The organism is Candidatus Dependentiae bacterium (genome assembly GCA_018266175.1).
Lineage (GTDB): Bacteria > Babelota > Babeliae > Babelales > RVW-14 > JAFEAY01.
The window spans coordinates 1-57,671 of the sequence record JAFEAY010000019.1 but is presented as its reverse complement, the minus strand read 5'-3'; the positions used below and the strand labels follow the sequence as shown (position 1 = coordinate 57,671).

Here is a 57,671-nt window from a genome sequence, read left to right as displayed (position 1 = left end):
GTTTAGCCCTGCAAGAAGGCATAGTGTTATAGTTTTAACCCTTGATATATTTTGCTTCATCTTCTTAATCCTTTTTTCCTGAGTATTCGTTTTGAATTTTTATGATTACATGGTGGGGTCAAAGAATCAAGAGATTTGTCCTGGTGTATGCGCGTGTAATTCTATTGTCTTGAAAGATGTTGGCAAACAGCTATTCTGAGTTTGATTGAGTTATAAAATTTAATAAAAAAGGAGTGCTCTATGAAAGCTATACGTATAGTCTATGACTGGATGGGCAGCAAGGTTCAACAACCTTACGCAGAGTGGTGGCTTGTCGCATTCTTTTTTATTGAATCATCGATATTCATTATTCCAGTTGATCCGCTTCTTATTCTTTTTTGTCTTCAGAACAGTAATCGTGGTTTGCACTATGCAGCTATTGCAACATTTGCTTCGGTTGCTGGTGGAGCTTTTGGATATTTGATTGGTGCATGCATGTGGCAGACCATTGGTGCTCAGCTTGTCTATTGGCTGATTTCTGAAAGTACGTTTAATGCGCTTGTTGCAAAATATACGTTGTATGAAACGTGGGCTGTTTTAATTGGTGGTTTTACGCCGGTGCCCTACAAGGCAATAACGATATCTGCAGGTTTTTGTAAGCTTCCGTTTGCCCCCTTTATTATTTTTTCATTGATTGCTCGAGCGGCACGTTTTTTTATGCTTGCAGGAGCAATTTATTATTGGGGACCAATGATTAAGACTTTTATTGATAAATATTTTAATACTTTGGTTGTTGCATTTGCACTGCTTGTGATTGGTAGCTGCTTAGTTGTTTTTTAATTCCCAAAATGCTTGCATTTTTATTTCTTACTTTCTTATAATTCTCTTATCTATTGGGGTTTCATTAGGGGGGACTATGGGATCTTTTCGCTTGAGCGTATTCTTGATTCTGCTTTTAACGGTTTATTCAGATGGTCGAACATATCATGCGGTTTTGGATGGATTATTTAGATATGATTTACATTTTTTTGAAAAGGATGGAACAAAGCAATTTCAAGAAGCGCTTTTAAATTTTGCTCTAAATCCAAACAATTTACGTAAACAATATTTCAAAAATATTTACGACTATCAAGAGCTCGATAAGAACGAAAAAAATATAACACAAAATGAAGAATTATTTGTTGTACGCCTTTTCAAAAGGTTACGTAACTTTTATTTTGAATTCAAAAAAGTAGGTTCAGTCGATACTCTAGGCTGGTGTTCATGTGGACAGGCAAGTGCACAAGATCGAATGCTGCTTCTTCTTTTTATACTTAACGATATGTGTTCAAAAAAATATGATTCATCAAGAAAAATTGTATTCACCTCACTTGCAACTGGAGGTGCTCAATTAGAGTTTTTTATTGTTGTTATGCTTATTGAACTTGGATTTAAACATATTGAAATAAATTTTATAGATTATATCTACAGCGAGAGTGATCAATTAGAACGAAGTAAAAAAAGATTCTTAACGCATTTGGATAAATTTATTCAAGAAAAACAAGCAAGTTTTCACGCTTATTATGCAATAAACTGGTATCATGAAGCGTATGATTATATCAAAGATGTCATGGCCGGTACAAAACAAAAAAGTGATATTTTGATTGGAACGGATTATGGTGATGGAGGTATGCTTACAGCTGAATCTTCTTGTCATAATGGGATTAGATTTCCAGGCGAACAGGGCTATGGGTTTTTCTCTCAAGCAGGTCTTGAAGTTTTTATCAAGGAGCCGGTTAATCATAAGGTAGTTAATTTTTTTATTGATGCTGTGGCAAAGGTAGACAAAGGGTTTGACGTTATTGAATATCAAAAAAAAGTTACCGAGGAACTTAAAAATCCGTTTCCAAATCAAGAATTTTATCAGTGCGGGTTTAAAGTATTTGATGACCTCAAGGCATATGCTACACACAAAGATTCAATTACGTATCAGCTTCATAATATAGATAAAGAGCATAGAGATCCTTCTGATCCAGATCCTTCTATTATTCAAATAACACACGACGGTAATCTTAAAGCTCAAATGACCAAAACCTATCATGTTCAGCCTTACAGTGTCGATTTTCAAGTTGGGTTAGCTAAACTTCGTTATAAGCTTGAAAATCTAAAAAGTAAGCTTAATAACTTAAAAAATAGTCTTGATTTGCTTCGTCAAAAATTAGTTGAAATACGGTAGTTTTATTTTATAGGGGGAATATCTTATGGAATTTTGGCAAAAATATATAGGCGCTGGAGTGTTGATTGCTATTGCCGGCTACTTGATGATTGTTCGAGCTGGTGGTGAAGATTTCATGAAGCAGCTCGGATCGCTTGGAGCTTCTAAGTACATTGAAGCAATGAATACTCAAGATGACATCAAAGAAACTATGGAGAAAAGTTCAGGAACAGCAACAATTTTTGTTCCTAACGATGCGGCAATGAATGCGTGGGGTGATCGCTCTAGTTTTGCAAGTAACAAAAGAAAGATGCGTCGCTTTCTTAAGCATTCAATTGTTCTGGGTGATTTGACGGCTGAACAGTGTGTTCAAAAAGAGCGCCATGTAACCGCAGACGGTACAGAGCTTACCATCAAAAAAGAGGGTAGTGATATTGTTGTGATTGCTGGCAGCGGGAAAGCAAAAGTTATTAAATCAGATGTAAAATTTTCCAATGGCTACATCAACATTATTGACACCGTGTTATTGCCAAAAGATATCTAAAAATAAATAGGTTTATATTCGAATAAAGGCGAGTCTTTTAAGAGCTCGCCTTTTTGCTTTCTTAACGTCTCTTTTCTATACTCATCATATAATTTATGAAAGGGCGTTATGAAAAAAAATGTCAGCACATATTTTCGAATTTTAACTATTTTTTTATGTGCACTGAGTGTAGGCATATTTCACTCTTGTTGTTTAAAAAAATCTGAAACATCATCAACTTCACAAGCTCCTTTACATCGAGCACATTTAATCGTAACAGATGATGGAAAACCAGCGCAACTCACGTATGAATTACTTGCAGCGCTTAATCTTAAGCATGATGGTACGCTGCAAAATATTGTTGAAGTTACACAAAAAAATTTACTCAGACCGGTAGGCAAAGAGCGTTGGCAATCACCAGAAAGTGTTTATCAAGAGAACGCTGATAAAATAATTCCAATACTCAAACAGCTTGGATTATTGCAAGAAGTTCAAGCCGAACAGAAAGACTATCGATACGGAATTTTGCTGGGTGCAACGGTAACCAATGTCCGTAAGCGTCTCGCTTTTTTAATTCAGGAATGGAATAGAGGTGTGCGTGTTGATGAATTAGTTATTCTTGCTGGTCAACGAATACTTGATCCAGACATCGAAAGTGTAGCTGTTTTGTATGATCGAAAAAATGGTATTTTGCCGATCAAGCAATCGTGGCAAGACTCTCAAGAGCATCCAAAAACTGAAACCGAAATGATGCGCATGGTTTTAGAGCAAGCTGAGTTACCAGAAGGTTTAGCAAAAATTCCATGTACATTCATTGATGCTCCCATGCAAAAAACTGCTGATGGACTAATCCGTCGCCCCACAACGGGTGATACGGTTAATGCTTGGTTAGAGAAAAAACCTAATCCAGACAGCTGCTTGGTAGTTTCCTGCCAGCCGTATGTCACCTACCAAGACAGCGTCATGCGTACACTCATGCCGGCATCATTTTCTCTTGAAACAATTGGTGCTCGGGTATCTGAAGGAGAAAACTTAGCGACACTGCTTGATACGGTTGCAAGAATTTTGTACCAAGAATACCAGCTCGTTAAAGTATTGGAGAAAAAGTAATGAAGAAAACTATTTTTTTATTCTGTAGTTTGATGGGCTATGTTCATGCTGGTATTGAATTTAAAGCTGATGAGCGAGTCCGTGCATTGGTTACTCAAGACCAACAAATAACACCAGTGATTAAAGAGCTTTTTTCGTTAACTGAAATCACCTGTGATGGATCTTTGGTTGATGCAAAGCGCGTCGCATTAGAGGTGTTTCGTCGATCAAATGATCCCATAAATAATTTAAGAAAAGAGCCTTGGACAAAGCCAGCAAGCCCGTTTGATGCAAAGTTCGAACAAGCACTCCCACTCTTTGAGCGTATGAATTTTTTTGAAGAGGTGCTTCCTGAAAGCAAAGAATATACCTACGCAATTGTGCTTGGTGGATGTATGCGTTGGATGCGACAACGGTTAGCAAGTTTAGTTAAAGCTTGGAATAGTGGAGTTCGGTTTAGCCAAATAGTTGTGCTGACAGGAGATCGCCCACGTGATGTTGAGTATGAAAATGATTTTGAGCTGAATAATCGAGATAATGGCATTATGCCCATCAAAGCAGGGTGGTGCTTGCCCAATGTTTTGCCTAACAATGAAACAGGGCTTGTGCAATTACTTTTTGATCAAGCCGATTTACCGGTTGAATTTGCGCAGTTGCCGCTGACTATTGTCAACGCACCTAAGCGCTATTTACCTGATGGAAAATTGGTTCGTCCAAATACTCGAACGACCATTGAACATTGGTTAGAGCAAGACCCAAGGCCGATTATTGGTTCTTGTTTGGTTGCATCAAGTCAGCCTTTTGTAACCTACCAGGATGTTGTGATGCGGCGTTTTATGCCTGCTGAATTTTCCATCGAAACTATTGGAAGCGCGATACATCCTGATGATAAAACCATGTCAACATTGACTGATGTTCTTGCGGTTACATTGATGTATCAGCACGCTCGAATGTCTTAACACGGTAGTTTTGAGCATATGATATAGTTTTATTTGAGATTATAGGTGGATAGAATTTATTTTAAGTTCCTGTGCATTCGTTTAAGTGTGCAAAATAAACATAGAGATTGGGACAAATTAATGCACATGTAGGACATTCTAAATTATTCGAAATATCGAGTATGTCATTAATTTCATTGAAATTAAGGGTATTGTCTTCAGGGGTGTTGGTATTGTTTTCTGTTTGAGTCTGCACATGATTTTTTAGATGTGCGGGGTTTATTTTGAGCATGTTATTAGAAGAGGCGTCGGCCATTATTTCTGTAATTCCATAAAGCCACATATTGTGTTCTTCTAAAAAATGAGCATTGATTTTTTCAAAATATTGCTTGCAATAAAAGCAATAATTGGAGTAAGTTTTTGGAAAAACTTTATTAAAAAAAATCTTTAAATCAAAAAAACATTTATCTGTTCCTCGATTGTGAGTAAGTCCCATATGTCTACGTACTTCATAGGGGCGTGTTGTAATAAAAAGACAATTTGGGCAAGAGTAAATTTTTTCATCTGGGTGGTTAGCTTCAATATGTTTGAGAAATTTTGTTTTTTGAGAAAATGGTTGAGCGTTACACCAAGGGCATTGTAAGTGTTTTTTTATGAGATGATCGATATTATTTTTTCGATTGTAGTTAGAAAAGCCCTTTTTGCATAGATCACATTCTGGTTTTTCATAGTTTTTCATTCCAAAGATGGTTGTAGCATGCATCAGCAATACAAATGGTAAGATTAATCGTGAGAAAAAATTTTTTTTCATAAAAATCCTTTGGATACATTTTTTGCTACTTTGATATTTTAGTCCAACGGTTATATGATTTCTCAATAGTGTATCGTTCTTCAAGTTCTTGAAGTTTTGACTCTATTGCTGAGCTTAGATCTATGTTATGCATGTTACAAAATTGAAGTAATCCAAAGGCGATGTCAGCAACTTCGTGTTCTACTTCTTGCCGTTTTTTCTCAAGTTCTTGAGTTGCTTCTTGGCCAGTAACCCACATGAAGTGTTCCATAAGTTCTGCAGCTTCAGCAGCAATGCACATGCTTAGATTTTTCGCTGTATGAAATTGTTCCCAATTACGGTCTTGAGAAAACTTTTTAAACTTATTTTTTAGATCTTGAATAGTCGTTTTTTGATCGCTCATGATTATCCTTATGCAATAAATTGAAATCGGGGAACTTGCTTGCCTTCTATTTCAATGGTCTCTAAAAACATTGCAAGTGGACGAGCCCAGAGTGCATTATTTCCAAATTCTTTGGTGTAATATTTGCAGCGATAGAACACAAGCTCTTCGTTGGTTTCAGTATGATGACCTATGCCGATTACTTCATACAGATCGCCTTTATAATGACGGTATGTTCCCAGAGGGAGAGTAAATGCAATATGCTTTTGAAGGGAAGAAGGTTGAGTTGCTGTTTGATTTAAAGACATACAATCTTTCATCATAAAAAAACAGAGTAATAAGCTGATACAAAAAAAATTATTATGATACATCAAAAATATATCTCTCTTTGAGTTATGAGTTCAAAAAAAAGGGACGCATTGAGCGTCCCAAAACTTTGAGTAAAGCGTTTATTACGCTGCGTCAAAAAGTTCTACTTCGAAAAGCAATGTTGCGTTGCCAGGAATTGCTCCACCAGCGCCATGCTTGCCGTAAGCAAGATGTGGAGGGAGTACAATTTCACGCTTCTCGCCAATCTTCATATCAAGCAAAGCTTGATCCCAGCCCTTGATCACTTGACCAATACCAACGGTGAAGGTGAACTTTTGACCGCGGTCTAAGCTACTGTCAAATTTGTCAGTTTTGTTACCTTTTTCATCAACAAGCCACCCGGTGTAGTGAACGGTTACGCGTTGTCCAGCTTCCGGTTTTTTTGCATCGGTTGTTGCTTCGTTAAGTACGCGATACTGTAAGCCTGATTCGAGTTTGATAAATTCCATAGTGTGATCTTGTCCTGTTACTTGTTGAGCAATACTTTCTACTTCGTTGAGAGCTACTTCATCGTGAGCTTCTTCGATAAGCTCTGTTCCTATTTCGGTTGTAATATCTTTTTGTTCTGTGGCTGCGGTAACGGGTGCAGCTTGTTCGACTTTAGCTTTTTCTGACCCGCATGAGCTTGAGACCAAGCAGACTGATAGTGAAAATGCAAAAGGGAGTACACGACTTTTCATAAACAATCTCCTTAAATGGTTTTATTTTGCTCCACAAAACGTATCACAAAACAGATATGTTGTACACTGCAATGATGTGGAGTCTTGCCCTGAGTTTGGTGGAGGTTGTTTTGCTCAAATAACCTGTAAATAAAGAAAGCCGAAAAAATTATTTTGCTTCTTATTTTTCGATGGCAATACGAGTAATTTGAGGTGATTCTGAGCCGCAAAGAGCTTCATTGCCGTTGAGATAATATCTCAAGCCATTTCTATGAGGGGCTTTTCGTACGTTGTTATTGTTTAATTTTATTTTCTTAAGATCAGCGAGAGTGAAAATAAAATGGGGAAGTTCGGTAAATTTATTATTGGAAAGATCAATTCGTATAAGATGTTTTAAGTGGCAAATACTTGCCAAGAGAAACTCCTCGGTGAGTTCATTATTGCTTATAATAAGATTGGTTATGTGTTGTTGGGTAAAGGCTTCAGCGAGCGCAAAGATCTCATAAAGATGTTGGTTGATTTCTGGGAATTCAGCTTTGAGGTTGCTCAGGTCAAGTGTTATCCCATATTTATGATGATTGGTAAGATTCTGTAAGCGTTGCAGAATTGCTTTCACATTGAGATGGTCCAGTTGTTGTTCAGTCTTGCTTGTATAAATCAAGCGAATGGCCATTTTAAAGGTCCATTCTGGAAGTTGAGTGAAACGTTTTTTATGATTTGGATTGTCAAGAAATCGTTGAGCGTCTTCAAGTATATGAACAGGTCCCTCATCAATATCTAGTTTTTGAGGCATTGGAATCACGATACTGAATGTTTGAGACTCAAGAAAAAACGCAAAGAAAAATAGAAGAAATTTTCTCATCAATGGCCTCTTGGTTAATACATGCAACTGAGTTATGAGAGGCAAAATTACTTGTTGCTCTATGCTTTGTCAATAAGTTTATTAATCAGGCAGAAGCTTGCAAACTTCTGCCTGATAATTCTTAATAATGCTTAAATAAAATCAAGACGTTTTTTAAGACGAACGATCCCTAGCCATGTGCAGAGAACCGTAAAAATCATGATAATTCCAATACAGGCCCAGAATGGAAGATAGCCTTGTTGGCCCAATACTGAGCATCTGGTTGCTTCCATGACGTAGGTCATCGGATTGATGAGTCCAAGGTATGCAAATGCAGGAGATGTTTTATACAAAGTTCCCCATGCATATTGAAATCCACCCAAAAACCATACTGGATATACAAAGCGCATCCAGACGTTGCCCAGGCTGGACATGTTTTTAACATAGCTTGTTACCACAAGGGTAAATGCTCCGTAAAAAATATTCATAGCCACAAAAATGCTCATAAATTGAGCAATATTAAATGCGCTCAGATCAAATTTATTCCAGAGCATGATTTTACATAAAGGTAGTACAATGATGCTCAAAGTGCCTGCGCTGATAGCAAAAAATGCGATCATACGTGTAAGCATCAGCCATGCTGGAATTGGTAGTGTCAGGTAGTAAGAGATAATTTGGTCACCTTCGATATCACTGACCCAATGAATAACTGATGGGTAGATTTCAAAAAAACCTGCAGTTGCGCAAGAGCCTGCAACCATAAATGCTGAAAATTCATCATTAACGCCAAATGCTGCCATAAGGTAGGTATTGACCCATGCTGCAGTAGTCACCCAAATAATGAAGTTGATGATTTTATCGTTGATCAGTTGGCTGAAGATTTTTAAATCGGTCCAGAGTAACTGCTTAAATACATGAATATGAAATGAATTAATCATAAAAGTTTCTTTCGAAAATTATTGTTTCTGAGCATCGTTTTCTTGCATGAGTTGCAAAAAAACATCTTCAAGTCGACTCTTTGCAAAAGTGCTCATTAAATTATCTGGTGTATCGATAAGTTGTACTGACCCTTTATCAAGCACGCATACGCGATCGGATAAAAATTCAGCTTCGTCAATGTAATGCGTTGTCAGTAAAACAGTGATGCCTAAATCTTTCATGCCACGAATTTGTTCCCAAAGTTGGTGTCGAACGTGCGGGTCAAGTGCAACGGTCGGTTCGTCCAAGATAACAAGCTTGGGGTTATGCATGAGGCTGCGTGCAATCATAAAGCGTTGTTTGTAGCCACCAGAAAGAACTGGTGATCGTGCTTTTAAAAATTCGCTGAGCCCAAGTTTTTGGCTTAATTCACTGATGCGTTGCTCAATTGCTTCTTCAGTCATGCGGTAATAACGTCCTGCAAAGCGTAAGTTATCTTCTAAGCTGAGCATTGCGTTGAGATTTGGGCGTTGCGGGCAATATCCCAATGCTTTTCGATAGGTGGTTATGTTATCGCCGTCATAAATCGATTTGCCTTGAAATACAAGATCACCCTCTGTTGGTGGTTTAAGCGTTGCGATAATAGAAGACAGTGTTGTTTTCCCAGCACCATTAACACCGAGCAGGCTGACCACTTCACCTTCATACAGTGTGAGTGAAACACCTTTAAGCGCTTCTTTTTCACCAAAACGTTTTTTGACGTTTTTGATTTCTAGTAAAATGTTGTTCATACAATATCCGTTCTTTGAGTTAAAATTTTAAACGTTTAAGTTTTTAAACGCTTGAGGCGTTGGGTTTTTGTCTATAAATTCTTTGATCTGTATTGCTGCTTGATTGGGGGTTATATCTGTTGTATCGATAAATAGGTCGTACGTGCAGCCGGTATGTACCGTGTCATAAATGCTACGCGCATGTCCTTGTGGCGAGGTTGCCCGATCTTTTTCACGCTGTTCAACCGTATCAAGCGACGCGTTTATTCCAATAAAATAGACACGTATGCCCTTGAGTGCAGTCAGAAGTTCTGGTAACCACGATGGGTCATACAAAATATAGTCGACAATCACGTTGTTGCCTGTTTGTGCATAAGCAGCAATGGTGGCATGCATTCCGGCAATCATCTTGCGGCCATCAGGACCAAAGGTAAGGGTGAAGATTGGCTTGCCGTCGGGTGTGTTTGTCATTGAAGTTGTCCATATGGCTTCTGGGTGAGGCGCCGTTCCGTTTAAGTATTTTTCGGGTAAAACACCAACAAAGAGGTTATCAATACCAACTTTTAGATGTGGTTTTTCAAAAAGATCTTGAAGCTTTTTTTGAATAGTCGACTTTCCAACACCGGATGTCCCGTTCAGGATAATCACCGTTCCTTGAGTCGCAGTTGACTTGGATAAGTGTGAGCAGCCTGCAAACAGGAACAAGAGTATCGGCATAATAAACCGTAGCGTCATGGGGTGCCCTTTCGAATAAATGGCAGTACAATGCTGCAGAAATACGCAAAAAATGTGCGCAAAAAATCTGCAACAAAAAATAATCCTAACAAACGTTAGGAAAAACAACGTTTAAATAATGGGGAAATAGGTTGCCGTTACGATGCGTTAAGCGTCGCTAGGCTATTTTGACAAAGCCTTTGTCGGCCTTAATAGTGATTACCATTGCTTGTATCCTCCTGAGGTCAAGCTAGAGTGCAAAATTCTTACATTCTTCTAATTATTTCATAGTTTAACGATCGAGTCAAACATATTCTTTTTTTGTTGAATTATTTACAATTGTAAATAATTTTAGATATCATGAGGATACGGTGTAAGGTTTTTATATAAAAATTCGTTCAAAAAGGAGAAGCGTTGTGAATAAACGTTATAAAATATTACTAAAAATGGCTTTACTATCTGTTCTTGTGGTGGGTAGTTCATTTTGTTTTTTAAGAGCTATGCAATTCAATCCATTTGCAGCTGTTCAAAAGCAAGTAAAGAATGAAGGACTTTCTGAGCGAGAAAGAATTGAAGAAGACATAAAGATACTTCAAGCACTTGAAAATGATGTTTCAAAGCTCAAAGGGGGCATTGCTAATATATCACAAAAGAGTATGGTGAGCGGTAAAAAGCTTTACACGCTCGATTGGGCAAGTCTTGAGCCGGGTGAAACGGTTGCTGATACTGTGCAGATCATTAAAAATAAAATGGCAGAACTAAAAAATAGGCTTGAAAATTTATCTGTCGAAGAAAAGCCAGCAAGCTCTGCTGCGGTTGCAGATGTAGGCATCTCAAGTCAAGTTAATCAAGAGGTTTTGAGTAAAATTAAACAATCAAACTCTGTTCCAAAAGCAGATGTTGACCCTTCAAAAATAGATTCAAAAATAGATTCAAAAAACGATCGATTAGCTTCCTTAACTAAGGATAGGCCGAGTTTTTCAGGAAGAAGTAAGCCAACTAGAAAACCAAGAAAAAATGCTGCTGGGGAAAAAGTAGTTTTACAAGCAGAAATTGCTTCTGCACCACCTGCAGAGGTAGTTGAGGTAGCTCAGCCAGCGCCGGTTGATGTTGCTGCACCTCAAAATGAGCCACAGCGACGCCCACAAGAAAATCTTGGAGTTAAAAAAATAGCTAGTCCGCTGGATTCAATTCTTGGTGCTATAGAAAAAGGTGTTATGGTTGCGCTGAATGGAGTTCCGCAAAATATTAAAAATTCAGTAAGAGATAAATTTGCTTGGCTTGATAAAAGTGTTAGGGATCTATTTGCAGCTGATAAGAGAAGACCCAAGGGCATTGTTATTGTAAATGATGGATTTGGTCGGCCAATGTTTGAGATAACTAGAGATAAAATTGATCAGTCAATTAGAAAAGTTGTTTTACTTGGAATAATGGAACATTTCGGATACAAGCAGCCTCTAGCTGCTGGCGGATATTTATTTGTAGATCGCCTACAGGAAATTTTGAAAGGAATGCGTTATGCCGCTGATGATGGCGGAACTTTAAAATTAGCATATTGGTTAGATTGTGAAGAGGGTGATCCTAGAGCTGAAGAGATTATGAGCAAACTTATTGCTGATTACAAGATTCACCTTATGCCTGAAGGAATGATGATTTCTGAAGTCATTACACTTTTCACCGCTATTCAAAAAAATGAAAAGCTAAGAAATGCTATTAATGAGGTAAAGTTTGAGGTTACAGATTGCGATGATGAGTCAGTAAAAAATGAACAATATCCATACCCTAAGATGGTTATTTATCCGGCAAGTGGTAAGGACAAAGCTCAATTTGTTCTCAATGAGATTTTTCGCATTTTCGGTCAGCGTAAAGGGTTGGATGTAACTCCTCGATTCAATGCCAAAATAACAAGCTTAATTTATTATGCTCAAGGAAACGGGGATGAGAAAACAGAAGAGAATGAAAATTTCTTTGAATCAGATAAGGTTGTCTACAACGCAACAATAACGGGGAGCAGCGCGGGACCAAGAGGTTACTATTTAGAGAACCCTGCGGCTCGGAGAAGGCCTCCAGTTCAACAAGGAAGTAAGCTTCAAGGTGGTGTGCCTGCAAGTACCGTTGAAGTACCACAAACAATACCAGGAGCTGAGGCTGAACCAGCCAGAAAGCCAAGAATAGGTTTCTCTGAAGTTGGTGAGGATCAAGGTTTAGTAGATCAAAAAAATGCCTCTGTATCTCAAGACAAGCAAAAAATTGATCTGAGTATTGTTGCACTTAAAAATGTTGAAAAATTTGATGCTCGTGAAAATTACTATGACATTCTTGGGGTTGCTCGCAATGCTTCTTCTTCTGATATCGCAAAAGCCTACCGTAAACTTTCATTAACAGCTCATCCAGATAAGGGAGGAGATTCAAGTATATTTAATCGCATCAAGAAAGCGTATGATATTCTTTCAAATGTTGATGAACGTGAGGCATACGATCAATTGTTCGCAGCAACTCCAGCGCAGAGAGAACAGGCGACAAATGCTTTGAATAATCTTATGCAAAATTTGCAGGACGAAAAAAATAAAGATTTAGATGCACAAATTAATGAAGTAAGGCATGTTTTAACTTTGCCTCTTCAAAATGAGTCAAAAAAAGAGCTGCGTGTTCTTCTGAAAGAATTAGAATCTATAAAGCAGCTTCAAGATTTCAATACTGCACTTAATACTACACTTAATACTGCAATTGAAAAACTTGATGTTAACACAATAAAGCAAACAATTAATAGAAACCAAGAGTTTGTTAATACAACAGGATTAACGTTTGGCTACACACCACTCATAGCGATAATTGCTAAAAAAGATCTATCAGAAGGTGATAGAGAGAAGCAGAGAGCAATATTCAAATATTTACTTTCTGTAAGTGGCATTGATGTGCATAAAATGAGTGACGAAAAAGATCCAAAGAATAATCGAAATGCTCTTGACGCAGTATTGCTTAAAGTCAGCACATCTAAAAATAATAAAGTATTGAATGATCACTATAGAAAAATGGCAAAAAACCTGATTGATCTTGGTGTAAAACTTAAAAAATTTGCTACTCAACCTCAAGCTCAAGAAATCCTACAAGAGCTTAGTGCTAGAGAGTCTAACAGAGAAGCTACTCAGAGAATTGAGGCTGCTCAGTTAGCTGAAGAGCAGGAAAAGGCTGCGCAAGAAGAAGCAGCTCGCATTGCTCAGTTGAGAGCTGAAGAAGAAGCTGCTCGATTGGCTCAGTTGAAAGCTGAACAAGAAGTTGCTCAAAAAGCTGAAGCTGCTCGTATAGCTCAATTGATGGCACAAGAAGCTCAGCGATTAGTCGATGAAAAAGCTGCACAAAAAGCTAAAACTGATAAAGATTTTGAGGCAACTTTCCAGGGGAAAGGACTTCATGAAGAAGGTGCGGCTGGCAAAATGGTAGAGCAGTTAAAAGATAAGATGGAAATATTTAAGCAGCAGAAAGAAGCAGATATTTTGGCTAAAAAAGAGCGACAAGCTGAACAGAAAGTGGCTCGCATTGCTCAGTTGAAAGCTGAACAAGAAGTTGCTCAAAGAGCTGAAGCTGCTCGTATTGCTCAGTTGAAAGCTGAAGAAGAAGCTCTTCGATTGGCCGAGGAGGCTCGATTAGCAGAAGAAGCTCGATTAGTTGCAGAAAATAAAAAATCTGAAGCAGCGGCTAAGGTTGAAAGACTTAAGAAAAAGCTCAATCTCTCTGGAACAATATATGAAAAGATGCAAAAACTTGAAGAGACAAATAAGCTTACTCAGGAGAATCAAAGAGCTGAAGCAGCTCGTATAGCTCAATTGAAGGCACAAGAAGAGGCTCAGCGATTAGTTGATGAGAAAGCTGCACGCAAGTCCAAAAAGGCTCAAATTAATAAACAGTTTGCAGCGACTTTTCATGGAAAAGGACTTCATCAAGAAGGTGCTGTTCAAAAAATGATGGGACAATTCAAGGACAAAATGGAAACATTTAGGCAGAGCACTATTAACGATGACCTTGAGCGTTGTGTTGAAAAGATTCAAAAACATCAAGCGAAGCTGGATCAGCTTTATAATCGTAAGAAAGTACTGAAGCAAGAACATAGTCAGACACTTCAGAGCATTGAACAGCTCGAAGCTCGTATTAAGAATTTGCGCAAAAAAATAAAATCAGGCGACGAACAGCTTAGGAAAGCTTCATCGATAGCTGTCGCAGCATAAATTTTAGATGTGGCGGCAATAAAAATAATTTTAATAATCATGAAAAAAATTGATTTTAAAAGGATACATTAATGAATAAAAATTATAAAAAGCTTCTCAAAAAAATATTACTGTGCTCGCTTGCTCTTGCTCAGGCAAGCGTCTATGCAGAACCAAGCCTCAGTGTTAAAGAGCGAATGGCTTTGTTTGAGGAGAAGAAAAGTCAAGCTGAGCAAGAAAAAAGTTCAGTGCCGTTAAGAGGTATGATTAAACCAAACATGTCTGCAGTTTTTAGAGAGAAGCAGGCAATTACTGAGCTTGAAAAAGCATTGCAAGGAATGGACTTTGAAACAATAAAAAAAATTATTAATGCAAATCAAAGCATCGTGAATTCGCAGCAAGCGGAGCCTTTACGAGCAACGGTACTTAAGGTTTGCTATAATCAAAACGACAGAAATAAACAGCTTGAGATATTAGATTATCTTTTGTCGGTTAATGGTATTAATGTCAATCTTCTTTCCAGTAAGCCAGTAGCACAAAATGCGCTTGATGTTGCCGTCAAAAACATTAAAGGGCTTAAAGGTGAGAACTTGAAAGCTCACTATAGAGTTATAGCCCAAAAGCTTATTGCTCAGGGAGCGGTGCTTAGTGAGCTTGCAGGGGTTGATGATGCTCGAGAAATAGTTGCTCAACTGAGTAACGTGAAGCCTGCAGTTGCTGAGGCTCAAGAGCCTGTCGTGAGCTCAGGTGTTATTCCACAAATATCTGTTGGAGCTTCAGATTCAGTTTCAGGTGCTTTACAAGAGCAAATGCCAATACAACAAGCGGGAGTTAGAAGGATCTCTGAAGTTTCTCCAGCTGGTCGTATGATCAGGCCTATTGATGAGTCGAGTGATAGTCTAGGAATGAGATCTCGGGTTGAACAAAATATACCCGGAGCTGCAGGAGTAGATTCAAGAAGTGAGCTCAGTCAGGCACAAGCAGGGGTTGCTGATCGGTATGGTCAGCCAGAAGAGGCAGAGCAAGAATCCTCCGTCTTTTTAGATGATAATCAAGATGAGGATGAAGAAGTTGTTGTGTCTCCAGAAGGCGCATCTGAAATCTCTGAAGGAAGTATAACTTCCGAAGATCGAGAACGTGCAGAATTAAGCAACAAAATAGCAGAATATACCCAAGAGCTTACACAAATTGATGATGAACTCCGTGCATTGCGTAGTAAAAAAAGTGAACAAGAGAATGAGTTAAATAAAATTACTCAAGATGTTGATAAGCAAGAGCGTAAAATAAATGATCTTCATAAGGAGCGACAAGAGTTGACGAATAAGCTTTCATCAAAATAAAAAATAAGATTAAGATTATAGAAGAATGGGCGAGGTTTTATACTTAAAACCTCGCCCATTCTTCTATTTTATATTTAGAACGGAGCACTTTTGATGTGCAAGATAAGCAATAACTATTCTGTGATTATTGGTATCAGCGATGTAAAGCGTATTGTCTACTTGTGCTATTCCATTTGGTTCATTGAGTTGCGTTTGTTCCAAGCTGCCAAGAGCGTCTCCCGCTATTCCGTTACCAATGAGTGTTGAAAGCTCGTGGGTTTCTTGGTTATAAAAACGGATTGCATGATTGTAGGTGTCTGCAATATAAACGCCGTTTTTATCAGCAACAATACCTTGGGGGTGTTGCAGCTGTGCATCGTTTGCTTTTCCACTCGTGAAGCCAAAATTAAAGAGTCCTTTGCCGATCAGTGTTTTTACATCATGTCCTTTAAATATTCGTAAAGCGCTTGATTCAGCATCAACAAAGTAGAGCGTGTCACCGACAGCTGCAAGCCCGCTTGGTTGGGCCAGCGTTGCATACGGATGTTGGCCATCTTTAATACCTTCTCGCCCATTGCCGGTTAGAATACGCAATCTATTTTTACTCAGTTCGTAGAGCCATATTTGATGGGTTCCTGCTTGCGAAATTGCGATGACTGGTGCCGCGGGAAAGAACGCCAAGTCCCAAGGAGATGCAAGTGCTGTATCGCGCGGGACATCTTTGGTGGTGACATGGTGGCTGCCACGTCCACCAGTTCCTGCAAGACGCGTAACGGTTTTCAAATCAAAATCGATTTTTCTGAGCATATGATTTTTGGTATCGGCAACGTACAGAGCGTTGTGTTCTTCGTGCCATAAAAGGCCTTGGGGTGCGTTAAATTCAGCATTTTGAAAATCGCCGTCAGCAAATCCTGGTTTTCCGGAGCCAATAGTTTGAATAATCTGCCCATCCAGGCGTGTGATTACAATGTTGTGATGGCCACTATCAGCGATAAAAAGTGCTGGTTTGCCTTGAAAATTTGGGGCGTAACAGAGTTTCCCGGGAAATAAGAGTACGCTTTTTTCTTCGCTTTCCAATTCACGTTTAATGGAGAGTGGAGTTGTTGTGGGGTCAGGGAATTGTTTGAGGAGCTCTTGAATATCGCGAGCAATCTCGTCTTGGTGTTTTTCGCCCTGATACTCCCTATAAATACGTCCGTTTGGATCAATGACCAACAGCGTTGGCCATGAGTGAACACCAAAGGCTTTCCAGATAACAAAATTTTTATCATTTACTACAGGGTGAGTAATAGTATGTTTTTTGATTGCATCTCTAATGGTTTGCTCAACATGTTCGCTTAAAAATTTACCTGAATGAACACCAATAACCGTTATTTTTTCTTTAAATTGATCTTCAAGCGCTGCAAGTTCAGGCATGACATGCATGCAATTAATGCAGCCTGCGGTCCAGAAGTCGACTACAAGAATGCGATTGTGTAGATCGGTTGGATGAAGTGGGCGAGATACGTTGAACCACTCTTTTTCTTGGGTGAGCCATTCAAGCGTTTTTGGGAGAGGGGCTTTTTTTGGTGAAGGGCTTTGAAAGAAGAAAAATCCAGTAGCAATTATGCCCAAACAGATAATGCCTAAGAATAAAAATTTCATGATACCTGTATCCATACCAAGCTCCTCTTTGCAAGTCAATTTGATGTTAAGCAGAATTTTTTACTCTTTCATTCTTGCTTCAGAGCATAAGCTTGTCAATCCATAGACATGAAAAAAGCCTCTCTTTTTTGAGAGGCTTTTTAAACTTTTTAAAAGCAGATGCTTTTAGATGTTCTCAATACGAACAACCGTAATTGCTTGACGGTGTCCTTTTTTCAAGCGGTATTTTTTACGACGCTTAAATTTGAAAACGATAATTTTTGGTCCGCGCATTTGCTTCACGATATTCGCGGTAACTTTTCCACCTTCGATGAAAGGTTTGCCGAAAGTATAGGCGCCTTCACCGGTCTTTGTGAAAAGTACTTGAGAAAAGGTGACAGCGTCTCCTGCCTCGCCAGCTAATTTTTCAATTGCAATAGTTTTGCCTGGGATAGCTTGGTACTGCTTACCACCAGTTTGAATAATCGCATATTTCTCAAAAACGACTTTTGATGTACGCTCCATAATTATTCGGCCTTTCAGATCCACAAAGTCAGAGGTTATAAAACGAGTCAGGGACTTTTTTAACGATTTCTACATGTTTTTACATACGTAAATTACATAAATGATAGGTTTCATTTTACCAAAACTGCGTTTTATGTCCAGCAAAAACACAGCAAGAATCAAAAACTTTCCCAATCTACCATAAAAAACGGGGCCCTAGCAGGGCCCCCGGCGTGTGCAGTGTGTGTGTATTTATGCTGTAGCAGCTACAAGTGTGCTGACATAAGACTTAGTTTGGTTCCAAAAGCTTGAAGCTACTTCTTGGTATTTTGGCTTAAGGACTTTAATGAGTACCTGCGCCAATTGGTCATAATGAGTAGCTAACTTTTGGTAAGCACCACTTTTTGCAAAGCGGATTACATGATCAATTTCGGCATTTTCAAGGTGTTCAGCCGCAACTTCAAGCGCTGCATTTTTAATATCTTGGAAGAGTTCTTGATATGAACGAGAAGCAGCTTGCTTGGAAAGTGCTTCAGCATAAGCTCCAACCGTCAGAACAACACTCAATATCTTATGAAATTGTCCTTGGTAGTCATTGATGAAATTATTAATTTTTTGCTTTTTTTGCTCAATATCAGGAGTTGATTTTGAGATTTGTTTTATAGCTGACGTATTGCAAAGATCAATCGACTCCAGTTGCTCATCAAGAAGAGATCGTACTGGTGTGAGTGCAGGATCTTGCATTACTTCAATAATGGTTTGCTCATGCTTAGGCAAGATATTTTCAACAAATTTCTTAACTAAAGCATTCATGATGACAGGAGATCTTCCTGCAATTGTTTTGCATCGATCGGCAAATGAGCTCAAGATAATATAATCGGTAATAGAGAACCCAGCTTCTTTTGCAACCTTGATTACTTCACCTTTAACGTTATCAAGTGCTACTTGGTTAATAGGATTTTCATTCTTAATCTGTTTAACAAGCGTATTGATGTTTTCCAGTGTTGCTTGAAAAGATACTTCTTGCTGGCGTGCGTTGACGATGCTGAATACTGTTCCTGCAAGACTTAACGTTAATGTAAGTTTGCGTAATACATTGTAATTCATATGATAAACTCCTACGACCATGATAACCTCCACAGTCAATCATGATTTAGTTATAAATATTCTGTTCCAAACAGAATTGATCTGAATTAAGATCCCACCCCGAAAAATTTGATATGTACTCAGCCTAAAGGATTCTGAATTCTTTGACAAACGCCCCTCGCGGTGTCTATTTGTCAATAATCCATGTATTGATATCGCTGAGCAGATCTTTCATCTGTTCGTTGTCGATGAGTGGTGGTTCGATAATCTTGGGAACGTTGATGAATGCGGAATGATTGAGGAGTTGAGCTAAAATCTCTTTACCTATTTTTCCAGTACCGGGAATTGCATGTCTGTCTTTTTTACTGCCAAGAATTTCTTCGGTATCATTCACATGGAGTAAAAAAATATTTGCCAAGCCAATCGTTTCATCAAGTATCCTGACAAATTTATCAACATTTCCTACATCGTAGCCAAAGGCATGTGCATGTGCAAAGTCGATACAAAAGCCAATTCGTTCAGGAAAAGTAAGATGTTCTTTGAGGAGTACAAAATCGTAAAAATCACTGCCAATAACCTGGTTTCCATGCGCAGTATTTTCAAGCAAGATTTTTACGTTGAGTTCATTTTTAAGTACTGCATTGAGCATTTTTGCAAGCGCAAGAATCCCACGTTTTTTATTGAAAGGATCATGTGGGCTTGCAGGATATCCCTTTGCAGAACCGCAGTGAAGAACGATATAAGAGATATCCAGTTGCCCTGCAATGCGAATTTCTTTACGTAATAATGACCGTGAAATTGAGTAGCTCTCTTTTTTGCCTGTTGAAGCATTAATCCAGTACGAGCTGTGGATATAGATATTATCGAATTGCTTACGCAGTTCTTTAAAGAGCGTTCGATCTTTAAGATTGACCTTGAGGTATTTATCATGTGCTGGCGGGGCAGTAATAAACATTTGAAAGCATGGGAGATTGAGCTGGATAGCTTTTTGGGCTCCATGCACAATTCCCTGCTCATCAAGGCGTAAGTGAGCGCCTATTCTATTAAGGTAATTCAATTTTTTCTTTGAGTGTTTGTTCATCAAAGTATGGTTGTAATGCTTGGTAAAAATCGTACTTCACGCGTGCAAGCCCCTCAGGGGTTGAAGATTCAAAGCGCATAGAGATAGCTGGCTGTGTATTTGAGGACCGAATGAGTCCCCAGCCATAGGCAGCTTGAGCTCGAATGCCATCAATAGTAATTGTCTCCATATCTGTTCGACTTGAAAAAGTTTCTTTAACACTGGCAACAATTTCACGCTTTTCTTCTTCTGTTTTACAGATGAGGCGAATTTCAGGAGAGCTTTCCCGATGTGGAAAAACAGCCAAAAGCTCTTCAAGCGAGCGATCTTGCTGTACCAAAAGTTCAAAGAGCCGCAAACTTGCGTAAATGCCATCATCAAAACCGAAATAGCGGTCTTTAAAAAAGAAGTGGCAGCTCAGTTCGCCGGCAAGCAATGCTTGCTCTGCCTCCATAGCTACTTTGATTAAAGAATGACCTGATGGACATAAAACTGGGCGAGCATGCCATTTATTTAAAAGTTCCATCAAGCTTGAAGAACTTTTAATGTCGCAAATGACCGTTGCACCAGGATTCTTAAGGAGCATTGTTTGTGCAAAGAGTGCAAGCAGCTTATCTCCAGGTACCAGAAAACCTTTTTTCGTCATAGGGCTCATGCGGTCGCAATCGCCATCAAGTCCTATTCCAAAAACTCGGTCGTCATGAGTTGCTAGTTCGCGTGCAACATCTTGCATATTCTCAGGAACTGTTGGATCGGCTTCATGATTTGGAAAATTGCCATCAACTTCAGGAAAAAGAATGGTTACATCTTTCCAGTTCATCATTTCAACTAAGCGAGGATAGATGAGTCCAGCCGGACCGTTGCCACAGTCGATAACAACATTGAGCGAAAGTCCTTGCAGGTGAGCAAATTGATTTTTCAGATATGCCAGATAGTCTGACAAAATATCATATTTTTTTATTGAGCCTCGTTGTTGAGCAAGAGGTAAAAAGTTTTTTGTTCGGAGAATATTTTTAATCGCTTGAATTTTCTCACCCCAAACATACCACATCTTGATGCCATTATATTCTTTGGGGTTGTGTGATGCCGTCACTTCAAGCGCGCAGGGGAGTTTGAGATGATGTACAGCAAAGTAGAGTGCTGGAGTTGGAACAAGCCCAACGTCAATAACATCAAACCCAAGATCAAGTGCCGCATTTTGTATGCACTCGGTAAGCTCGAGGGAATGTGTTCGACCATCACGGCCAATAACAAAGGTCTTTTCCTGTGGGTTTTGCTCAGCAAGATAGGTGACAATTGCTTTGCCTAAATCATATGCTTGATCAAGCATAAGATCTTTTCCGACAACGCCTCTAATGTCGTATTCTCGAAAGATAATGTCATTCATGGTAATCCTTTCTCTCCTTCGATATATCCGTCTTCGCTCAAGCTTCGACGTGATTACTCAGGATGAGCGGGGGGTTTGTGTATCCCGTTCGTGGTCCCTTTGACGCTCAGGGCTTAGGACCAGTGGGTCTTGAACCATATTCTCAGTAAGTGTAATTCAAATAATTTACTTTGTCCCTACTTACTGGACGGTGTTACTGATGCTGGAGTTTTTGGAGTCTCTTTTTTTTCAGTGTCACGAGTCGATTGCCATGCTTTTTTTCCAGCCTGAACAATCTTATTATACGCACTTCCTACAAACTCTATTCCCTGATCAAGAATATTCAAAATTTTTTCAAACCAAGTTCCAGCTGTTTTTTTCCATTCACCTTTGCGAGCTCCATTAAACGTAAGCTTACCTGAAGTTCTTTGTTTGAGTTCAGGATTTTGATCAATACGTTGCGTTAAGCTCTTTGCTTGTTTTTTGATATCTTTCACCATTTGCTTAACCGAAACTCTTTGGTCATCAAGCTTTTTAGTGACTTGGTCAATTGCTGCAATGTTTGCTTTAACCTGATCGACAAATGCTGGGCTACCGATTGGAGCTTGAGGTGTTGGGAATGTTTGTTTGCCCACTATAGCCTGAGTGAAGGCGGGCGCTGTAATTGACTGAGTTATTGGGGTTTTAGGCACTGCTGATGGTGGAGGAACTATTTTTTTTTTTGCTTCTTCCAAGATGCGCATTTTTTCAAGTTCATCAACGGTTGGCTGTGTTGGTATAATCATCTCTTTAATTGAAGAAAGAAATGATGCCGACATTGTAATCGAGCCGGTTACAATGTCGGCAACGGTATTGAAAAATTTATGAATGAGTGTTTTTTGAACTGGTGCTTGTTCTACAATTTTAGTTGTTGAAGCAGCAGGAGCTGATGCTGCAGGTGTTGTGGAAGATCCAGGGGGCATGCTCGTCATTCCGGCAAAGGAGCGTGCAGGAGCTGTTGGTATTGCAGCAGGGGTAATACTCGCGGTTCCGGCGGCTTTAAGCGCCGTGCTTTTGCTTTCCAGGGATTGAAGTTGTGTTTGCACCGATGCCATTAAATTTCGTATCGATGTAACGGTATTATTGAACTCTTGCACGGTGGTTGTATCAATAGTTTTTTGAGTTTGTTGCATGGTCGCCAAATTCTGTTTCATCGACTCAAGAACTTTGCCAGCCTCAGTTTCATCCTCTTTACTTAAAAGTTCAAAACTTAATTTTTTTGTTGTTGCGAGTTGCTCTTGTGCTTGACCAAGCTTGGTATCAAGATCGGCAAGTTGAGATTTGAGTGTGCTCTTCAGTGCGTTAATCGAATCGATATCGGCAGTAACTTTATCAAGCTCTTGCTTGTAGGTCTGAGCAGTTACGGTTGATGGAACGCTTGAAAATTGAGGTGCTGCTGGAGTTGGAAATGGATTTGTTGCAGGGTATGGAGCGGGTGTTGCTGGTGTGGGGAACATCGGTGCCGGTGCTGCAGCGATTGGTTGTGGTTGCTGCGCAACCATGGGCGCAGGAGTAATAGGAGTTGCTTGTTGGGGTAATCCAGGTACAGGCGCTGCAGGAATCATCATCATTGGATCGGTGCCGATAGGTGCTATTTGCTCAGGCATTGGTGTCATTTCAAGCGTAGGGAGAACTTCCGGTACTGGGGCTACAACGGGAGCTGGTATCGTTCCTGGTAGTGCTGCGGGTGCCTGTGTTGCAACAGGTATGGGCATCGACTTAATAATAGTTTGTCCAGCAAGAATTACGATGAAAAAAACAAAAAGAACGGGACTACGCTTATTCATATATTCTCCTACAATTCTAAGATTCATAAAAATTACATTGGAGGAATTATCATTCCTGGCATGGCTGTTGGTGCAACGGGAGCAAGGGGAATTCCTGTGTTCGGTGTGGCGATTGTTGGTGGTGCTGGCTGCATGATTAATGGCTGGACTACTTCGTCTAATATTTCACCAATCTTTCCTCGTTGAGCTCCTGAGGTTTGATAAAAAGCATCAAGCTCGCTTTGAATTTGTCCAAGCTGTCCTTGAAGTTGAGCATGTTGTTGTTTTATTTGGTCGATAGTTTTACTTAAATCATCGGCGACACTTTTTGCTTGATTGGCAAGTGATCCAATTTGAGCGTTACCACTCGGTAAAAGTTCTGCTGGTTTTTCTTCTGAAAGTTCAAGAATGCCATCTCCCTTCATCTGTTCGGGTTGAATTTCAGAAGTTGTGGGTGTTGTGGCACCTGATGCATCAGGTGCCGGCGTTGCACCGGGCGTTGAGGTTGGAGCCATTCCTGAGAGATCTGGAGCTGGAGTTGATGCCATACCAGATGCGTCTGGGGTTGCCGTTAAGCTTGATAGATCAGTAGGCGGAGTGGCTGGAGTATCCATGGCTAGTGCTCTAATAATTAATGTCATAAAAGCAAGCGTAAAAAGTATTTCTCGATTTGCTGCAACCATAAATATACCTCTGTATTGAGGATGCTGTTAAAAGCATCTGCATTAGTAAGTTTTGATTGATACTACCAAGGTAATAAAAAGGAAATCAATCTCTTTGTGTAGACAGCCTTGTTCAGCCTAAGTCTGCTATTTCTTCTGATAAGCATTTAGATAGGGGACTTTAGAAACCTACGAGGGCTTGATGAACTCAAGCTCCGTTTAAATTTCTTATTTGATCAACGAATGTATTGAATCTTTGACTTCTGGGTCAGCATCAGCAATGACCTTTGCTATCGCGTATAACGGATAAGAATGAATTTTTTCATGGACTGAATAATTGTTGGTTGAAAATCGTATGCCGTGGGGACTCTGCTGATGATTTTCTAAGAAAAACTGAAGACTTCGTAGATTTTTTCTTACGAGTAACCGTGCATTTTAGCCATCAATGGTCGAAAATACATTGTAATTTTAGCCATGCATGGTCGAAATGCACGGATAGGTTAAAATCTCAAGCGCGTTGCTTATCAACTAGTCGATGATATTATCTTGGCTGTTGAGCATCTTGCTATACAGGGCATGTTTTTCCTTGTCCTGAATGATTGCGGTAACTTTGTTGAGTAACTTGAAGACATTTTCGCTATTTTGACGTTTTTGTTCCTCAACTGCGTGAAGTTTATCTGGGTGATACTTAAGCAATAATTTTTTACAAACCGATTTGATTTCTGAAGGATCACTGTTTTGAGAAATTTTCGTAAGAGATAATGTGTTGATATAGTCATAGAGCGTTGCTTGATCATTGTTTAAATAAATTCTGACTTCTTCAATGATTGCACTAATTTCTTTCTGCTCATTTTCAGATTCATTATTGGCTAATTTTTTTTGTTTTTCTTGTAATGCGGCTTGCTTGGTGGCTTCAAGATTATCAATTTCTTGTCGAGTTCCCCTCCAGGTATCCGTATATTCTATTTTGTAAGCATAAATATTTGTATCGATTAATAAAGGGCATTCTTGAGTAAGGCATTGTATAGCATCGTCTGATAAGGTAAATTCAGGATGCTGGGTATTAAAAATAATAAGCTTGATGAGCTCTTTTTGTGTCGTTAAAGCTTCAAGATTGCTTGCATCACCAAAATCAATCGCATTATTCGAAATATCCAGTATTTTTAGCTGCATGATCGACCCAATAAATTCGAGTGATCTAAGATTATTATCGGCTAGGCATAAAAAGATGAGGCTTGTACATATCGAAAAGCCATCTAAAGAATTTGTGTTGTTTGTTAAATGATTCCCGGACAGATTGATAACATTGATATTCTTTAAAAGTTCTTGGGCAAGCACAAGCTGAGTCTCTGGAGTGAGTGGCATTGGGTCTGTCGCAAAGCATTGTTTGCCAACACTATCAACCGTAAATTCAGTAAGGTTCCGTTCATGTAAATCAAGTGTTGAAAAGCTGTGAGGCGTATTTCTTTGGAGTTTTTCTTGATGCTTGTTGTTAATAGCTATGGCGTCACGTTCAAATGCACCATAAGCTGTTAGCGATCGGAACCCGAGTGAGGACCATATAATGTTAAAGGTAAATGGAATGAGTAAGGCTGGTAAACCAAAATAGGCATAAGCGGCTGTACTTGCAAGGCTAACTCCAGTCTCAATTTTATTTTCGGACACATATTTTAAAACTTTTTTTCCTAAAAATTTACCTGTCCATTTTACAAGAGGTGCGGACACTTTTGAGGTACTTGCAAGAAATAGTAATGCTTTTGTTGTCTTAAATGCATTTTGAACAGCAGTTGATGGAATATTAACCAATATGTATTGCAAGGGTGATACAATATTTTTGGTTGCTTGTACATAACGGGCAAGGGTTTCTCTTTCTGGAGTTCCTAGAGCGAGGCTAAGCTTTGATATGAAACTTAGATTTCTACCGTAATCAAGATTCATAATCATGATTTTTGCAATTTCTGAGTGTGTTAAATATTGGTTAATATTGGCAATATCTGATAGCTCCATCAGGTAGCTTTTCAAGGTACTTAAATTGCTTTCGACCTTAATCGCTTTCTGTAATTTTTCTAAAATTGTTTGTATTTCGATATTTTGATTGAGTTCAGCAGAGCGTTGAATAGTATCGATTGCTATCTGAGCAATAGCATTAAGATCATCAAGAGACTTAGCATCTGTTAAGTTGATAAGATGACGAGCCTCTTCAAGTTGTAACTCGATAGAATTCTGATTTTTATGAATAGGCTGTTCTAGGAGAGTCAGCTGATTATTATTATTTTCAGGTCTCTCATCGTGCACATCTTCTTTTACCTGTTTTTGAGCAGGAAGAAGCTCTGATTCTTTATCAATATTGTCTCGCTTGCGCTTCATTCCATTGAGTGGTAATGAGTGTGCAAATAACAATAAAGCTAAGATAGTATATTTGATCATAATAAAACCTATTCAATTTTTAAATATTCTAATATAGATTTAATTATATCAACTAAATAAGGTGGCCGCAAAGGCCATAAGGGGGCGTTAAAAAACTCGGATATTGGTAAAAATTGAAGCTATAATGGACGATTTGAAACTTTTTTATGAGTTTTCTGTGGAAAAGTTCAAAGGGAGTACTTGAAACGTAGGTATATTATTGAGCTACCAAAGGACCTGCAAGGCCAGCAGTAGGAGTTGTTTTTCGAACCTGTGGAGCCGGTGTCTCAGAGCCTGTGATAACTGAATACAGGTTTGAAAAAAATGAGACAAAGAAAAGTATAATCTTCTTCCACCACGGTTGAGGAACAACCTTTTTAACCGTCTTTTTTTGAGCAAGCTCTTTGCGTTTGGCTTCGGCTTCGCGCTCAGCCTGCAATGCCTTTTCGCGCTCAAGCTTAACCTGGAGGCGAATATCATCAAGCCGAGGTGCTCGGTTTTTAAGCACTAGTCCAATAGACTCTAACTGTCTGGTGTCATCCAGAACCTTGGCGATCTGCTGTCTGATTGTTCCGGCGACTTGATCAAAATCTTGTTGGAGTGTGGAGGTGAGATAAGTATGAATTGCTTGCAGCGGTGCAAAGACATTATTAACTAACTCGTAATAACGAGTGCGGGCAATGCTGTCATCAATAATTTGCCAGAGTGCATTGATGGTGTCATTGCCTTGATTAACCAGCGTCATTCCCTGATTAATTTGTTGGTCGAGCTGTGTTAAGCGTTCAGCAAGAGAGCGATCGAGTTCTTCGATAGACTGCATATTGAGCTTAAGCTGTTCAAGGCTTGTCTTGTTTCCTTTGACTTCTGTTTCGATAGCTTCAACTTTTATTTGATAATCGCGTTCAAGAATTTTATCTTGTTGCTTTTCAGCTGCAAGTGCTGCAAGCGTGCGCTGCTTTTTCTTTTCAAGGAATCCTGAAATATTTGAAAAAAGCTCATCGAGCTTTCCTTGTTGCACGCCATAATTTTTATAAAATTGATCAAGCTCTTCATCAATGCTATTGAACTTTTGATTAAACGCATTGCGACTATTTTGTATATCGACCGCAAGCCGTTGCATTTGGTCATGAGTTTCGTATGCTCGCTTGAGCCATTCTTTTTTCTTCATCCAGTTTCCCTGAATACCGATTTCTTTGTCTGGTAACTCTACGGTATCAGGGGCTATTATTTGTGGTTGCGTTATGCCCGATGCATCTGCTTGTAATGGTTGTTGTGCTAATTCAGGAGAGGACATTTGTTGTGCGTTAGGCAGTGCCGAGGTTGTTTGATCGGGTAATGGAAAAGGCACGCCGCCTATCGAAGGATCGGGCAAAGAAGGTGTGATACCTGGAAGCGCCGGCTGCGATGTGTCGAGTGCAGGTGGTGTAGTTTCGGCCGGCATAGCTCCCATTATATCGGGCTGTGGAAGTGCAGATGTACCGTCTGTTTGCACAGTCGGCTGTTGAGGTATTGGCGGAAAAATTGCTTGAACAACCGTGCATTGTACTAAGCAACTTCCCCATACAACAGCAAAAAAAACACTCCACCGTTTCATGTGCAACCTCACGTATTACGTGAAGCTCAGGAAAAAGCCCTACAAAGTTTTGGCAAGGTCTCTGAGCTCTTTGAAAAGACTCTTAACAAGCTCCTCGGCTTCAGCTGAGGTATAGCTCCAAACAACGCCTTGATCTACTTTTGTAAGAATAGAACGATCAGATTTAATGTCAATAATGTCGATGCGTACGATGTTCATGAGTGGGTGAACAATTGATGGAGCACGCACAACACCTGCTCGTCCCAGCACGCTGTAAGCGATGTTGCCTTCTCCAATGAAGCAAAGCATAATCTTTTTCTGCCATACCATGTTGTGATAACCGGTATGCTCCTTGTGGATACTGAGCAGAAGGCTCTCTTGTCCTTTAGGGTAAATGCACTGGACGGGCGTCGTATTAGGAATACCTTTTTCAGAAAAGGTAGCTAATGTTGCGACGCACTTTTCATGTTTCAAATATTCAATGAGATCTTCGGGTAATTTTACCCCTACGTGTTTTGCCATAAACCCTCTATTGCGCTTCTGTTAGAGAAATGAACTTGCCGAAACGAATTTGTAGTATACAAAAACTCTGGAAAAATCCTAAATTAAACTTATCACAACCTCATTTTCTAAAATCATACCTCGTATTGTTAAACGAATATTACCATTTATTTCTTCAAGTAAGGAGGCTTTTATCAATTCCTGAACTTGGATGAAAAACCGTGCTTTTTGATCTTCGTTTAACAAGTATACCATACTATGCAAGCCCACCCCGTTGCGCTGCCGGAGGCTGAGCATTAAATGCTCCAATAGTGCCTGCTGGTTGCTTAATACTTCTTTTGTATCGTAGGTAATGGTTGACCTGTTTTTGTACAGTGCCAAATAGTCAGGCAAATTTTTATGATTGGTAAATCGAGATTTTCCATCAAATGATGAAGATCCTATCCCAAAGCCTTTGTAGGGCTTGCGATCCCAGTAGGCCTTGTTATGAGTCGATTCGGCGCCCGGTTTTGCAAAATTTGAGATTTCATACTGCTCAAAGCCGTGATGTGCCAAAAACTCGACGGTGTATTGATACATTTCAATAACCGATTCATCGGCGGGCAAAATATGCTCTCCACGTTCAACTTTGAAATAAAGTGGCGTCTTTTCATGAATCGTGAGGAAGTAGATTGAAATATGCTCAATAGGCCAATTCATCGCTTGAGTGAGTGTGTCTTTCCATTGCTGCTGACTGACACCAGGCATACCCAAAATAAGGTCAATCGACATGCGGTCAAAATATTTTGGAGCAAGCTTCATTGCTTTGAAAACATCTTGGGTACGTTGTCGTCGGTTGAGGCGTGCAAGGAGCTGATCATCAAGTGCTTGAACTCCAATGCTCAGACGTGTGAAGCCGCACTCGCGCCATGCATCAAGTCGCTCTTCTTCAACATCTGCGGGGTTGACTTCGATACTTGCTTCTTCAAGCTGGCTTAAATTATAGCGTTCACGGAGCTGTGCAAAAAGTTCAGCCATTTGTGTTGTGTCATACAGGCTGGGAGTTCCCCCACCCATAAAAATTGTTTTAATCGGCGTTTTGAGTGCATCAGTTAATTGTGCAAATGTTTCAACTTCGCAACACAACGTTTCGTGATAAGCATCTTGATATTGCTCATGATTTTGAAAAGCTACAAAATCGCAGTAGTGACATTTTTTACTACAAAACGGCCAATGGAAATAGAGATGTTCTGGACATCTCGGGAAATCATGCGTACTCAATGAGGCCTCGATGCTTCTTTTTTCTTAGGAATTGTTTTTTTGATAATTAATTGAGCGGTTGTAAGATCTTCATCAACTTGAGTTCTGATTGCCTCTTCATTGGCAAATTTTATCCAAGCTGCACCTTGGAGCATTTTTTTGAGTTTTTCTAAAAGCTCTGGTTGAAAACCATGAAGCTGCAAAAAAGTGGAAAGCTCGTCATCAGTTTTGTCTTGAGTATCCCAGCTATAGCGCTTTTCTAGATAAGTTTTTAAAATGGTGGTAATGGCAAAATAAAACTTTTTGTAATCGTTTTTAGTTGCATATGTTGTGGTTGGAAGTTTTGCAATTTCGCGCAAAGCCCAATCCCAAGGGGTCACAGGGCGGAGTTTTCTTCTATAGAGCCAATAGCCAATTAGACTAAGTAACAGAATGCTGCCAACCGATGCAGCAACTATAAAAAATGGTTCTTGATAAAAGGGAACATAGTAATGTTCATAAATTTCATAAAATGTTGAGGCTTGTTCCATAATTAAATTTGCCTCCTAATTCGTTGATGAAAGAATGTAACCAATGGTCGTACAAACGATTGTCCAAGATTGAGATCAAGAAGATCGATTCTATATTTTTCAAATAATTTTTTTTGCTCAAAAACTCTGCTTTGCAAGAAGCGGTTAAGGTCGGGCATGCGACCAAAGTGCACGCGCGTGTCAATAACGGTTTGTTGCCCTGTTTCAGGATCTTCAATTTCAAGTAAACCAATATCAGGAAATTCTTGTTCGCATTGGTCAAGTACTCGAATGCCAATAAAATCAAATTCGCAACCAGCGACTTTGAGTAATTTTGAATATTTAATGGTGCTGTCAATCCAGTCAGAGATAAAAAAAACAACAGCATTTCTTTTTCTTAAACTAATCAAAAATCGTAGTGCCGCTGCAATATCCGTTTGCTTGCTAACCGGCTTGATCGAATAAACAGTTTCCAAAATTTTATTGCTATGCGCCATGCCGCGTGATGGTGGAATCCATTTTTCAACAACATTTGAAAAAAAGAGTGCACCAACTTTATCTTTGCTTTCAGCGGCAATAAAAGAGAGTGATGCTGAAATTTCTGCAACTAAATCTTTGCGAAGCTGATTGGTTGACGCATAAGCGGATGAAGCAGATACATCGATAGCAAGAATGATTGTGCGATCTCGCTCTTCGATAAATTGCTTAACCATCATCTTATTCATTTTTGCAGAGCTATTCCAATCGATGGTTCGAATGTCATCGCCTGCTTGATATTCACGAATTTGATGAAATTCAAGGCCTGACCCTTTAAAAGCAGAAATGTAATCGCCACTCATCGCACTTTGCATCATGCGCTTGGTGTAGATTTGAATTCGCTTAATTTTTTGTCTGATCTCTTGCGTTAACATGTGATCACCTTTTTTATCTTACCAAATCTCATCCATAACAGCTTGCAGAGCTGGGGGTAATTTAATTGAACCATCAGCTTGCTGATAGTTTTCCATCAATGCAACCATCAGGCGCGGCAATGCCAGCGATGATGCATTGAGCGTGTGTGCAAGCATTGGTTTGTCTTCTGGGTTCTTGCGATGTCTAATTGCTGATCGTCGTGCTTGGAAATCGGTACAGTTGCTACATGAAGAGACTTCGTAGTAGCGGTCTTGTCCAGGCAGCCATACTTCAATATCGTAGGTTCGTGCTGAGGAGAATGAGCAATCTTGAGCTGCAAGCAAAGTAACGCGATAATGTAAACCCAGCGTTTTTAGAAGGTTTTCTGCACACTGAACCATATGTTCTAATTCTTGATTAGAATCTTCAGCTTTACAAATTGAGTAAAGTTCAACTTTTTCAAATTGATGAATTCTAATTAATCCTCGTTCACTTGAACCGTAGCCACCCGCTTCACGCCTGAAGCAGCTAGTCCAAGCAGTGTTACGCAATGGTAGATTATCGGTTGCTAAGATTTGATTCGCATACATATTGGTTAAACCAACTTCTGCGGTTGGAATTAAGCATAAACCTTCATCTTTGATTTCATAAAAATCGCCTTGAAACTTAGGCAAGTTGCCAGAGTTATAGAGTGATTTTTCAAGAACCAATGCAGGTGGAATAACTGGCTCAAAACCAAATTTAACATTGTTTTTAATCATCATACGAGTAAGTGCGTAGATAATTTTGGTACCGAGTGTTTTATAAAATACAAACTGGGCACCCGACATTTGTGTCCCCATCTGCATGTCGAACCATTGAGCTTTTTCGTTTAAATCAAGGTGATGCTTGATTGGGAATGAAAAGTTTGGCTTTTCACCAATCACACGAACCGGGAAATTAGCTTCTTTATTTCCTGCAGGAATATCATCTTGAATGACATTTGGGCAGGAAAGGTATATTTTTTTGAATTCAATTTCATCTTCTTCCAGAGCAGTTTCTTTTGCTTTGAGCATTTTGCCCAATTCAATTGCTTGTGCTCGAACGTCTTCACTGATCCCTTTGGCACCTAAGCTTGCGAGTTCATTTTTTTGCTTGCGCAAATCCTCAACTTCATGACGAGCTTGTCGGATATCTGAGTCCAGTTTAATGAGGAGATCGATTTGAAAAGAAGGCTCTTTTCGTAAAAGAAGTTGTTTAATTTTTTCAGGCTCTGTACGAAGTAAATTTAGGTCTATCATGAGCTGCTCCAAAGGGTTAGGCAGTACGCTGCGATTATGTTTATGAGTCTTGAATAGTTATATCGCGATTAGCGTGAGGTTGCAACCAAAAGAGCTAAAAAAATGGGCCAAGAAAGAATCTTGACCCATTTTTAATTTTATAATTATTAGAGATTAATTATCATGCTTAGCCATGATAGCGTGAGCCTCGTGCAATATTTCAGCTGCAAACCCTTGGTTTGCAAGGAGCTGGAGCGCAATTGGTTGGTCGCTTATGCCAGATTCAAGCTTGTACGGATAAATGAATCCACCATCTGTTTTAATCACAGAAACTTTAAAGTTCTTGAATAAACCATTTGTTGTGGCTTCTAAGTTGGTGAGCTCTTTAAAGTGAGTTGCCACAATAGTCATGTTGTTGTCAAAGCTTGAGATATGCTTAGCAACGCCATAAGCTGCAGCTTCGCCTTCTTTGGGATTAGTTCCGGTAAAGATTTCATCCATAATCACAAAGCTGAACTCAGAAGGATTTAAGCTCTTGATGCTTTCAAGTAATGCTTGAGCACGGTGCATTTCTGCTTGGAAGAGTGATTCTCGTCCTTCAGAGTCTGTAATATTTAGGTAGGTGTTGATCTTGGTAAATGGGGTCATACTCAGAGCTCGTGCAGGTGCTATGCCTATTGATTGAGCAAGCCAAACACAGAGCGTGATAGCTTTAAGTGAAGTCGATTTACCACCAGCATTTGGGCCGGTGATGATCAAGTTTCTTCCTGCATCTGCTGTGCCAAGTTCCAAATTATTCGTAACAACGGTGCTTGGTTTGAGCATAGGATGCCAGAATTCTTCAGCTTTGAGATAAGGCTTATCACTTGATTGAAAATCAACAAAGCAGTACTGTGCAGCATCTGGATGAGATGCATGTTTTTTGTACAAACGAGCAAGAGCAACATAGGCGTCAATATCTCCAGCCTTGCCAAGCGCGTTAACCACATTGTTTTTAGCATCTTGTAATGTTTTAAAGGCTGCCAAAACACGTCCATAGTTGGAGAAGAATGATGCCTCTCCTTCAAAAGTGCCTGATTGCAGCGTGCTGAGTAACTCTTTTGCTTCAGCATTTGTAACTCCGGATTGTACAAAGTTTTTTGCGTCAGGGAGAAGCTTAGAAAGTTCAGAATCAGTATTAATGATTGAACCAATTTCTTTGATATTGTTCATGTATGAAGCGATATTAATCATTTTTTTCTGCAATGTGTCGCAAATATTATATTGATTGACTGCAGGGGCAAAAACGTTGATTCCAAAAACAGCGTATTGAATGGAAAGGGCAAAACCCATATAGGCAAGCATGCCTGCATGCCAACGAAGTTGAGCCATTGGATCAGCTGGCAGACCTAAAGCTTCTTGAAGCTTAAATGATGCGGCCAGAAAAATATTACCCATCAAAATATTAATTACTGGAAATACAAAAGTTCGAATACTTTCTGCTTCAAGTGCATATTCATTTTTGTTGAGAGATTTCAAGAAGCTCTTTTGAAAGTATGCTTCTTCAAAGAACGATGCAATTTCTACTTGAATCTCTTTCCAAAACCAAATCAATTCATTTTCTACCTGCTTGATTGAAAGAAGTTTTGCTTCAAGCTTTTTACGTAAAGCAGGTTTATTTACAAGCTGTTTAATGATCTGTTGTCGTTTGACGAGCTCCTTAATATCAGCAGTTGGCGTGTAGAGCATTTTTTGCAGTTGTACTTTTCCTGCGGTGGTGAGTGTGTAATCAATTTTTGAAAAAATATTACGATCAAAGTCTGGAGCATTTCCAGCAAGCATTTCTAGATCGTTGAAGATATTTGAATTTAAGATATTTGGGTAAGATGTTTTACCTTCATGTGAAGTAGCTAAAATTGAGTACATCAAATTAATTTTCTCAGCATGACCAACTTGAGGAATCTGCAGTGAGTTAACGGTATATTTTCCTTTTTTCTCAAATTCTACCATGAGATCCGCATTCTTTGCGTTGAGCTCTTTAGATGCTTTTTTTTCAGCTTTTGCTGTGTTTGCAATTGCCGGGAGATAGTGATTTTTTACAGCAAAATAAATATTAGATTGCTCTTTTTTTGAATTCTTTTTTTCAGTTAAATTTTTTGCATGAATTGTTGGTGCCATGCACAATGCGCTTGCCATAATGAGTGAGTATGCGATTGCGTGTAGAGCTCTTTTCATGAACAATCTCCAGGGGGTAATGTATAAAAATTTATAAAATGGATAAATAACAATAGCAAGATTTTGCAAACAAGCAAGTGGAATATCGTTAATTAATTATATTTGAAATATTTGTTATAATAATAAAAATAAGGGCCAGAGAATATGAATATTCTCTGGCCCTTGCAAATTTGGTGACAGTTTAAAGAACAATTTCTTGTGCAACGATTTCAGCATTTCCTTGATTGCAATCAGGGCATGTACGTTTGTGGGTAAACCATGTACTGATACATTTTTTGTGAAAAATATGACCACATTGTAAGCTTCCAATGAGCTCTCGTGGAGAGTACCCATCTCGACAAATAGAGCACATTTGGCCAACAAGTTTGATTGTATCGATAACATTCTTGAGCTTTTGGCTTACAAATAATTCAATTTCTGCAACGGTAACATAATCTCGACCATAGTTCTGCATCCGTTCGCGTAGGCCTGAGATAACCTTTTGAATACTTTGACCATATGCTGCAACAGTTCGAGCTGGTACATGGTCAGGGTCTATTCCATTTTGACGAAGCTGCTTGTCTGCTATATCAAGAACTTTTGATTCAAGATGAAAGCGCTTAACTTTGCTTGGTTCTTCGGTAGAGATTGTTGCAGGAGTATCTGATTGGTGTGCAGCATTGTCGCCAAACAGAAAATCCCATAAATTAAAGCTTGTATTAGGTTTTGCAGAGTTTTTAATGTGTTGTTCTGCTCGACGAATAAGCGCAGTCATTTCTTCTTTTACGAATCGTTCAATTTCGTTCGTACGAACATAATCGCGATTATCAACATTCATAATATTACGTAATCGACGGAGTATTGTTTGTCGACGGCTTTGAAATTCTTGAGTCATGGAGGAGGGAAGTGAAGAGACGCTGATGTTTTGTCTTCTGAATTCTTCATGAATAGCATTGGTAACGGCTGAATCCATGTGATGAGTAAGAACTACGGTGCGCAAATTGTCATAGAATTTACTGAATTGATAGTAAACAGCTGAAGAAAGCTCTCTTTCATCAAGTAAGTTGTTTTGAGCTTGTTGTTTAAGTGAATCAACCACGGTATCAATTTTTTGATAATACTCAGTCATGAGTCGAGGTGGGATTTGTGATGCCGGAAATCCTTGTCCTGCAAGGTACTCGTCAGCTTTTTGAATAACTATTTGCCGTATGTTACTGATAGATATTTTTGATGAATAAGATGGTATGGTTACCGCATTCAGTGGTGCGGTTAAAGCGACTACACAAAAAGATGCAAGTGCAATTTTTTTTACCATAGCAATCATCCTTCGGAACACAAATTTTTTAAGCCTTTTAACAGCTCTATTTATGCCATGATATTTGCGAAATTAAAAGGATTAAATTTTTTATTTTCATGTGGGGTTATAATTTTTGAGGAGCCAATCTCTTCCTTTCCAAAGATTAATGAACTGTGCTTTGTGCGGGTGCCTGGAGCGTAGATGCCAATACTTAAAAGAAAGCTGCCTGAGCGCTTCACGCTTATTTTTACCTTGTTGATCCAAGGCCCACAGTGCAGCAGCTTCTCCCGAGCGGTCCGCACCGCTGTAGCAATGAATGAGTATCGGTTTGGGCGCATAGTCATAGAGTGCCAAGAGTTGTGTAATTTCATGCTTGCTTGAAAATCGGCATGCGCTCATGGGGATATCAAAAAGTTGTGCTCCGAGCTCCCGTGCCAAAGCCTTTTCTTTTTGCCACCAGTCTTGTGTTGAGTTCTTGCCGCGTAAATTAATAATAGTTTTAATCTGAAATTTTTTTATGTAATAAGCACATTTGCGTGCAGAAAGTTGTGCTGAGCGATAAAGCTTGCCATGCTCAACGGCATAAAAATTATCAAATAACTTCTCTAAAACTGAGATGCGAGCAGTTTTTTTTTGTACTAATTGATTGTGGGATGTTGATGCGTGAGCATGAACATTCCACAATAACGATAATAAAAAAAGAAGAATGCCGACGTGTAACGGTCGGCATGAGTGTGAATTTCCCTGCATAAGACCCCCCAGCCTCTTTGATTTTTTCAAGATATCAAAAGAGGGGGAGCCAGAACAAGTGATTGAGTAAAATGAGATCTTTTTATTGAGTGTTCTGGAGCAAGTTCGCTATGATCGTATCGATGTTTTGGTGTACCATTTTACATATTTTGTTACGTTCTATATGGGTTAATTCTAAATTGGAAATTTGGTGGTAAGATGAGATAAGCAACGTTCTGAGATAAAAATTCGAGAGGCAATCTTGAGTTAATTTATTATAAAAATCACGTGAGTATCTTTTAGACAAAAAGTCTTTTAATAAAACTTTTTGGTCAAAGTTATTCATGACATGCTTAACGAGTTTAAGCGTTGTTATAACATTGAAATAATAAGCTTCTACTTCGTCGAGGTCTTCGATATGTGCGGGAATGTAATTATCAAATGATATATCTAGGATGAACGATAACTGGGGAAAAGCAGGATGTTCTGTTTCTTTAAAGCATCCAAAATATGATTCTTCTTCATAAGAAAGATTAATATTTTTCAATGGTTGGTTCATTGCATTTGTGAGCGTCATTGAAAAGCAGATGCTTGCAAGTGCGAATAGTTTGATCATGTTCATCAATAACTCCTGGTGTATAAAATTAACTGAGCCGTCTTGGCTCATAAAAAACATTTCTTTATGAGGGCAATTGCTTTGTTAGAGATTTGATATTCTTGCATCTATGATCTTTTGTAGATTTCTGTCAACCATTGCTTGAATTTTACTCAATTTTGTTTGAGGTATTCTTATCCGTTTAAGTTCAGTTGAGTAACGCAAACTCAATGTGTGAAGATGTTCTTCAAATTTATCCTTTGAGAAAGAGTGAAATTTTTTGGGAAGTAAAAAAACGAATTCGTAATGCTGTATGACGTATTCAAAAAACTTAAGCGTTGCCAATATATTAAAAACATATTTATCAGTCTCGTTTGGAAATTCAATGCTTGAAGGAACGAGTTCAAGTATTTCATCTGGTTGCAATGATTGTTCGCTGTCGAGCGGTTGCTCTTGGTTTGATAGTGGGACTGAGGAGTAAATCCATCCATCAGGAGTTTGCTGACGATTTTGAGGATCCATGCCATATATGAAAGCAACGGTGTCGGTAAATGCTGCGAACATTTTATTTTTATCGCCGCTTGCAACTGATTTGTGAAAATTGTCGGCAATTCGATCCATTGCTTGTACTTGAGTATGACAAAAAAAGATGGATGCAACAAAGAGTACTAATTGTTTTGCAATGTTCATAGAGAATTCTCCTTTTAATTGATAATTTTATTTTTTACTACAAGAAAAACATTTTCTGCCATTTCTGTTGCGTGTTGAGCAATCTCCCTATCAACATAAAAAGTATCACTGGGATAGCGAGAATCATGGCAATACGGATTGAGTTCTCTGCTTTCTTTAAGGAGTATCATGAATTCTGGATTAACTCTTACACAATATTCAAGGAGTAAGCCAAGGTCATGTGTCTTAGGAATGGGTTGCTTAGTAAAAATTATAAATGCTTTAAATGTTTTTTCCGCTGATTGATGAGTATGGTAAACCGAACAATCAAGCGTTTCATCATCGTCAAGCAATTTCTTAGAGGCTTTCAGATCACTGGATGCTTTTTTTAACCAATCTTTAACCCCTGGCATAAACGCTCCTGCCTCTAGTTTTTATTTCATAAATTGGTGATGTGACATCTTGAGAAAATTGATCGAATTCATGCTGAGTAAAAACAATTATGTTTTTAGGAATTTCTAATCCAAGTAAAGCATCAAAGGCTTTATATCCTCTTTTGTGCACTTTTTGATCGGATGATTCTATTACAATCAACAACTCAAGATCGCTGTCATCATCTGGTTTACCCCACGCATAAGCGCCAAAAAGGTAAATTTCCAGAGGATTATAGGCCTTAACTAATCTTTGAATTGCTTCTTGAATTGTTTCTTTTTCGATCATTCTTATTCCTTTAATTGTTAGCGTTATTATGAGTGTTATTCGCTTGCGCTCTTTTTTCAATGATTGCTTGAAGGTACGTATCAACCATGTTTAGAATCTTATCCTTTTTACCTTGAAGCAATTGTAGTGTTCCAAGATGAGTTGAACAGCGCATATGAAATTTGTGGACGTGATTTTGAAATTCTTCTTTTTTCATTATAAGAAGTTTATGAGGAAGGATGCGTTTATATTCTTCATAATTCCAACAAGCATCATAAGCTTCACGCAGTTCATAAAAACCTCTCTTTGTGTTTATTTTGGTATTGGCATAAAAGTTCATCAGACACTGAGTTCAATATAACTGCTCCATCAAACAAAACGCTGAGTACCGTTGAGTTATCAACAAACGCTGTGTATTTTACACTATCCTTTTGTCTGAGTGAGTATATCCAGTTGGTAGTAAGGTCAAAGATGACGGTAGCAAAATTATTGTTAGTAACAAGTTTGGTTGTATCAGGGGAAAAATTAATTGATTTAACAAAATTAAGATCGACAAGATATCTCTCTGTAATGTCAATATTGGTGTTCCCAGGTTTATGTTCTCTTTGTGTAAGGTCGGCAATGAGGATGTATGTTTTACATTCTGGAAGTGCTGGATGACCATTACGTATGATGAATGCTATACGAGTTGCTTGAGGGTTTATGCAGCAGGCTAGGCAGGTCTCAAAAGAATCATAGGGGCTAACGCTATAATTAATCCATTGCCAAGTGGCATCAAAATTTGGAGAGAGTGTACTGATAGCAGAATTTTGACATCGGAGCCTTGTATTAACATAAAATTGTTTAAAATTACCAGATATTTCGGTACAGGATATTGGAAGAGAGCTTTCTATATCAAAAAATTTTTTATTATGATGCTTCTCATAAAGTACTTTTACGTTGCCTGTTGTAACCTTGTAACCGGTAATTACCTTGTTAGAGCAGGCATACAATCTTTTGCTATCAGATGAAAAAAATAATCGTCCGTGTGTTTCAAATTGTGAGTAAACTGTTCTAGTTTGAACATTCCATAACGTTGTTATTGGAGAATAATCATGTTTAACGGCTAACATGGTGCCATCAGGAGAAAGGGCGCATTGATCAATGCTTGTGTGACCTTGGTCATTGACATTGAAAATCTCCTGCTGCGCCTGCAACACAGAGAATAAGCTAATTATGGTGACAACAAAAGATAAAAAGCGTGAAATGCTCACAGCTCTCCTTTCTCTCTCTTTATCTGGAATATAAATGCGTTATCAATTCAAATGCTTGATGGGCTCATTATCCCAAAAAGCGTTTGAAGAAACCAGAGATTCCGCCTTCAGATGATGATGAGCTGGCATTTCCCAGCTTCTCGGCATATTCAAGCAGCGACTTTTTAGTTTCTTCGGTGAGCTTGGTTGGAATATCACAATTGGTAATGATGACCAAGTCCCCGCGGCCTTTGCTGTGCAACTTAGCAAAACCTTTGTCTGCAACTCTGATCTCTTTTCCAACAGGACAACCTTTTGGAACTTTAATTGCTTCACGTGTGCCGTCGATATTTTCGATTTCAACTTGGCAACCTAAAACTAATTGAGGATAGGTGAGATTGAGTGTTGTAACGAGGTCGTTTTCTCGACGGTGAAATTTTGATTGAGGTAGAATGTTAACCACGAGATACAGATCTCCAGCCGGTCCACCAAAAATACCTGCATCGCCTTTGCCTGAAACTCTGAGCTCAGCATTTTGGTAAATGCCAGCGGGAATAGTGATGGTGAGTTTTTCATGCTTTTGAGAGCGAGACTGACCACGGCACGCGGTGCATGGTGATGAAATTTTAAAACCTTGACCGTAGCATGCGGAGCATGGTTGAGAGTAGGAGAAGAAACCTTGACGGTATGCAACGCTTCCTGCGCCTTGGCATGAGCTGCATTCGCTTGGCTTTGAGCCATCTTTACAGCCGGTAAATTTACAGACTTCGCATGGTTGATAATGATAAATTTTGAGTTCTTTTTTGACGCCTGAATAAGCTTCCTGAAGTGAAATTTCTATGCGTTGTGAAAGATCATGACCTTGTGCAGGTGCTGGGCCACCACGTTTTTTACCACCACGTTTTTGACCAGCTTGTTGACCAAAAAGCCCTTCAAAGATATCACTGAAGTTTTCAAAAATATCACCAAAATCTGAATGTTGACCATAGTCGCCATGTTCCATTCCTGCGTGACCAAATTGATCATATTTTTTACGCTTTGCAGCATCGGAAAGTACTTCATATGCCTGAGCAGCTTCTTTAAATTTTTCTTCGGCTTCTTTGTTATCAGGATTTCTGTCGGGGTGATATTGCATTGCAAGTTTGCGGTATGCTTTTTTGATATCATCTTGAGAGGCGTTTTTTGGTACGCCAAGTACCACGTAGTAATCGCGTTTCATTGGTCTTGCTTCCCGTATTCATGCGTGAAATATAGTTTTTTATAGGCTTAATAGCTTTGTAATGCACTCATAAAAGTTGAGTGCAGAGCACTAAAATTATAAACAAGCATGGAATAAATGGCAAGCGGGTTTGATGGTGCCGAAGAGGGGACTCGAACCCCTACCCCTTTTACGGGACTAGAACCTGAATCTAGCGTGTCTGCCAATTTCACCACCTCGGCCAATGTGAAGATTACTCTACCTTGTTTTTATATTTTTCACAACTTGCGCATGAATAAAAAATATCATCAGAACGTGCAGGGGCAAAGGTTATACCCGCTCTTTGTACTTTTAAATCGCTTTCCAATTGTGCCAGGAGCTCAAGAAGATTTGTGCTTTTGCCCGACCCAATGTTGAAAACTTCTCCCTTTAAATCGGGAAGCATTGCGACTTTTAAATTGGCCATAACCGCTTGCTCAACAGGAATAAAGTCTCGAGTTTGCATTCCGGTACCAAAAATAGTGATAGGCTTTTGGTTGAGTAAATTTTCTTTAAATTTTGCCACGACTGCAGCATATTCTCCGCTTGCTCGTTGGCGTTCACCGTATACATTAAAATAGCGTAAGCACGCAGTACTCAAAGAGCTTTTTTGTGCGTAAGATTTGCACAAGATTTCGCCATCAATCTTGCTGAGTGCATAAGGGGTTAATGGATTGACTGGGTCTTCTTCGGTATTGATTTTTGTAGAGTTGCCATAGACCGCTGAAGAAGAGGCAAAAACAAAACTTTTTACTTCATTTTGAATACATCCTTCAAGGACATTTCGTGTTCCTTGTGTATTGACTGAGTTGCATAGTTCTGGTTGTTCAAGTGAAAGAGGGACTGAAATAAATGCAGCATGATGGAATACAATGTCTTTGCGCTGTGTTGCTCGTGCAATGCTGTGTGCTGAGCGGATATCTGCGCAGGTAACCGAAATAAAGGGAAGCACATTTCGTAGATTGTTAAGGCTTCCAGTTGAGAAATTGTCAAAAACGGTAACTCGAGCACCCAGCTCAACTAATTTCTCAACCAAGTGCGAGCCAATAAACCCTGCACCACCGGTTACTAGGACATTTTTGTTGTTATAAAATTCTTTTAACTCCATTACTCGAGCTCCTTTTTTCTTCGTACAAGGGTGTTTTATGGATTATGCTTTTTTTGCTTTATTTTTTCCCCTGCCAAAGCGTATGCTCCTTGGGTATAATTTTTTTGAGCAGGGATGATTTGTTGAACATGTAATAGTGAAGCAATTTGCTGAGCAACATTTTTTCCATCTAACACGGCATCTTGCATGCTTGAATACTTCCATTCTCCAAAACGGCCAACTGAATGAATGTTGTTATCTTTCAGTTGGTTTAATACGTTATTCAAATTTTTTTCACGCCAATGGTTATAGATAACATAAGCGTGTTGTAGGTGTAATATTTTTTCAAGAACAATATCAGTTGATGAGAGCCCCAGAAATTTCAAAGTTTTATTTCGCCCGTGGTCAATGAGTCGTCGTAACTGCGCGTCTGTTTTTGTTCCTGGTAGATAGGACATTTCAACATAAGCGGCTGTGTGTTTTGGTCGTACCGAACTCGGACAAACATTGTTCCAAAAGCCAAGACGATAGAAGGGGAACTCTTTTTCAGGTGTATAAATCCAGTGTTTGTCATTATCAAGCTCTTGAGCAAATGCGACGTTCAGGTTGATGACAGAGTTGCATTCAAGCTTATGAGCACCTTTTTTAAGCGTGCTGCTATTTGGTTCTTTTAAAAGATTTAATAGGACATTAAGGGGAAGTGTTGAGATAAGTTTTTTAAAGTGCTCTTGTTGTCCGTTTGAAAAAGTGACCGTTTTTGTCTGCATGTTAATTTCAACAACCGTATGATTTGTTTGCACATGAGTGTTTATGCGCTTGAGCAATTGATGAATAATAAATTCAATACCGCCTTTTTTTGGGTAATAAAATGAGCTATTGTACCCAACACCATCGAGTGGCTTTTTCTGCAATGCTCCTTGAATGAGCGCCTCAAGTGTTGTTGAAGGAACAAATCGGCCGGTCCACGAAGGGTGAATTTTTTTAAGATCGTATGCAAGTAATTTGCTGTTGTAGGGGAAAAAGAAATGCTTCCCGATCCCTTTTCCAAAATGCTTCATAACCCAGTCATGAAAAGTTCCCGGATTGCGTAGTGTGCTTGAACGCTTGATAAAGCCTTCCAAGCATTCAGCAATAACTGGGATGGGTAATCCGTATAAATTCATTTGAAAAGGGTAGTCGGTGAGCGTGTTATGAGAAAAAATTGCTGAGCGGCGTTGTACGAATAAGAAATTGCTTTCTAGGTCAGCAAGTGAGTTGAGAAAAGCACGAAAGTAATCATCGCTGATGTGCAACAAATGACCGGTGTGATCAAAGGTAAATCCGTCACAAGTGACCGATTGCAAAAGCCCTCCGGGGCGATCGTTTTTTTCAAAAATTTTGTAATCAAGAACATTGAGCTGTTCAAGGTGAAAGGCGGCACTTAGACCGGTGAGCCCAGCACCAAGGATGATAATATCTGCCACAAATTCTCCTTTTTCCACGCAAAGCGGTGCAGTATTAAAACCGTTCTTTTAATCATAACAGGATGTAACACGAACGCAATAACGTGTATAGAAAAGAGACTTGATACCTAGAGATTAATTAATTTAAGGGGGTTGTGTTGCGCCAATGTAAATTGACCGTGGCGTAACTTACGTTCAATCTTTTTGGGAAAGCTGAGTACCAAATAGTACTCATTAACTGCCACTATTTTTTCATCAAGAGCAAATGTAATTTGTTGGCTTTGATTGTTCCAATTTCCATCGCATACTAAATTTTCTTCAATAGGAATGAGCTCTTGTTCTGACCGTGCTTTGCGATAAAGTGATGCCTGCATTGAACAAATACGTTTTCCCGTCCATTGCAAGGTAATTTGTTGAAGGCGTTTAGCTTCCTTGCTTTTAATGGTAATGAGTGCCGTCCAGGCGGAATTTTTTTTTTGTAAGTAACTGTTCTGGTGTTCAAGGTTAAATTCTTGCCAGGTGAGCGTTGTACTGAGCGAAAGCATATTTTCTGCTGTGGTCGGAAGAGGTGTTGTGGAGCAGGCAGAAAACAGAACACCCCCTATGATTATTATTGTCATAATCGTAAAAAGGTTGTTATAGATTGATCTATACAAGAACATATACTTCTCCCCCCCCAGCACGCACGATACGATCCCCAGATTCCCTAAGTTTTAATCTACTGGGTTGGGCTTGAAGAAGGAAAGAAACTCGAATAATAGCCAGAGTTGCTTAGATCAGAAGCCCCTTCCAAACAAATATACACGTATCGATCGCCGTACAGGATATTCAGCCATATTTAAGTGTTCGGGGATAGGAGGGAAGGGTGCGGCGTTTTTAATATTATGAACAATAGTTTGGTCAAGGTCCTGCATGCCGCTGGACTGCATAATCGTAATATTCTGAGGGATGCCTCGAGCATCGATAACAAAAGCAACGTCAACGGTGCCCGGAATAGGTTTATGCTTTTGGCTGTGTTCAATATTTTGTTTCCATGAGGCCTGGAGTGCCCAGTTGATTTTTGCTTCGTACGATAAAAACTTGAGCTCTTCAAAGGTAGGCTTTTTATTAGGGTCACCATCTCGATCAATCAGGTCGGTCCCGTTTTCACCGGTAAGCTTTTCAACAAATCCCTTGGTCAGGGCAAGAATGTTCTTTTTACGTGGTTCTTGGTCGGGGACTTCTTTGCGCGCTCCACGCACTACCATTTCGGGCCCTTGTACATCAAGGCCGATTGTTTCTTGCTCAGGAACTTGTTTTACGTTACGAATTTTTTCGAGTAACGCTGAGCTTGTGTTCTCTGTGCTTTCAATTACTTCGACATCTTCTATATCGTCAATTTCATCGTGAGTTTCTATAAGATCTTTAGGATGATCTTCATGCTCTTGGTCTTGAACCTGTTTTTTATCTTGTGCTTCATCAACAATTGAATTTTTGAGTTCTTGTATTAGGAGATCTTGAATATCTTCTTGAGCTTTGTGATTTTTTTTAGAGCCTCTTTTTTGAGACTTTTTCTCTTGTTTTAATTGCTTGTTTTTTTTTGCTTGCTGAATTGGAGCCACTTTTTCAGCAGGCTCATGGTGTGATTCTTTTGCAGCACGTTTTTTTTCTAAAGAACCGGGTTCTTCTGGTTGCTGGGGAGTTGCACTTTCTACTTTTATGATATCACCCTGATTTGAGTCTGGCAGTTCTGGATGAAACGTTGGTTCAGCTTGTGCATCTGGATATCCAAAGGCTGATAGGGGAGCAACCAGTTTGGCAGGACTTGTATTGATAATGGATGGTGGTGGTTCTTGTTCTAAAAGTTGATTTTGAGCTTGCGGGGCTTCTTGCTCGACCTTCTTTTTTTCTAAATCAGGTTGCTTTTTCTCTTGAAGAGATTCTTTCTCTTCTAACTTTTCACTGGGTTTCGGTGTATCCGGTTGTTTGGTTGCTTTTGGTTTTTCATCATGAAACATAACAAAAGTTGGTTTTTTTTCTCGTGCTTCTTTGGCAAAGAGATCTTTCAGCTTGTTAAATGAACCCCCTTGAAAACCAAACAGGGCGAGGATGAAAACTATGATGCTGTGAAGAAGCAGTGAAATGATAACAAACCAAAGGAGGTACGTAAGGTCGTTACGCTTTTTCTTGGGCTCTCTTGGTAGCATGCTCTCTCCTTTTCCTTCAAGCACAATATAACAAGACAGTTTTTAGCATACCTGATTTGTGTGTTTGGCAAAAGAATTGGAGATGATCGAGTCTATAAACTATTTTTTAGATCATTCAAGCGATCTTTGAGTTGGGTGAGTTTATGTTTTAGTTTTTCAAGGCTGTCTTTGAGTGATTTAAGCTTATTGCTCAGTTCATTAGCGGTCCATTGAACAGAGATCGGATCAAGGTCAATATCATCAATACCTGTATTTTGGTTGCTTATTGTTTCTGTTGGGTTTCCAGATTCTTGAATCGAAACAAATTTATTATTTCGTGTGCTCGGGAGTTGAAATTCATAGGGAACCAGTCTCCAATTTTTATATTCATGAGCAGTTTTAACGATGCAAAAGCAGTCAAAGTCTATCGTTCTCCCCTCTGGTGCAGACGAGAGCGTGAATACTGGGTATTCGCATTTCTCCAAAATAATGCCATTTTTATCAGCAAGAGCATTGCCCATTTGGTTATAAAAGTTGATAACAGTTGACCAATGATACATTTGTGTTCCTCCATGATAGCGAGTTGCTTCTTTGACACCTGAGTTTGCTTCTTTATCAATAAGTTCTTTTGCTTTTGGATCATCCTTATGAATGTTTTGATTGAAAAAAACCTTGAGACCAAAGCTTGAATCTTGATGGCCTCTAAAAAGGGCTTTAATTCCGTTGGCAGTAAAGTAATTGATAGCTTGTTTTTGAGTAAGCATGTAGTTAGTACCGGCTGTTTTTCCTGTAAAACCGCATGATTCAAATGAATTGGCGTTATCCTGTTGAGGTGACTTTTGATTTATGATTTTTTCATAGCGGTTCACACCATCAATAAAATTTTTAAAATTTTCATTTAGATTGAATCCAGCATGGCTGCAGAGTATTGTACTGTCGCCCGATGTCATGAATAATGCATGAGCGAATGTTGCAAAAAAATTACCTAATTCTGGTTTTTTAGAAAAATGAAAAGATTGACGGCCATCCATGTTCCCTTTAATACAAATGACGTTGTTATTATTTGCTAATTTCAATCGAAGAACGGTGTAAAGCACCTCCCCATCATGCTTGCCACCTTGAACCAAGTCACCCAAAAAAATCAGGTAGGTATTTGCTTTGATTTTCCAATTATTGTCAACATATCCTAACGCTTGGAGTCGTAAAAGATTGCGCATGAGCGAATGGTAGCTTCCTTGCAGATCACCAATTAAAACGATTTCGTTGTTAACTGGAACTACTAATTTTTGAGCGTAACTGCCAAGAAAATTTTTTGCATCTGTAGTTTGGAACCAAGTTTGGTATTGGTTTATTAAGTCTTCAAGTATGTTAGCTGTGAAGCCTATTGAGTCAGAATTCACATTGCGCGAATCAGGTGATTCTTTAAACTTTATAAAAGTTTCATTTTTCCACTCAGAGAGTGTCGAGTGAGTTGTGATTGCGGCATATGCAGAGTAACTGTTAAGTATGAAAATTATACTTAAAAAAATAGCATACAAGGATTGCATGAGGTCTCCTTTTCCTTTAAAAACAATAGAGTAAGATAGCTTTTAGCATATCTGATTTGTGTGTTTGGCAAAAGAATCGAAAAAGAAATGAATTTACTAAGACTTAAGACTTTGTGAGAGTAATTTAAGCTGGTTGTGTAGAGTAAGTAGCTTTATTTTTAGTTTTTGTAGCGCTAACTTGAGATTCGTAAGTCTGGATGATAATTCTGATTGGTCTTGCAGCGGTTTTTGCTGAGACGGGTGACGCGTTTGAACTATTGTATCAAGAAGTGTTTTGACTTCATTTTTAAGTAATTCATTCCCAATAGTGTTACATCGTTCATAAGAATTTTTGCCACCATTATCTGATAGGTTTTTATTTGCACCAAAACTAAGAAGAAGTTGTATGAGTTGTAATGATACTTTTTTTGTTTGAATACTTGTGTTGTGTATTGCTTGATTTAAAGGGTGAAACATGCAATCGGATATTGCATTAACATTTGCGCCATAGTCTAATAAGAGTTCTGTGGCGCCTACGTTGAACTCTTTTACAGCGTAATGGAGTGGAGTGTTATTCGAGCTATTGATAGCCTCAATAGAAGCTCCTTGTTTGATCAGAGAATCTATGATGGAAGTTGAACCAACTAGTGCAGCAAAGTGAAGTGGTGTTTCGTCTGAAATTGTTTTTGCGTTAACATTTGCTCCAGAGTCAATAAGTATTTCTACGATCTCAGGCTGTTCGCTTAATATAGCCCAGTGAAGAGGCGAAAAAAGATCCTCATTTTTTTGGTTAACATCATGGTTGCTTGTTTTTAATATACTTTCTACCTGGTCGTTATTGCCATCACGTGCAAAATGACTTAATACTAAAGGATCTTCTAAGTCAACTGAGTATTTCTCTGTGCGGTTATAGTAAAGAAAATCACTTTGTTTGCCTTCATACTTTAGATCTTCTATTTTTGCTTCATTGACCAATTTAATAGATTTGCCTAAATCATCATAAAAATACCAGTTCTCTATGCCGTCATGAACCATGCATGTTGCATGACCAGGTGTTGTTAATCCTTTTGCTTGAAGGTCGTAGGAATAACGAGAAAAATATGGGGAAATTTTTAGTGGGATATTGCTTTGGTTAAATTCAGATGAAAGCTTGAGAAGTAAATGTAAGGGTGCAATGATTCTTGTTAGTTGATTATGAGGCTTGATTGTGATTTCATCGGTATTTGAAATAGTTGTATAATAAGAAACTCTATATTCGAATAATGGAACTTTTTTCGTGTTTTCTTGAATAATTTTATCGAAAGGAGCAAGTATATTATTTCGTTGCTGAATGAGAAGGGCTTTTGTCTCTTTCTCTTCTTGAGTCTTAGGGAACTTGAGATTATCTGGAATCTTGTAGCCTTTTTGAATTTCTGCTTTTTGAGCTTCAGCGTTTTTAACTGCATCATTTTTAACTATTTTTTCGCCACGTTTATTCTGCTCTATGATTCTAAAAAATTTTTTAAACTCGGGAAGATTATTATTGAGAAGGTAGAAAAGAATAGATGGAACGAAATCACCACCACCAGTTCCGTGGGCTCCTATTCCATGACCGACTGCTGACTGATAGAAATCTGAGACATTCACAGGGCTGCTAGAATTTTTTTTGAGTTCGTTAAGCATAGAGCGAAGCTTATATCCTAATGAAGATTCATGAAGTGCTTGCTGTTGGAGAGCTTGATTAAAGTGGTGGAATGTTGTCATGCATTGTAATCCTGAATCAATCCAACAAGAATTACTTGTCCAAGTAATATTTCGATTAGGAGTTGCGAATAGTGGATCTTCATAAATGTAATTGAGTGCTAGAATCAAATAGAACAAATTCAATTTCTTCATGCTACCCTTATTCTCCGAAAAGTTGTATGACGCTCCAATTTTTATTATTTTACGCTAAAATTCTACGGTTTTTGAATAAAGTGATAATTTTTTGCAAGTGTAGCCTGCTGGAGCTGCATGGGTACATAAAAAAAGGCCCGCAGCAATGCGGGCCCTTTGAATTCAAGATACTTTAAGAGAGAATAATTAGTTGGTACTACTGAGATGATTGTTCCAAGTTTCTATCCAATTACTCACGCTAGGTTTCGCCCCGTGTTGCAATAATAATATTACTATTGAAACTGCTCTTTTTTCATTATGTACAATGCTTAAAGCTAAATCGAGTGGTGAATGACCGGCTTTATTCTTAAGATTAACATCTGCTTTATTCGCTAACAAAAGCTTAACCAGTTTGATGTTATTCTCTCGTGCAGCATAATGAAGAGCTGTGTTCCCTTCATAATCTTGAATATTTACATCAACTTCATTTTTAAGCAGAAGTTCGGCTATCTTTGTAAATTTATTTATAACCGCAGTAATAAGTACTGTTTGCTTAAATCTATTTGTAGTCGTTACGTCCGCTCCCTCTTCCAATAAAAACTCAACAACGTCGGTTCTGTTATTTGATGCGGCGCTGGCAAGGGGTGTTATGCCCAGCACTGAATCTCTTTTATTAAGGAGTGTTTGGTCTTTCTTAAGAAGATTTTTGACTACACCAAGTTTTCCTTCGCGGGCCATAAGCCAAATGTCACCAAACCTAGTTTGAGAGAGTGCTGCAAAACTTGATCCTCTATTTGGGTAAGTAGGGGTCGCAAATAGATCGATAGATTCAAAATCTTGAGTAAATGTAAAAGCTTGAGTCATGAAATCCGGTTTTAGCTTTTTGTTTTTTTCAGTATCAATATCTTCAAGTTTACGTTTCTTGTTGTTCGTATTGGAGTTATTGCTCTGAGTTTTAGGTGCAATAGTCTCAGTTATAATAATTTCATCATCTTCAACAATAATATTGTTGTTATTGTTATTGTTGAACGTTTCAAAGTTAAGCTCTTCTTCCTGCAGCATTTCTGCAAGCTCTTCATCTTGATCAACATTCATTTCGATTTCAATCAATGAACCGGTATGTTTGTATTTGAGTATCTGCGCAATGTGTTGCAATTGAATATCAAATTGCCCAAGGCGCTCTTTTTCAAGAATATAGCTTCTGAGTGGTGCGCTTTGTTGAACTGCAATAATAATTTTTTCCATGCACGTACAAAGCTGTTTCAGAGCTTGTACAATTTCTTGATTCTGAGAAGCGTGCATATCAATAATAGAAATGTTTTCATATGGTCTTTGTAGCTCAGTAATAATATCACCGAGTAATACAAAAATTGCGTCATATGTTTGTGCATTATGCAGCCCATTAATCAAGCTGTTAATTTCACCGTTAATTGCATCAATAAAAGCGCATTGATTTTGAACAGCCTGCACTTCGTGTTGTACGACAGCTTGCTGCTGGGCATCGTTTTGTTGTAAGCGCGTACGACGTGCTTTTAATTGTTCTTCAATTGACAAGCCCTTATTGGGGTCTTGGTTCATTGCTTTCATAACCATTGTGTTCAAGGTGCTGAGCAGTGTGAGCGAGAGCATTAATAGTTTTGTATTCAATTTCATAAAAACCTCCGGTTCGAATTAGATATATTTTGCAAGAGCATTAAATATATATTTTACAATAGAATTTATTACTTCGCAACCGCCTTATAAAAACAGCATCTAGGCTTACAGGTTGATGATCTTCACAATCAGTTATTATTCGAGCCAGTCTTTGTTTTAGATGGTAATTTTAGTTGTAATCCAGAAAAGGTTACTTTGTTTTTTGATGAACCAGGTATCATGGACTTGGTGAGTGCCGCCATGTGGGCTGTTCAGAAATTTTAAAAGCTCAAGCAGAAAGCTCTGTTGCGCGGTAAAATGAGCTTTTGATTGAATTAACCAGTAAATTAAAACTCTTTTTTGCAGCACTGAATGAAGGGCTTGAAACTCCTTTAAGTTTCCTTGGAGTAAGTCTGCTTTTGAATTGTGAGTAAATATTTTTTCAAAAGTTTGTTTGGTCAGTTCTTGTAAAAAATTATCTTCTTCCCGCAAGTGTTCGATGGTTGATTCAAGTTTTTTATCAAAGCGCTGGTCGCATGCTTGGAGTGCAGGAAGTACTTGGTGACGAATGCGATTTCTCAAATAATTCGGTGATGCATTTGTTGGGTCTGTGAGGTACGCAATATTGTTTGTGTCTAAATATTCCAGGATAAATGTCTTAGGGGTTTTGAGTAACGGCCTAAAGTAATTATCTGAGAAGACGTCCATGCAGCGTAGGCCGCTTAAACTTGTTCCACGAATTAAGCGTAAGAAAAATGTTTCTTGTTGGTCATCTTGATGATGGGCAAGTGCAATCAAATCTGCGTTTAATTCTTGAGATAATTTTTTGAAAAATGCGCGGCGCAGTTGTCTGCCCATTGCTTCTTGTGAGCCATTAGGCTTGATGTCGTGAGTAATATTTTGCGCATGTTCAGTATGAAATTCGATATTGAGTGTATCGCACAACTGTTTGCACCAGTTAACATCGTGCGCAGAATTTTCTCGCCAGCCGTGATCAAGGTGTGCCGCAATAAGTTTAATTGAATTGTTGTGTGCAAGTTGCGCAAAGAGATGGAGCAGGAAAACAGAGTCTGGTCCACCTGATAATCCAACAATAATAGTGGGTTTTTTGTCGGTAAACGGTTGCTTAAAATGTTGTTCAAGCTGTTTTAGAATTTTTAGTGCAAGGTTATGAAGCATCATGATTTGATTGTTTGTGTGCATCAAAAAATTCATTTATGATCTTCGCAAGCTGTGTAGCTGAAATGGTATTTGAGCGATCATTATCTGACACAATATTATTATTGCAATAGAGTTTTATAACGTTTCCATCATGAAGTAAAACTTGTATAAACGATTTTTCAGAAGAACAATAGAATGGTTGATCTTTTTTTTCTGCAACTCGTTCAATTGCATTCCATGGTGTTGATTTGAGTTGTGTTGCAATGCCTTGCTTAGTTAGTTTAAGTACTGGAGGCGCATAATCTATGCCGAGCGATATTCCTCCTGCGAGGGTAAGTCCCATGCCAGTAAGGCATGATAACCCCAGTACAACATCAACCCAGTCATTTTCTTGCATAAAGGTTTCTATCGTTTGATTTTTTTGAGCTGCGATAAGTGCGGAAAAAACTCCAAGTTCTAAGAGCAAACCCGTTATGAGCAAGGACTTTGCATGAGAACTAGTCATAGGTGATTTAACGTAAAATGAACAATTAACAGGCTCTGTTGTCTCGTGGTTAGTTGTTTTTGCGCATATTGAATCTACAAGTGCGGGTAGCGGGTTTTGTGTCATAAGGCAGGTAAGAACTATTGAAATAATTTTCTTAAGTAACATGTTTTCCTGTAAGTGTTAGTTTTGCTGGCTTGACATAAGTAAATATTGTTCAATAAAGAGCATCAAGTCACCATCAAGTACATCATCAGGTCGAGGTGATTCAAGATCGGTTCTATGATCTTTAACCATTTTATACGGATGAAGAACATACGAACGGATCTGTGATCCCCACTCAATTTTCTTGCGCTCAATAGCTTCATCTTTAGCTTTAGACTCTTCTTTTTGTTTTTGAGCCAATTTTGCTTTGAGCATCTTCATTGCTGTTTGTTTGTTCTGCAGCTGAGAACGCTCGTTTTGGCACTGAACAACAATGTTTGTTGGGATGTGTGTTATGCGAACCGCAGAGTCGGTTTTATTCACGTGTTGGCCACCAGCTCCGCCTGCGCGGTAGGTATCGATGCGTAAATCTTTTTCATCAATTTCAATGTCAGCATCTTCAACTTCAGCGGTAACCGTTACTGCGGTAAAAGAGGTATGGCGACGTTTATTAGCATCAAATGGAGAGATGCGTACGAGGCGGTGAATACCGCTTTCAGCTTTTAAGAAGCCAAAGGCATTGCGCTTTTTAATGTACAGTGTTGCAGATTTGATGCCCGCTTCTTCGCCTGCTTGATAGTCCATAACCGAAACGCCAAAATCTTCTCGCTCGCAAAATCGAAGGTACATGCGTAACAGCATGTTGGCCCAGTCTTGCGATTCGGTTCCGCCAGCACCTGCGTTGATGGTGAGGTAGCAGTTTTGCCCATCTTCTTCTTTATTGAGCAGTAAATTTATTTTGAATTTTGGGATGGCTCGTACAAGCGCATAAATATCCGGCTTGAGCTGCTCAAGCTCAGCTTCATTATCTTTGAACATTTCAATAAGTTCGCAGCTTTCATCGTACGGCGTCATAATTTTGTTGTATTCATCAACCAGTTGTCGAAGGTGACGGTGACGAACAATAATTTTTTCTTTGTCTGGATGTTGCCAAAAGTCTGGAGAACTGACAATTGCATCAAGTTCTGAAAACTGTTGAGCACTTTTGGTGTTTTGCCAACAAGCTTTGATGGTTGCAATATCAGCTTCGAATGATTTGAGTTTTTCGCGCAATTCATCAAGTATCATAATGGCTACCGGTGGCTAAAGGTCTTATAAGCTATAATTTTACCTGGTTAGTGTAACAGAAAGAGAAAAAAGAGCATATTGATCAGAAAATGATAGAGGCCATGATTGTTTGAGAAAACCATGACCTCTCATATTTCTTCAAATAAAGGCCAACTATACCGGCTCTTACTCTGTGCCAAGTATTGCGAGGTGTATCGAAGGATTTGAGCGGATCAAAGCAATTATGATTGTTTGACGCTTAAATCTTTCTTCCTTTATGTCCTTCATCAACGAGTGGCCATTGGCGTTGAGAAAAGTGTGCTTTCAACTCCGATTTTGGCTTAAGGTCAATTTTTGACAACTTCTTTGATTTCTTGTTTAAGTGTTCGGGCTTATGCGGTCCGGTATTGTGTTCAGCAAGATCCTTATTGAATTTTATGCTCTTTCCCATGATTCTCCTTTTTTTATTCTGGGATTATTTTCATAGTTACAGGCACTTTTGCCTTATACTTAGCATACATTTTGTATATTCAGATAGTCAATAAATTGAATAAGTTTTTAGAGGTCCAACCATAGAAAAGGCCCAGACGGGGTTGAGCCGATTGGCCTAAAAAATTATTTATGTATTTTTTGAAGTACTATTTTTTCAATTGATTAGCTCTTTACTCAAATAATCAAGCTTCCCATTACTTTTTTAATTTTTTATTTCAATTTGATTTTAATTATTGTAGTTTGGTAATAGGATGATCTTTTTTTAATCGGAAAGAGAGTAATATGAAAATAATTGTCCAGTTTCTTCTGTTTGTTTTTGTTTCAAGTTTTTCGCTTTGTGTCGCAATTGATGGGTGTGAGTATCGTCTTGGTGTGAGCCAAGCTAATCAGGTTGATTGTGGTTACTATGCGCTTGTGCACAGCATTGTTTTGGGTATTCAAGATGGTAATCAAAAAATTGCGCTCGATCTTATGGAAAACTATAAAAAAGAAGACATTCTTGCTCTTGTTAACCGGTTAAAACAAATTATTGGAAGGCCCGGTGAAACGGTCTTTGCCGAAGAAATACTCGATCTATTTGCTCAAATAAAAAATCGGTCAGATGATCAATTGAACCAGCTTTTTAAAAATATTGGGATTAATCATACAGAGCAATTGCCCAATTTAACTATTTTTGAAGATGTCCGAGCACAGCTCAATGGTGAATGGTTTTCAGAGGAAATTATCACAAGCATTTATTCATTCCGAGATAAAAATGAGTCGCAGATTATTATTCTAGGACCAACCCAAGAGGACGTGAGCATGGGGCATTGGATTGCTGCTCGTATAGATAATAATGAGAAGCCAACTGTTTTGGCTCTTGACTCAATAAAGTTTGGTGAACAGTCTCAAATGAAAAATGATGCTCTTTCATCATTGCAGATGCTTCGCAGGCTTTATGCGATTGCTTCTGTGCCGACGCTTAATATTCTGGCGCAATGGGGATCTTTGCAGAGGGTTTTAAGCACTCTTGAAGCCAAAGAGTGGGAGATGAAGGATGCAATGGGAAATGGTCAGTATGCTCAGGCCGCAAGTGTCCGGCGCGAACTTGTCGCACTTGCTCAGAAAAAAGAAAAAAATCTCGAGAAAATCAAAATACAAATAGGTTTAGATGCTTCTTTATCAAAGCGTGAAAAAAAAATTATTCGCCAGAGGATCAAATTTATTGACGGTAAATTAAGGAGTCTGAGTATCTCCAATCCATCTAAAGCAGTATTTTTCCCTTGTATTGATGCCATTTTCAATATCAACATTCTTAGCGAGATTAAGAAACAATCTAACGACGGAAATGGTTTGTCTGCCTATGAACGTTTTCAAGATCTTCGTAAAAAATCTGCTAGCAACGCTGAATTTTCCATTTTTTCAGAAAAATGTCAGGCTATCATCGATCAGTTCAATGGGGCGGATAAAGAAAAAATGCGGATGCAGGTTGAAGTCTATCAAATAGGGAATTATTACAACGAATTAACCGATGATTTTAAAGAGCTTATGAAGAATGATAAGCATGATCTTCTTGTAAGAATATATGGCAACCTTGGTAAAATTGAAAAGAGTTTAAATGATAATCATTTGCCTGTTGATTTGATCAAAGAGAACATTTCGAAGCTTGAATCTAAGTTGTTAAAAATGCCTATCAACGAGCGACTAAAGCGCAAACCGGACGTCCAACTCCTTGAAGATAAAATAGAGAACCTTGAAAAAGCGATTGAGTCTTACAAGTAGATGTTTCAGTTTCATTTCATTGTGGCTTCTAGCCTAAATATTATTTGTCAAAAAGGCCCAGCTATTAAAACAGCTGGGCTTATAAGTCATTGAATAGAGGTCATAATCATTATTGAGAGAGGAGCCCTTTGTACTGTGGCTCTGATGCACGTGTATGAAACTTTTGCCAAACTCGATCAATAATCAGATTTATTGATCGAGCAACAATAAAATCTGGTCCTTCAAGGCTGCTCGACTTTGGGTGTTCATAGAGTTCAAGATTTACTTTATTGTAAAAAATATAGATCTCTGGGTAGTACTTCACTTCATCTATGTAATGAGCCAAGAGATTTGCAAACTCCATAGCCTGAGCAAAATTTTTCCATGATGTTTCTCGCGTAAGTTGAGGGTGCGTTGTCTTTTTGACTTTCCATTTCATCAATTGGGCAAGGTTTTCTTGAATTTGGCTTTGCTTAATCCGGTGAGACCTTATATTTGTTGAAGGGCGTTCAACCCGTTGCTGTCCGAGCACAGGCTTAAGTTTATTGATTTTTGCAGCTAAGACGTAGTCATTGAGTGAAAGCCCTTTAATTGCATGAGTATGCAGCTCTAGGCGCAAGCGTGTGTAGGACAGATAGATATCGGGGTGGTGCTTTTCGCGTTCAGAAACCACTGCTACTTGGTTCAGAAATTTAATTGTTTCAGAAAAACTGGCAAAGTTGTATTCGCGAACAATGCTGTGTGGTTTTGAATCGTTACGATGAATATTCCATCCTTTAATTTGTTTTAAAAGATCATTTTCTTCATCAGGAGAAAGTGGTTTAATGCCACCATGACAAGGAATGCAGAATCCATCTTCAAGTTCTCCCAACCGAATGGTGGTAAGATCAATTTTATCATGTTTTTTATTTGAGCTTTGTTGGTTGCCAAGAACTGTTTTTTCAGAGCTCAGCAATAGGCTTATTATTATGCATAAAGAAAGTATGTTCATTGCTTAAAACCTTATGATTAAATAGTAAGAAAAAAGAACAATTATTTTTTGCAGCAGCAAGCTTCTTTCCATGCATCGCCATAGAAAAAGGGGCACTCCTTACAGCTGCATTCATCCCAGAAATAACAGAGAAAACAGGGAAGCCATGCAACGCAACAAGAAACACATTTTAAGTGGCACTTACTTACGTGCTCATTATCGTCTCTTTCTAAGAGGGATAGATTTTTAGTGCACGAATCACAGAGATGAGTTGAGTTTTGGGTAAAAGAATTTTTCATAAGTGCTACGCAGTTAAGCTCTTGAGCATCATGAATTCGAAATGTGTAATCTTGCGAAGTTAATAATTCATACGATATTCCATCATTATCAATTTCTTGATTGCAAAAAAGGCATGTAATAGAATTATATAGTGTTTGATGTGTGTTTTTGTATTCAGTCATTAAAGCGCATAGTTGGCAGCTCTGCATGCTTTGAAGTGAGCTGCTTAAAATAGCAATAAGAAGCAAGCTTAAAAGCACAATTTTTTTCATTACAAGTTCTCCTTTTTTTTAACAAAGTATGTTTTTTATGTATGCCATATGATTTATGCATGTAATGCTTAATCGTGTCAAGATTGATGACGAAAAGCCCGCTGTAAAGGAGATTGTCATACTTCAAGTTGACATATTTTCTATAGCCTAAAAAGGCTTGCTGACCACTTGCCTTAATTCTTTTTAAAAAAGTTATAAAATCTGTCTTGCACTTTGATTTAAGTGTTTGTATACTACCTACTACTTGAAGATTGCAAGGCATGCCGAATTGGCTCATAAGCCCTTAGAAATTGGAAAAGTGGGGGCGGCGAAAAAAATTATCGTCTTTGAAATATGCAGAGGTAACGATAAAAAGTTACCTGAATTGATGAGGATCTCTGTTAAATTTTGATATGGAGAGTTTGATTCTGGCTCAGAATGAACGCTGGCGGCGTGCTTAACACATGCAAGTCGAACGCGAAAGTCCTTCGGGATGAGTAAAGTGGCGAACGGGT

Annotated in this window: 54 protein-coding genes, 1 tRNA gene and 1 rRNA gene (1 of these 56 running past the window's edge); 9 read left to right on the top strand and 47 right to left on the bottom strand. The window is 38.7% G+C overall.

Annotated features, from left to right (window positions below; translation table 11 throughout):
- On the bottom strand, positions 1–60 hold part of the coding region annotated (locus JST56_04140) for a hypothetical protein (protein ID MBS1988156.1) (this coding region is incomplete at its 3' end). The annotated region extends 269 nt beyond the left edge of the window; 60 of 329 annotated nt are visible.
- Positions 61–240: 180 nt separating this feature from the next.
- Between JST56_04140 and JST56_04135 the strand changes: the two genes are divergently transcribed.
- The 5 genes from JST56_04135 (at position 241) to JST56_04115 (ending at position 4,744) form a co-directional block, all read left to right on the top strand.
- The gene (locus tag JST56_04135; GenBank protein ID MBS1988155.1) at positions 241–819 is read left to right on the top strand and encodes a DedA family protein; all 579 of its coding nucleotides are present in this window, start codon (positions 241–243) and stop codon (positions 817–819) included.
- 76 nt (positions 820–895) lie between these two features.
- Positions 896–2,194, top strand: coding sequence for a hypothetical protein (locus tag JST56_04130; GenBank protein ID MBS1988154.1), 1,299 nt, complete (start codon positions 896–898; stop codon positions 2,192–2,194).
- Between the two features lie 25 nt (positions 2,195–2,219).
- The gene (locus JST56_04125; protein MBS1988153.1) at positions 2,220–2,717 is read left to right on the top strand and encodes a fasciclin domain-containing protein; all 498 of its coding nucleotides are present in this window, start codon (positions 2,220–2,222) and stop codon (positions 2,715–2,717) included.
- A gap of 108 nt (positions 2,718–2,825) precedes the next feature.
- Positions 2,826–3,806 (top strand): hypothetical protein, encoded by a 981-nt coding sequence (locus tag JST56_04120; GenBank protein ID MBS1988152.1) that lies wholly within the window; start codon positions 2,826–2,828, stop codon positions 3,804–3,806.
- On the top strand, positions 3,806–4,744 hold the full coding sequence (locus tag JST56_04115) for a hypothetical protein (protein ID MBS1988151.1): 939 nt from the start codon (positions 3,806–3,808) through the stop codon (positions 4,742–4,744). The genes JST56_04120 and JST56_04115 overlap by 1 nt, the downstream gene beginning before the upstream one ends.
- Before the next feature lie 61 nt (positions 4,745–4,805).
- Here the strand turns inward: JST56_04115 and JST56_04110 are convergent, their stop codons facing one another.
- From JST56_04110 to JST56_04075, 8 genes are all read right to left on the bottom strand, one after another.
- Positions 4,806–5,534 carry a hypothetical protein gene (locus JST56_04110; protein ID MBS1988150.1) on the bottom strand — a complete coding sequence of 243 codons (729 nt, stop codon included), beginning with the start codon at positions 5,532–5,534 and terminating at the stop codon, positions 4,806–4,808.
- A gap of 25 nt (positions 5,535–5,559) precedes the next feature.
- The gene (locus JST56_04105) at positions 5,560–5,916 is read right to left on the bottom strand and encodes a nucleotide pyrophosphohydrolase (protein MBS1988149.1); all 357 of its coding nucleotides are present in this window, start codon (positions 5,914–5,916) and stop codon (positions 5,560–5,562) included.
- Positions 5,917–5,924: 8 nt separating this feature from the next.
- Positions 5,925–6,203 (bottom strand): DUF1653 domain-containing protein, encoded by a 279-nt coding sequence (locus JST56_04100; GenBank protein ID MBS1988148.1) that lies wholly within the window; start codon positions 6,201–6,203, stop codon positions 5,925–5,927.
- Between the two features lie 144 nt (positions 6,204–6,347).
- Positions 6,348–6,713 (bottom strand): FKBP-type peptidyl-prolyl cis-trans isomerase, encoded by a 366-nt coding sequence (locus tag JST56_04095; GenBank protein MBS1988147.1) that lies wholly within the window; start codon positions 6,711–6,713, stop codon positions 6,348–6,350.
- A 391-nt stretch (positions 6,714–7,104) separates the two neighbouring features.
- The gene (locus JST56_04090; GenBank protein ID MBS1988146.1) at positions 7,105–7,785 is read right to left on the bottom strand and encodes a hypothetical protein; all 681 of its coding nucleotides are present in this window, start codon (positions 7,783–7,785) and stop codon (positions 7,105–7,107) included.
- A 131-nt stretch (positions 7,786–7,916) separates the two neighbouring features.
- The gene (locus JST56_04085; protein MBS1988145.1) at positions 7,917–8,702 is read right to left on the bottom strand and encodes a hypothetical protein; all 786 of its coding nucleotides are present in this window, start codon (positions 8,700–8,702) and stop codon (positions 7,917–7,919) included.
- Positions 8,703–8,720: 18 nt separating this feature from the next.
- Positions 8,721–9,473 carry an ABC transporter ATP-binding protein gene (locus JST56_04080; GenBank protein MBS1988144.1) on the bottom strand — a complete coding sequence of 251 codons (753 nt, stop codon included), beginning with the start codon at positions 9,471–9,473 and terminating at the stop codon, positions 8,721–8,723.
- 27 nt (positions 9,474–9,500) lie between these two features.
- Positions 9,501–10,187, bottom strand: coding sequence for a chloramphenicol phosphotransferase (locus JST56_04075; GenBank protein ID MBS1988143.1), 687 nt, complete (start codon positions 10,185–10,187; stop codon positions 9,501–9,503).
- A 395-nt stretch (positions 10,188–10,582) separates the two neighbouring features.
- Between JST56_04075 and JST56_04070 the strand changes: the two genes are divergently transcribed.
- Positions 10,583–14,389 carry a DnaJ domain-containing protein gene (locus JST56_04070; protein MBS1988142.1) on the top strand — a complete coding sequence of 1,269 codons (3,807 nt, stop codon included), beginning with the start codon at positions 10,583–10,585 and terminating at the stop codon, positions 14,387–14,389.
- Positions 14,390–14,460: 71 nt separating this feature from the next.
- A complete protein-coding gene (locus tag JST56_04065; protein ID MBS1988141.1) occupies positions 14,461–15,708 on the top strand; it encodes a hypothetical protein in 1,248 nt (415 codons plus the stop codon).
- A gap of 63 nt (positions 15,709–15,771) precedes the next feature.
- Here JST56_04065 and JST56_04060 read toward each other — a convergent pair whose 3' ends face one another.
- The 36 genes from JST56_04060 to JST56_03885 form a co-directional block, all read right to left on the bottom strand.
- Complete coding sequence (locus JST56_04060) at positions 15,772–17,346, bottom strand: redoxin domain-containing protein (protein ID MBS1988140.1); 1,575 nt, start codon at positions 17,344–17,346, stop codon at positions 15,772–15,774.
- Between the two features lie 150 nt (positions 17,347–17,496).
- Complete coding sequence (rplU, locus tag JST56_04055) at positions 17,497–17,835, bottom strand: 50S ribosomal protein L21 (GenBank protein ID MBS1988139.1); 339 nt, start codon at positions 17,833–17,835, stop codon at positions 17,497–17,499.
- 231 nt (positions 17,836–18,066) lie between these two features.
- Entirely contained in the window at positions 18,067–18,921 is an 855-nt protein-coding gene (locus tag JST56_04050) for a hypothetical protein (protein ID MBS1988138.1), read from the bottom strand.
- A gap of 166 nt (positions 18,922–19,087) precedes the next feature.
- Positions 19,088–19,957 (bottom strand): deoxyribonuclease IV, encoded by an 870-nt coding sequence (locus tag JST56_04045; GenBank protein ID MBS1988137.1) that lies wholly within the window; start codon positions 19,955–19,957, stop codon positions 19,088–19,090.
- Positions 19,944–21,347, bottom strand: a complete 1,404-nt coding sequence (locus JST56_04040; protein MBS1988136.1) for a phosphomannomutase/phosphoglucomutase — start codon at positions 21,345–21,347, stop codon at positions 19,944–19,946. The genes JST56_04045 and JST56_04040 overlap by 14 nt, the downstream gene beginning before the upstream one ends.
- A gap of 176 nt (positions 21,348–21,523) precedes the next feature.
- On the bottom strand, positions 21,524–23,152 hold the full coding sequence (locus tag JST56_04035; GenBank protein ID MBS1988135.1) for a hypothetical protein: 1,629 nt from the start codon (positions 23,150–23,152) through the stop codon (positions 21,524–21,526).
- Positions 23,153–23,184: 32 nt separating this feature from the next.
- On the bottom strand, positions 23,185–23,814 hold the full coding sequence (locus JST56_04030) for a hypothetical protein (protein ID MBS1988134.1): 630 nt from the start codon (positions 23,812–23,814) through the stop codon (positions 23,185–23,187).
- Between the two features lie 507 nt (positions 23,815–24,321).
- The gene (locus tag JST56_04025) at positions 24,322–26,220 is read right to left on the bottom strand and encodes a DnaJ domain-containing protein (GenBank protein ID MBS1988133.1); all 1,899 of its coding nucleotides are present in this window, start codon (positions 26,218–26,220) and stop codon (positions 24,322–24,324) included.
- A gap of 196 nt (positions 26,221–26,416) precedes the next feature.
- A complete protein-coding gene (locus JST56_04020) occupies positions 26,417–27,793 on the bottom strand; it encodes a hypothetical protein (GenBank protein MBS1988132.1) in 1,377 nt (458 codons plus the stop codon).
- A 39-nt stretch (positions 27,794–27,832) separates the two neighbouring features.
- Positions 27,833–28,294, bottom strand: a complete 462-nt coding sequence (locus JST56_04015) for a pyridoxamine 5'-phosphate oxidase family protein (GenBank protein ID MBS1988131.1) — start codon at positions 28,292–28,294, stop codon at positions 27,833–27,835.
- A 78-nt stretch (positions 28,295–28,372) separates the two neighbouring features.
- Positions 28,373–29,533, bottom strand: a complete 1,161-nt coding sequence (gene hemW, locus JST56_04010; protein MBS1988130.1) for a radical SAM family heme chaperone HemW — start codon at positions 29,531–29,533, stop codon at positions 28,373–28,375.
- Positions 29,530–30,042 (bottom strand): hypothetical protein, encoded by a 513-nt coding sequence (locus JST56_04005; GenBank protein MBS1988129.1) that lies wholly within the window; start codon positions 30,040–30,042, stop codon positions 29,530–29,532. Before JST56_04005 ends, hemW begins: the two co-directional genes overlap by 4 nt.
- Before the next feature lie 2 nt (positions 30,043–30,044).
- Positions 30,045–30,932, bottom strand: coding sequence for a DUF58 domain-containing protein (locus JST56_04000; GenBank protein ID MBS1988128.1), 888 nt, complete (start codon positions 30,930–30,932; stop codon positions 30,045–30,047).
- Between the two features lie 18 nt (positions 30,933–30,950).
- Positions 30,951–32,192 carry a serine--tRNA ligase gene (gene serS / locus JST56_03995; protein ID MBS1988127.1) on the bottom strand — a complete coding sequence of 414 codons (1,242 nt, stop codon included), beginning with the start codon at positions 32,190–32,192 and terminating at the stop codon, positions 30,951–30,953.
- A gap of 153 nt (positions 32,193–32,345) precedes the next feature.
- Entirely contained in the window at positions 32,346–34,385 is a 2,040-nt protein-coding gene (locus JST56_03990; GenBank protein ID MBS1988126.1) for a hypothetical protein, read from the bottom strand.
- 181 nt (positions 34,386–34,566) lie between these two features.
- A complete protein-coding gene (locus tag JST56_03985) occupies positions 34,567–35,679 on the bottom strand; it encodes a hypothetical protein (GenBank protein ID MBS1988125.1) in 1,113 nt (370 codons plus the stop codon).
- A 96-nt stretch (positions 35,680–35,775) separates the two neighbouring features.
- The gene (locus JST56_03980) at positions 35,776–36,411 is read right to left on the bottom strand and encodes a tyrosine-protein phosphatase (GenBank protein MBS1988124.1); all 636 of its coding nucleotides are present in this window, start codon (positions 36,409–36,411) and stop codon (positions 35,776–35,778) included.
- 82 nt (positions 36,412–36,493) lie between these two features.
- Complete coding sequence (locus tag JST56_03975; protein ID MBS1988123.1) at positions 36,494–37,012, bottom strand: hypothetical protein; 519 nt, start codon at positions 37,010–37,012, stop codon at positions 36,494–36,496.
- Between the two features lie 78 nt (positions 37,013–37,090).
- Complete coding sequence (locus JST56_03970) at positions 37,091–37,675, bottom strand: hypothetical protein (protein MBS1988122.1); 585 nt, start codon at positions 37,673–37,675, stop codon at positions 37,091–37,093.
- 14 nt (positions 37,676–37,689) lie between these two features.
- The gene (locus JST56_03965) at positions 37,690–38,067 is read right to left on the bottom strand and encodes a HEPN domain-containing protein (GenBank protein MBS1988121.1); all 378 of its coding nucleotides are present in this window, start codon (positions 38,065–38,067) and stop codon (positions 37,690–37,692) included.
- A complete protein-coding gene (locus JST56_03960) occupies positions 38,054–38,374 on the bottom strand; it encodes a nucleotidyltransferase domain-containing protein (GenBank protein ID MBS1988120.1) in 321 nt (106 codons plus the stop codon). Before JST56_03960 ends, JST56_03965 begins: the two co-directional genes overlap by 14 nt.
- A gap of 10 nt (positions 38,375–38,384) precedes the next feature.
- Positions 38,385–38,570, bottom strand: coding sequence for a hypothetical protein (locus tag JST56_03955; protein MBS1988119.1), 186 nt, complete (start codon positions 38,568–38,570; stop codon positions 38,385–38,387).
- Positions 38,571–38,643: 73 nt separating this feature from the next.
- Entirely contained in the window at positions 38,644–39,606 is a 963-nt protein-coding gene (locus JST56_03950) for a hypothetical protein (protein ID MBS1988118.1), read from the bottom strand.
- 67 nt (positions 39,607–39,673) lie between these two features.
- Complete coding sequence (dnaJ, locus tag JST56_03945) at positions 39,674–40,804, bottom strand: molecular chaperone DnaJ (protein ID MBS1988117.1); 1,131 nt, start codon at positions 40,802–40,804, stop codon at positions 39,674–39,676.
- A 134-nt stretch (positions 40,805–40,938) separates the two neighbouring features.
- Positions 40,939–41,025: transfer RNA gene (locus JST56_03940), tRNA-Leu, on the bottom strand.
- An 11-nt stretch (positions 41,026–41,036) separates the two neighbouring features.
- Entirely contained in the window at positions 41,037–41,930 is an 894-nt protein-coding gene (locus JST56_03935; protein MBS1988116.1) for an NAD-dependent epimerase/dehydratase family protein, read from the bottom strand.
- A 35-nt stretch (positions 41,931–41,965) separates the two neighbouring features.
- Entirely contained in the window at positions 41,966–43,372 is a 1,407-nt protein-coding gene (locus tag JST56_03930; protein ID MBS1988115.1) for an FAD-dependent oxidoreductase, read from the bottom strand.
- Between the two features lie 107 nt (positions 43,373–43,479).
- Entirely contained in the window at positions 43,480–44,013 is a 534-nt protein-coding gene (locus tag JST56_03925) for a hypothetical protein (protein ID MBS1988114.1), read from the bottom strand.
- Positions 44,014–44,127: 114 nt separating this feature from the next.
- Positions 44,128–45,537 (bottom strand): TonB family protein, encoded by a 1,410-nt coding sequence (locus tag JST56_03920; GenBank protein ID MBS1988113.1) that lies wholly within the window; start codon positions 45,535–45,537, stop codon positions 44,128–44,130.
- A gap of 92 nt (positions 45,538–45,629) precedes the next feature.
- Positions 45,630–47,063: a metallophosphoesterase gene (locus JST56_03915; protein ID MBS1988112.1), complete on the bottom strand. Its 1,434-nt coding sequence runs from the start codon at positions 47,061–47,063 to the stop codon at positions 45,630–45,632.
- A 96-nt stretch (positions 47,064–47,159) separates the two neighbouring features.
- Positions 47,160–48,917: an ankyrin repeat domain-containing protein gene (locus JST56_03910; GenBank protein MBS1988111.1), complete on the bottom strand. Its 1,758-nt coding sequence runs from the start codon at positions 48,915–48,917 to the stop codon at positions 47,160–47,162.
- Positions 48,918–49,103: 186 nt separating this feature from the next.
- Entirely contained in the window at positions 49,104–50,549 is a 1,446-nt protein-coding gene (locus JST56_03905; GenBank protein ID MBS1988110.1) for an ankyrin repeat domain-containing protein, read from the bottom strand.
- Positions 50,550–50,705: 156 nt separating this feature from the next.
- A complete protein-coding gene (gene tilS, locus JST56_03900; protein MBS1988109.1) occupies positions 50,706–51,743 on the bottom strand; it encodes a tRNA lysidine(34) synthetase TilS in 1,038 nt (345 codons plus the stop codon).
- On the bottom strand, positions 51,697–52,341 hold the full coding sequence (locus tag JST56_03895) for a hypothetical protein (protein ID MBS1988108.1): 645 nt from the start codon (positions 52,339–52,341) through the stop codon (positions 51,697–51,699). Before JST56_03895 ends, tilS begins: the two co-directional genes overlap by 47 nt.
- 15 nt (positions 52,342–52,356) lie before the next feature.
- On the bottom strand, positions 52,357–53,445 hold the full coding sequence (gene prfB / locus JST56_03890) for a peptide chain release factor 2 (protein MBS1988107.1): 1,089 nt from the start codon (positions 53,443–53,445) through the stop codon (positions 52,357–52,359).
- 238 nt (positions 53,446–53,683) lie between these two features.
- On the bottom strand, positions 53,684–53,875 hold the full coding sequence (locus tag JST56_03885; protein ID MBS1988106.1) for a hypothetical protein: 192 nt from the start codon (positions 53,873–53,875) through the stop codon (positions 53,684–53,686).
- Positions 53,876–54,198: 323 nt separating this feature from the next.
- Between JST56_03885 and JST56_03880 the strand changes: the two genes are divergently transcribed.
- Entirely contained in the window at positions 54,199–55,677 is a 1,479-nt protein-coding gene (locus JST56_03880) for a hypothetical protein (GenBank protein ID MBS1988105.1), read from the top strand.
- 109 nt (positions 55,678–55,786) lie between these two features.
- Here JST56_03880 and JST56_03875 read toward each other — a convergent pair whose 3' ends face one another.
- The gene (locus tag JST56_03875) at positions 55,787–56,647 is read right to left on the bottom strand and encodes a 4a-hydroxytetrahydrobiopterin dehydratase (GenBank protein MBS1988104.1); all 861 of its coding nucleotides are present in this window, start codon (positions 56,645–56,647) and stop codon (positions 55,787–55,789) included.
- A 41-nt stretch (positions 56,648–56,688) separates the two neighbouring features.
- Complete coding sequence (locus JST56_03870; protein MBS1988103.1) at positions 56,689–57,177, bottom strand: hypothetical protein; 489 nt, start codon at positions 57,175–57,177, stop codon at positions 56,689–56,691.
- A 389-nt stretch (positions 57,178–57,566) separates the two neighbouring features.
- On the opposite strand from JST56_03870, the gene JST56_03865 reads away from it, so the two are divergent.
- Positions 57,567–57,671 (top strand): 16S ribosomal RNA (locus JST56_03865); the annotation flags it as partial.

Excerpts from the sequence above, each read along its gene's own strand:
- JST56_04135 (MBS1988155.1), top strand. The coding sequence starts at position 241 with ATGAAAGCTATACGTATAGTCTATGACTGGATGGGCAGCAAGGTTCAA.
- JST56_04130 (MBS1988154.1), top strand. The coding sequence starts at position 896 with ATGGGATCTTTTCGCTTGAGCGTATTCTTGATTCTGCTTTTAACGGTT.
- JST56_04125 (MBS1988153.1), top strand. The coding sequence starts at position 2,220 with ATGGAATTTTGGCAAAAATATATAGGCGCTGGAGTGTTGATTGCTATT.
- JST56_04120 (MBS1988152.1), top strand. The coding sequence starts at position 2,826 with ATGAAAAAAAATGTCAGCACATATTTTCGAATTTTAACTATTTTTTTA.
- JST56_04115 (MBS1988151.1), top strand. The coding sequence starts at position 3,806 with ATGAAGAAAACTATTTTTTTATTCTGTAGTTTGATGGGCTATGTTCAT.
- JST56_04110 (MBS1988150.1), bottom strand. The coding sequence starts at position 5,534 with ATGAAAAAAAATTTTTTCTCACGATTAATCTTACCATTTGTATTGCTG.
- JST56_04105 (MBS1988149.1), bottom strand. The coding sequence starts at position 5,916 with ATGAGCGATCAAAAAACGACTATTCAAGATCTAAAAAATAAGTTTAAA.
- JST56_04100 (MBS1988148.1), bottom strand. The coding sequence starts at position 6,203 with ATGTCTTTAAATCAAACAGCAACTCAACCTTCTTCCCTTCAAAAGCAT.
- JST56_04095 (MBS1988147.1), bottom strand. The coding sequence starts at position 6,713 with ATGGAATTTATCAAACTCGAATCAGGCTTACAGTATCGCGTACTTAAC.
- JST56_04090 (MBS1988146.1), bottom strand. The coding sequence starts at position 7,785 with ATGAGAAAATTTCTTCTATTTTTCTTTGCGTTTTTTCTTGAGTCTCAA.
- JST56_04085 (MBS1988145.1), bottom strand. The coding sequence starts at position 8,702 with ATGATTAATTCATTTCATATTCATGTATTTAAGCAGTTACTCTGGACC.
- JST56_04080 (MBS1988144.1), bottom strand. The coding sequence starts at position 9,473 with ATGAACAACATTTTACTAGAAATCAAAAACGTCAAAAAACGTTTTGGT.
- JST56_04075 (MBS1988143.1), bottom strand. The coding sequence starts at position 10,187 with ATGACGCTACGGTTTATTATGCCGATACTCTTGTTCCTGTTTGCAGGC.
- JST56_04065 (MBS1988141.1), top strand. The coding sequence starts at position 14,461 with ATGAATAAAAATTATAAAAAGCTTCTCAAAAAAATATTACTGTGCTCG.
- JST56_04060 (MBS1988140.1), bottom strand. The coding sequence starts at position 17,346 with ATGGATACAGGTATCATGAAATTTTTATTCTTAGGCATTATCTGTTTG.
- rplU (MBS1988139.1), bottom strand. The coding sequence starts at position 17,835 with ATGGAGCGTACATCAAAAGTCGTTTTTGAGAAATATGCGATTATTCAA.
- JST56_04050 (MBS1988138.1), bottom strand. The coding sequence starts at position 18,921 with ATGAATTACAATGTATTACGCAAACTTACATTAACGTTAAGTCTTGCA.
- JST56_04040 (MBS1988136.1), bottom strand. The coding sequence starts at position 21,347 with ATGAATGACATTATCTTTCGAGAATACGACATTAGAGGCGTTGTCGGA.
- JST56_04035 (MBS1988135.1), bottom strand. The coding sequence starts at position 23,152 with ATGAATAAGCGTAGTCCCGTTCTTTTTGTTTTTTTCATCGTAATTCTT.
- JST56_04030 (MBS1988134.1), bottom strand. The coding sequence starts at position 23,814 with ATGGTTGCAGCAAATCGAGAAATACTTTTTACGCTTGCTTTTATGACA.
- JST56_04025 (MBS1988133.1), bottom strand. The coding sequence starts at position 26,220 with ATGATCAAATATACTATCTTAGCTTTATTGTTATTTGCACACTCATTA.
- JST56_04020 (MBS1988132.1), bottom strand. The coding sequence starts at position 27,793 with ATGAAACGGTGGAGTGTTTTTTTTGCTGTTGTATGGGGAAGTTGCTTA.
- JST56_04015 (MBS1988131.1), bottom strand. The coding sequence starts at position 28,294 with ATGGCAAAACACGTAGGGGTAAAATTACCCGAAGATCTCATTGAATAT.
- JST56_04005 (MBS1988129.1), bottom strand. The coding sequence starts at position 30,042 with ATGGAACAAGCCTCAACATTTTATGAAATTTATGAACATTACTATGTT.
- JST56_04000 (MBS1988128.1), bottom strand. The coding sequence starts at position 30,932 with ATGTTAACGCAAGAGATCAGACAAAAAATTAAGCGAATTCAAATCTAC.
- serS (MBS1988127.1), bottom strand. The coding sequence starts at position 32,192 with ATGATAGACCTAAATTTACTTCGTACAGAGCCTGAAAAAATTAAACAA.
- JST56_03990 (MBS1988126.1), bottom strand. The coding sequence starts at position 34,385 with ATGAAAAGAGCTCTACACGCAATCGCATACTCACTCATTATGGCAAGC.
- JST56_03985 (MBS1988125.1), bottom strand. The coding sequence starts at position 35,679 with ATGGTAAAAAAAATTGCACTTGCATCTTTTTGTGTAGTCGCTTTAACC.
- JST56_03980 (MBS1988124.1), bottom strand. The coding sequence starts at position 36,411 with ATGCAGGGAAATTCACACTCATGCCGACCGTTACACGTCGGCATTCTT.
- JST56_03975 (MBS1988123.1), bottom strand. The coding sequence starts at position 37,012 with ATGAACATGATCAAACTATTCGCACTTGCAAGCATCTGCTTTTCAATG.
- JST56_03970 (MBS1988122.1), bottom strand. The coding sequence starts at position 37,675 with ATGAACATTGCAAAACAATTAGTACTCTTTGTTGCATCCATCTTTTTT.
- JST56_03965 (MBS1988121.1), bottom strand. The coding sequence starts at position 38,067 with ATGCCAGGGGTTAAAGATTGGTTAAAAAAAGCATCCAGTGATCTGAAA.
- JST56_03960 (MBS1988120.1), bottom strand. The coding sequence starts at position 38,374 with ATGATCGAAAAAGAAACAATTCAAGAAGCAATTCAAAGATTAGTTAAG.
- JST56_03955 (MBS1988119.1), bottom strand. The coding sequence starts at position 38,570 with ATGAAAAAAGAAGAATTTCAAAATCACGTCCACAAATTTCATATGCGC.
- dnaJ (MBS1988117.1), bottom strand. The coding sequence starts at position 40,804 with ATGAAACGCGATTACTACGTGGTACTTGGCGTACCAAAAAACGCCTCT.
- JST56_03935 (MBS1988116.1), bottom strand. The coding sequence starts at position 41,930 with ATGGAGTTAAAAGAATTTTATAACAACAAAAATGTCCTAGTAACCGGT.
- JST56_03925 (MBS1988114.1), bottom strand. The coding sequence starts at position 44,013 with ATGTTCTTGTATAGATCAATCTATAACAACCTTTTTACGATTATGACA.
- JST56_03920 (MBS1988113.1), bottom strand. The coding sequence starts at position 45,537 with ATGCTACCAAGAGAGCCCAAGAAAAAGCGTAACGACCTTACGTACCTC.
- JST56_03915 (MBS1988112.1), bottom strand. The coding sequence starts at position 47,063 with ATGCAATCCTTGTATGCTATTTTTTTAAGTATAATTTTCATACTTAAC.
- JST56_03910 (MBS1988111.1), bottom strand. The coding sequence starts at position 48,917 with ATGAAGAAATTGAATTTGTTCTATTTGATTCTAGCACTCAATTACATT.
- JST56_03905 (MBS1988110.1), bottom strand. The coding sequence starts at position 50,549 with ATGAAATTGAATACAAAACTATTAATGCTCTCGCTCACACTGCTCAGC.
- tilS (MBS1988109.1), bottom strand. The coding sequence starts at position 51,743 with ATGAATTTTTTGATGCACACAAACAATCAAATCATGATGCTTCATAAC.
- JST56_03895 (MBS1988108.1), bottom strand. The coding sequence starts at position 52,341 with ATGTTACTTAAGAAAATTATTTCAATAGTTCTTACCTGCCTTATGACA.
- prfB (MBS1988107.1), bottom strand. The coding sequence starts at position 53,445 with ATGATACTTGATGAATTGCGCGAAAAACTCAAATCATTCGAAGCTGAT.
- JST56_03885 (MBS1988106.1), bottom strand. The coding sequence starts at position 53,875 with ATGGGAAAGAGCATAAAATTCAATAAGGATCTTGCTGAACACAATACC.
- JST56_03880 (MBS1988105.1), top strand. The coding sequence starts at position 54,199 with ATGAAAATAATTGTCCAGTTTCTTCTGTTTGTTTTTGTTTCAAGTTTT.
- JST56_03875 (MBS1988104.1), bottom strand. The coding sequence starts at position 56,647 with ATGAACATACTTTCTTTATGCATAATAATAAGCCTATTGCTGAGCTCT.
- JST56_03870 (MBS1988103.1), bottom strand. The coding sequence starts at position 57,177 with ATGAAAAAAATTGTGCTTTTAAGCTTGCTTCTTATTGCTATTTTAAGC.